Source organism: Paenibacillus sp. V4I5, from assembly GCF_030817255.1.
Taxonomy (GTDB): domain Bacteria; phylum Bacillota; class Bacilli; order Paenibacillales; family NBRC-103111; genus Paenibacillus_E.
Genome location: NZ_JAUSZB010000002.1, coordinates 461252 through 518922, shown reverse-complemented (window position 1 = coordinate 518922; position 57671 = coordinate 461252). Strand labels below are relative to the sequence as shown.

At 42.6% G+C, this 57671-nt stretch carries 44 protein-coding genes and 3 pseudogenes (1 of these 47 cut by a window edge); 3 read left to right on the top strand and 44 right to left on the bottom strand.

Annotated features, from left to right (window positions below; all coding sequences use genetic code 11):
• Nucleotides 1-463 precede the first annotated feature (463 nt).
• The 12 genes from QFZ78_RS04290 to QFZ78_RS04235 all read right to left on the bottom strand — a co-directional run bounded on the left by QFZ78_RS04290 (nucleotide 464) and on the right by QFZ78_RS04235 (nucleotide 24778).
• Nucleotides 464-4102 (bottom strand): immunoglobulin-like domain-containing protein, encoded by a 3639-nt coding sequence (locus tag QFZ78_RS04290; RefSeq protein ID WP_307545680.1) that lies wholly within the window; start codon nucleotides 4100-4102, stop codon nucleotides 464-466.
• A gap of 27 nt (nucleotides 4103-4129) precedes the next feature.
• Entirely contained in the window at nucleotides 4130-7216 is a 3087-nt protein-coding gene (locus QFZ78_RS04285; protein ID WP_307545678.1) for a GH92 family glycosyl hydrolase, read from the bottom strand.
• Between the two features lie 83 nt (nucleotides 7217-7299).
• Nucleotides 7300-13200 carry a GH92 family glycosyl hydrolase gene (locus QFZ78_RS04280; RefSeq protein WP_307545676.1) on the bottom strand — a complete coding sequence of 1967 codons (5901 nt, stop codon included), beginning with the start codon at nucleotides 13198-13200 and terminating at the stop codon, nucleotides 7300-7302.
• 237 nt (nucleotides 13201-13437) lie between these two features.
• Complete coding sequence (locus tag QFZ78_RS04275) at nucleotides 13438-15249, bottom strand: cohesin domain-containing protein (RefSeq protein ID WP_307545674.1); 1812 nt, start codon at nucleotides 15247-15249, stop codon at nucleotides 13438-13440.
• 45 nt (nucleotides 15250-15294) lie between these two features.
• Nucleotides 15295-16323 carry an S-layer homology domain-containing protein gene (locus QFZ78_RS04270; protein WP_307545672.1) on the bottom strand — a complete coding sequence of 343 codons (1029 nt, stop codon included), beginning with the start codon at nucleotides 16321-16323 and terminating at the stop codon, nucleotides 15295-15297.
• A gap of 169 nt (nucleotides 16324-16492) precedes the next feature.
• Nucleotides 16493-17314 carry a carbohydrate ABC transporter permease gene (locus QFZ78_RS04265; protein ID WP_307545670.1) on the bottom strand — a complete coding sequence of 274 codons (822 nt, stop codon included), beginning with the start codon at nucleotides 17312-17314 and terminating at the stop codon, nucleotides 16493-16495.
• 1 nt (nucleotide 17315) lies between these two features.
• Nucleotides 17316-18299 carry a carbohydrate ABC transporter permease gene (locus QFZ78_RS04260; protein WP_307545668.1) on the bottom strand — a complete coding sequence of 328 codons (984 nt, stop codon included), beginning with the start codon at nucleotides 18297-18299 and terminating at the stop codon, nucleotides 17316-17318.
• A 68-nt stretch (nucleotides 18300-18367) separates the two neighbouring features.
• A complete protein-coding gene (locus tag QFZ78_RS04255) occupies nucleotides 18368-19726 on the bottom strand; it encodes an ABC transporter substrate-binding protein (protein ID WP_307545666.1) in 1359 nt (452 codons plus the stop codon).
• Between the two features lie 135 nt (nucleotides 19727-19861).
• Entirely contained in the window at nucleotides 19862-20641 is a 780-nt protein-coding gene (locus tag QFZ78_RS04250) for a response regulator transcription factor (RefSeq protein WP_307545664.1), read from the bottom strand.
• 16 nt (nucleotides 20642-20657) lie between these two features.
• Nucleotides 20658-21986, bottom strand: coding sequence for an ABC transporter substrate-binding protein (locus tag QFZ78_RS04245; protein ID WP_307555482.1), 1329 nt, complete (start codon nucleotides 21984-21986; stop codon nucleotides 20658-20660).
• A gap of 2 nt (nucleotides 21987-21988) precedes the next feature.
• Nucleotides 21989-23797 carry a sensor histidine kinase gene (locus tag QFZ78_RS04240; RefSeq protein WP_307545660.1) on the bottom strand — a complete coding sequence of 603 codons (1809 nt, stop codon included), beginning with the start codon at nucleotides 23795-23797 and terminating at the stop codon, nucleotides 21989-21991.
• Nucleotides 23798-24292: 495 nt separating this feature from the next.
• Nucleotides 24293-24778, bottom strand: coding sequence for a DUF2975 domain-containing protein (locus tag QFZ78_RS04235; protein ID WP_307545658.1), 486 nt, complete (start codon nucleotides 24776-24778; stop codon nucleotides 24293-24295).
• A 1383-nt stretch (nucleotides 24779-26161) separates the two neighbouring features.
• On the opposite strand from QFZ78_RS04235, the gene QFZ78_RS04230 reads away from it, so the two are divergent.
• A complete protein-coding gene (locus QFZ78_RS04230) occupies nucleotides 26162-28147 on the top strand; it encodes a 5'-nucleotidase C-terminal domain-containing protein (protein ID WP_307545656.1) in 1986 nt (661 codons plus the stop codon).
• Nucleotides 28148-28284: 137 nt separating this feature from the next.
• Here the strand turns inward: QFZ78_RS04230 and QFZ78_RS04225 are convergent, their stop codons facing one another.
• The 7 genes and pseudogenes from QFZ78_RS04225 to QFZ78_RS04195 all read right to left on the bottom strand — a co-directional run bounded on the left by QFZ78_RS04225 (nucleotide 28285) and on the right by QFZ78_RS04195 (nucleotide 36632).
• On the bottom strand, nucleotides 28285-29070 hold the full coding sequence (locus QFZ78_RS04225) for an alpha/beta fold hydrolase (protein ID WP_307545654.1): 786 nt from the start codon (nucleotides 29068-29070) through the stop codon (nucleotides 28285-28287).
• Between the two features lie 1053 nt (nucleotides 29071-30123).
• Complete coding sequence (locus QFZ78_RS04220; protein WP_307545652.1) at nucleotides 30124-30726, bottom strand: dihydrofolate reductase family protein; 603 nt, start codon at nucleotides 30724-30726, stop codon at nucleotides 30124-30126.
• 75 nt (nucleotides 30727-30801) lie between these two features.
• Nucleotides 30802-31761: pseudogene (locus QFZ78_RS04215) on the bottom strand (sigma-70 family RNA polymerase sigma factor); the annotation flags it as partial.
• Nucleotides 31762-33105: 1344 nt separating this feature from the next.
• Nucleotides 33106-33881 (bottom strand): annotated as a pseudogene (locus tag QFZ78_RS04210) (Cof-type HAD-IIB family hydrolase).
• 154 nt (nucleotides 33882-34035) lie between these two features.
• The gene (locus tag QFZ78_RS04205; protein WP_307545650.1) at nucleotides 34036-34704 is read right to left on the bottom strand and encodes an HAD family hydrolase; all 669 of its coding nucleotides are present in this window, start codon (nucleotides 34702-34704) and stop codon (nucleotides 34036-34038) included.
• Nucleotides 34705-34885: 181 nt separating this feature from the next.
• Nucleotides 34886-35872, bottom strand: a complete 987-nt coding sequence (locus tag QFZ78_RS04200) for a phosphotransferase enzyme family protein (RefSeq protein ID WP_307545648.1) — start codon at nucleotides 35870-35872, stop codon at nucleotides 34886-34888.
• Between the two features lie 277 nt (nucleotides 35873-36149).
• Nucleotides 36150-36632 carry a pyridoxamine 5'-phosphate oxidase family protein gene (locus tag QFZ78_RS04195; protein WP_307545646.1) on the bottom strand — a complete coding sequence of 161 codons (483 nt, stop codon included), beginning with the start codon at nucleotides 36630-36632 and terminating at the stop codon, nucleotides 36150-36152.
• A gap of 192 nt (nucleotides 36633-36824) precedes the next feature.
• Between QFZ78_RS04195 and QFZ78_RS04190 the strand changes: the two are divergent.
• Nucleotides 36825-37870: pseudogene (locus QFZ78_RS04190) on the top strand (IS1595 family transposase).
• 512 nt (nucleotides 37871-38382) lie between these two features.
• Here QFZ78_RS04190 and QFZ78_RS04185 read toward each other — a convergent pair.
• The 16 genes from QFZ78_RS04185 to QFZ78_RS04115 all read right to left on the bottom strand — a co-directional run bounded on the left by QFZ78_RS04185 (nucleotide 38383) and on the right by QFZ78_RS04115 (nucleotide 48516).
• Nucleotides 38383-38859, bottom strand: a complete 477-nt coding sequence (locus tag QFZ78_RS04185; protein WP_307545644.1) for a hypothetical protein — start codon at nucleotides 38857-38859, stop codon at nucleotides 38383-38385.
• A gap of 86 nt (nucleotides 38860-38945) precedes the next feature.
• Nucleotides 38946-39230: a GNAT family N-acetyltransferase gene (locus QFZ78_RS04180; RefSeq protein WP_307545641.1), complete on the bottom strand. Its 285-nt coding sequence runs from the start codon at nucleotides 39228-39230 to the stop codon at nucleotides 38946-38948.
• Between the two features lie 494 nt (nucleotides 39231-39724).
• Nucleotides 39725-40138 (bottom strand): hypothetical protein, encoded by a 414-nt coding sequence (locus tag QFZ78_RS04175; RefSeq protein WP_307545640.1) that lies wholly within the window; start codon nucleotides 40136-40138, stop codon nucleotides 39725-39727.
• The gene (locus QFZ78_RS04170) at nucleotides 40113-40280 is read right to left on the bottom strand and encodes a hypothetical protein (RefSeq protein ID WP_307545638.1); all 168 of its coding nucleotides are present in this window, start codon (nucleotides 40278-40280) and stop codon (nucleotides 40113-40115) included. Before QFZ78_RS04170 ends, QFZ78_RS04175 begins: the two co-directional genes overlap by 26 nt.
• Nucleotides 40281-40606: 326 nt before the next feature.
• Nucleotides 40607-40936 carry a hypothetical protein gene (locus tag QFZ78_RS04165; RefSeq protein ID WP_307545636.1) on the bottom strand — a complete coding sequence of 110 codons (330 nt, stop codon included), beginning with the start codon at nucleotides 40934-40936 and terminating at the stop codon, nucleotides 40607-40609.
• Between the two features lie 375 nt (nucleotides 40937-41311).
• A complete protein-coding gene (locus QFZ78_RS04160; protein WP_307545634.1) occupies nucleotides 41312-41866 on the bottom strand; it encodes a hypothetical protein in 555 nt (184 codons plus the stop codon).
• 199 nt (nucleotides 41867-42065) lie between these two features.
• The gene (locus QFZ78_RS04155) at nucleotides 42066-42458 is read right to left on the bottom strand and encodes a hypothetical protein (RefSeq protein WP_307545632.1); all 393 of its coding nucleotides are present in this window, start codon (nucleotides 42456-42458) and stop codon (nucleotides 42066-42068) included.
• Nucleotides 42459-42549: 91 nt separating this feature from the next.
• Complete coding sequence (locus QFZ78_RS38370) at nucleotides 42550-42690, bottom strand: S26 family signal peptidase (RefSeq protein WP_373461098.1); 141 nt, start codon at nucleotides 42688-42690, stop codon at nucleotides 42550-42552.
• A 33-nt stretch (nucleotides 42691-42723) separates the two neighbouring features.
• The gene (locus QFZ78_RS04150) at nucleotides 42724-43122 is read right to left on the bottom strand and encodes a hypothetical protein (RefSeq protein WP_307545630.1); all 399 of its coding nucleotides are present in this window, start codon (nucleotides 43120-43122) and stop codon (nucleotides 42724-42726) included.
• Nucleotides 43123-43341: 219 nt separating this feature from the next.
• Complete coding sequence (locus QFZ78_RS04145) at nucleotides 43342-43815, bottom strand: hypothetical protein (protein ID WP_307545628.1); 474 nt, start codon at nucleotides 43813-43815, stop codon at nucleotides 43342-43344.
• A gap of 102 nt (nucleotides 43816-43917) precedes the next feature.
• Complete coding sequence (locus QFZ78_RS04140) at nucleotides 43918-44187, bottom strand: hypothetical protein (protein ID WP_307545626.1); 270 nt, start codon at nucleotides 44185-44187, stop codon at nucleotides 43918-43920.
• A 547-nt stretch (nucleotides 44188-44734) separates the two neighbouring features.
• Nucleotides 44735-45385 carry a hypothetical protein gene (locus QFZ78_RS04135; RefSeq protein ID WP_307447362.1) on the bottom strand — a complete coding sequence of 217 codons (651 nt, stop codon included), beginning with the start codon at nucleotides 45383-45385 and terminating at the stop codon, nucleotides 44735-44737.
• A gap of 281 nt (nucleotides 45386-45666) precedes the next feature.
• Nucleotides 45667-46230, bottom strand: coding sequence for a hypothetical protein (locus tag QFZ78_RS04130; RefSeq protein WP_307545624.1), 564 nt, complete (start codon nucleotides 46228-46230; stop codon nucleotides 45667-45669).
• 147 nt (nucleotides 46231-46377) lie between these two features.
• Nucleotides 46378-46842 (bottom strand): hypothetical protein, encoded by a 465-nt coding sequence (locus QFZ78_RS04125; protein ID WP_307545622.1) that lies wholly within the window; start codon nucleotides 46840-46842, stop codon nucleotides 46378-46380.
• Nucleotides 46843-47107: 265 nt separating this feature from the next.
• Nucleotides 47108-47473 carry a hypothetical protein gene (locus QFZ78_RS04120; protein ID WP_307545620.1) on the bottom strand — a complete coding sequence of 122 codons (366 nt, stop codon included), beginning with the start codon at nucleotides 47471-47473 and terminating at the stop codon, nucleotides 47108-47110.
• Between the two features lie 539 nt (nucleotides 47474-48012).
• Entirely contained in the window at nucleotides 48013-48516 is a 504-nt protein-coding gene (locus QFZ78_RS04115; RefSeq protein WP_307555480.1) for a GNAT family N-acetyltransferase, read from the bottom strand.
• Nucleotides 48517-48940: 424 nt separating this feature from the next.
• Here QFZ78_RS04115 and QFZ78_RS04110 point away from each other — a divergent pair, with 424 nt between their 5' ends.
• Entirely contained in the window at nucleotides 48941-50407 is a 1467-nt protein-coding gene (locus QFZ78_RS04110; protein WP_307545618.1) for a hypothetical protein, read from the top strand.
• A 175-nt stretch (nucleotides 50408-50582) separates the two neighbouring features.
• On the opposite strand, the gene QFZ78_RS04105 is transcribed toward QFZ78_RS04110, so the two are convergent.
• From QFZ78_RS04105 to QFZ78_RS04065, 9 genes are all read right to left on the bottom strand, one after another.
• Nucleotides 50583-50819 carry a DUF3977 family protein gene (locus tag QFZ78_RS04105; protein ID WP_307555478.1) on the bottom strand — a complete coding sequence of 79 codons (237 nt, stop codon included), beginning with the start codon at nucleotides 50817-50819 and terminating at the stop codon, nucleotides 50583-50585.
• A 127-nt stretch (nucleotides 50820-50946) separates the two neighbouring features.
• Nucleotides 50947-51498: a histidine phosphatase family protein gene (locus QFZ78_RS04100; RefSeq protein ID WP_307545616.1), complete on the bottom strand. Its 552-nt coding sequence runs from the start codon at nucleotides 51496-51498 to the stop codon at nucleotides 50947-50949.
• 12 nt (nucleotides 51499-51510) lie between these two features.
• Entirely contained in the window at nucleotides 51511-52374 is an 864-nt protein-coding gene (locus tag QFZ78_RS04095) for an aldo/keto reductase (protein ID WP_307545614.1), read from the bottom strand.
• Nucleotides 52375-52519: 145 nt separating this feature from the next.
• Nucleotides 52520-52933 carry a hypothetical protein gene (locus tag QFZ78_RS04090; protein WP_307545612.1) on the bottom strand — a complete coding sequence of 138 codons (414 nt, stop codon included), beginning with the start codon at nucleotides 52931-52933 and terminating at the stop codon, nucleotides 52520-52522.
• Between the two features lie 134 nt (nucleotides 52934-53067).
• The gene (locus tag QFZ78_RS04085; RefSeq protein ID WP_307545610.1) at nucleotides 53068-53544 is read right to left on the bottom strand and encodes a hypothetical protein; all 477 of its coding nucleotides are present in this window, start codon (nucleotides 53542-53544) and stop codon (nucleotides 53068-53070) included.
• Nucleotides 53545-53583: 39 nt separating this feature from the next.
• Complete coding sequence (gene lepB / locus QFZ78_RS04080) at nucleotides 53584-54171, bottom strand: signal peptidase I (protein ID WP_307545608.1); 588 nt, start codon at nucleotides 54169-54171, stop codon at nucleotides 53584-53586.
• Nucleotides 54172-54581: 410 nt separating this feature from the next.
• The gene (locus QFZ78_RS04075) at nucleotides 54582-55712 is read right to left on the bottom strand and encodes a nucleotidyltransferase domain-containing protein (RefSeq protein ID WP_307545606.1); all 1131 of its coding nucleotides are present in this window, start codon (nucleotides 55710-55712) and stop codon (nucleotides 54582-54584) included.
• 485 nt (nucleotides 55713-56197) lie between these two features.
• Nucleotides 56198-56527: a hypothetical protein gene (locus tag QFZ78_RS04070; RefSeq protein ID WP_307545604.1), complete on the bottom strand. Its 330-nt coding sequence runs from the start codon at nucleotides 56525-56527 to the stop codon at nucleotides 56198-56200.
• Between the two features lie 227 nt (nucleotides 56528-56754).
• Nucleotides 56755-57671 carry the 3' portion of an amidase family protein gene (locus tag QFZ78_RS04065; RefSeq protein ID WP_307545602.1) on the bottom strand. 568 nt of this gene lie beyond the right edge of the window, so only the last 917 of its 1485 coding nucleotides appear in the window; the start codon falls outside the window, past its right edge — the gene reads right to left on this strand; it ends in the stop codon at nucleotides 56755-56757.

Sequence of the window (57671 nt, the reverse complement as noted above, 5' to 3'; positions counted from 1 at the left end):
GTGCTAACCAATTTTTATCTCCCTTTTTTTTGCTGTTACGAAGATGATCTCTGAGAGCTTGGACATAATCATTGCTTGCCAAGAAGAAACTCCTCTTTTCACTTCGTATAGATACTTATTAATTAATCTCCTTGTTTCTAAACTATGGGGAGTTTTAACCCACTTACCGGATACACGCAACAGACCAAGTTCACTTCCATTTTCTAAGAAAATTGGGACTTCTACCTACCTTCAATAGCTGCTGCAGATGTATCCAAAAATAAATAACAGCAAAAAGGAGTAGCTGCCGCAGCAAACTGCTCCCTGATCATTGAACTCTCGTTTTGCATTAAGGTTTATGCGTAGAGATATTTTCTTACATGCGTATCACTTCACTATAGCTTTGCTCGACAATCGTAGTAAACAGAGATGGTGCCAACTACACCACCTCTGTTTTTTTGAAACAGGAATCCATATTTCACTCTTAGCCGAGAATCATTTTGGCTACGAATGCCAAGTCAACGATATCAATTTTCCCGTCTTTATTAAGGTCCGCTTGCTTATACAGATACCAATTCGGGTCATCGGACGTTTTACCGTAATACGCTGCCATCATAGCTATATCGCCAATACTATAGGTGTTATCCCCGTTCAAGTCACCTGACATCTGCGTATTCATGGAAGCACGGAAACGCTGCATCGCAATATTCAATTCGGCTGCCGCTTGATCTACTTGGGTTTGGTTAGCTGCCCCGTTGTCCGCTACAGCCTTCGCACTATTCAGCGATGCTTGCAAAACCGCTTTCGATCCCATCGGGTATTGTCCTGGATTGGTCCCTTCTACCGCGGTATCGTGTAGGCTTTGCGCTTCGGTAATCAGGCCATTTAGCGCTGCTTTGTCTATGCTTTTGATTTGAATAGAGTGTACATCGCCAATTACATTGGTTTCCATACCCTCACCGTCTGAAATAACCACATTCGACAGCGTTATCGCAGTAGATAATGATGAGGCAGGAGGTATAGCTTTCCACTGCAGGCTAAGCAAACCGTTCACGGAAGTATCTTGACTTGATCCTATTTTTGCTGTAAGAATGCGAATTAGACCCAAAGTTTCCTTTGTATCTACGACGAGCATCTCTTCTTTAAGAGATTTCACGGAGACAAACTCCACCGCTGCCGGGTCATACGTGAAGATTAGGTCTTGGGCAAAGATGCTGGGGTTCACAGTGCTCAAATCGTAAGTAAGATCGAACGATGTGCCCGAGATGACATGGTCAGGACCAAATAAATACGTTTTATTGCTGACAGGATTTTCTTTAATCATAAAATCGATGATATACGTTTTCTTCGTTGAGCGGTCTTCCGCAGTAACATCGACTACTGCCCGGCCTGGCAGACTTTCCGCCTGAGTCACGTTAACCGTTGCTCTTGCATCTGCAGCGGTTGCTGCAACAGTAGGTACTTGGACTACGTTTTCTGGCAGTTCCACGGTATACGCCACCGTTTCTTTATTGAAACCGGTTAGCGGCTCCCCGTTGATGGTGATACCGCTTAAGGACGCATCGTTATTCAAGGGCTCTTCGACTTCACCAAGTGCAGGAAGTGTAATGTAAAAAGTCTTCGTAACACTCGAAGTGCCACTGCTGATCGTAGCGGTTAACGCTGCGGTAACATGAGGATCGCCATAGCATGGTCGTACGATGTTACCTTGGAAATCGATAACCTCAGGGTCTGAGCTCGACCAGGTAATGACCACATATGGGACCTCAGGGATTCGGATCGGCAATGTTAAATCATGCTCAACTGTATTCGTATTCCCCAAATCAAGGCGTGCTGCAGCCGATATCACGCGTGCCTCATCAGCGCTTAACGCCTTAACGGTAAAGGTAAACGCCTTCGTTCCGCTTTCTGCCCCTTTGGTTAATTTGGCTGTGAGCACGATCTCGGCATCCGGCTGCCCGACGCCGGGTCTAAGGACTTGCCCCGCTTCACTAAATACGGCTGGATTGGAACTGACCCACGCAATCCTAGATCCGAATCGTCCAGTATTCTGTAAGTATACGTTGCTTGTCACTGTACCGATGATGCCAAGTTCAAGCTCCGCTTTGTCTGCGGCAAGATCTCCCATGTCTCCTTGTGCAACCACAGTAATCATAAACGGTTTGGTTGCCATGGCTGCTCCGCTGGTGATTGTAGCCGTTAAACTCACCACGGCATTCGGTTGACCCGCGCCTGGTCGCGACACATGTCCAACTTCATCAACGACAGCAGGATTCGATGAGCTCCATGTAATGGACGAGCGGTATTTCCCTTGTGTGACCAGAATCAAGTGATCTGCAACTGCGCTCGTATCTCCCAATTGAAGCATTGTTTTATCCAACTCTACCGCTTCTGCGTCATTCATCGGAAGCACTTTAACGACAAATGCCTTCGTCGCGATCGAATCACCCTTTCTTATTGCAGCCGTCAGTTTAACCTCTGCACTCGGCTCACCTTGAATGGGTCTGGCTACAATTTGGCCGGCATCGCTCAAAACGAGCGGATTCGAACTTTCCCATGTGATCGTTGTTTGCTGCTCGCCTGCCGCAGGCAGATTCAAGTCATGTGAAACTCCCGAAGTATCGCCTAGACTGAGCGTGGCCTTCACGGCATGAACTGCTCTTGTATTGCTTTCCCCGACTGTCGAATCATGATCGATTGTTATATCATCAACGGAACCGCGAAAAAATCCTTGAGCAGCTCCGCTGGCGTCAAATCCGAACAAAATTTTATCGATGATTTTCCCATTGGCTGCTTCACCTAGGTTGGTCGTGATAAAATTCCATTGATCTTCGACGACAAAGCCTCCTTTCCCTTGGGCATTCGGATGAAGCACAACGCCATGTTGATCTTTGGCGCCTAAATCATGCAGATAAGTCCCATCCGTAAACAAAAGGTCAAGCGCCACATATTTGCTCGTCGTTCTCGTCAAGGTCGGCAGCACATCAGACTCCTTCTCCGGAAACACCCAGTAAGACAGTGTCGTGGAAGGTTTGACTGCAATTTCCGCATCAAAGATTTGGTTATAAGCAGTTGATTTATCTGCATTCAGCGCATTTCCAGAAAACTGGAGGGCTGACGCTCCATTGTGCGCGCCCGTTCCTTTCTTGGACTCCATCCCTCCGATACCGCAGCAAAACTCTCCGATATTGTTCGTTAACGACATAAGCCTGTAAGTATTGTCCGGACCGGTCGTATCCGTTGGCGCCCTGTCCTCCGATTCAAAGCCCGAATCAAAATCAATTGCTGCCTCGTACTGATAGTCAGCCTCCCTCATTGCCAGCACATTCAAATGAAACTGCTTCGTCTGTGTCACAGTTCCTTTTTTCACCGTCGCTGTCAAAGTAAGCTGTGCATTCGGCTGACCAAGTTCCGGACGCTTCACCAATTTCCCTGTATGGCTGATTACACCGGGATTTGAACTCTCCCATGTAATTGTCGTCCCTTTTCTGAACGATGTTGGCAGTACGATTCCCTTGGTTAAAGCGCTTGTATCTCCCAAATCAAGTGATGCGACAGCTGACGCTACAGAGCTGTTGTCATCAAGTTCCACAGCGTACAATTTCCAATCGGCTAGCTGCGTATTCGTCGTCTCGCCGTTGTTATTCAGAATGAATAAACGGTAATACGCATACTCTTTCACTTTGTCATCTGTAATCGTATACTCTTTTGTTTGGAAGCGGCTGCTAAAGGTTTGATTGTTTTGCTCATCCAGCACACTCCAATTCGTACCATCATTCGAACCTTCTACTCGCCAGTTTTTGGGGTCCCTTGTTGGGGCGTCGTTGGCAGACACCATGCTATATTTTTTGACCGCTTGCGTATCCCCATAATTGAATTGGACCTGCACCCAAACGTTCGTTGTTTGCACGCCAAGCCACTTGGTATTGGCATTATTATCGAACAATTTCAGAGCCGTTTCACTAGGTGGGTTCTCTTTACTGAACTTCACCGTCAGATTGTTGGCAAGGGCGACATTGACCAGATCTCCCGGAGCAGCGTGCACGGGTGCAACAGGAAGCAGACAGACCGTCATGATGCAGCAAAATAGAACATGCAAAATACCTAAAAGCCATTTGCTCATTTGCCAGAAACCTCCTTGTACTTGGCGTTAGAGTTTGGCATCTGGACCAGCCTCCATCCTTGCGCTTCGCTGCTGCTGGCTAGAGCTTCGGTCAACCGAAGTATTCTTATCCGGCGTCTGTTGAGCGCTTTCGCTATTCAGCGTGTAATGCGTACACGCATTTACGGATCGAGAGACAAGCTCGCCATTCGAAGGCGGAGCCTGCGGTTCCGGAGGAGTCGTTGCCCAGCTTGTATTTGGCGTTGTGCCGAGCGTAAAGTCAAGCACCGCTCCGTCTTTCATCAAATCATAGGGCAACCAAGTGCTGTCATAGCTTTGCCCATTCAGCTTCAAGCTCTGAATATATTTCGCTTCTTCCGAGGCGCCACTGCCAATCAGCTTCAATTGTTTGCAGCCGGCTAACTGTAGGGTCGCTTCCTCGAATAGCGGAGCATGTATGGAGAAGCCCCCTATCCCTGGAATCGACGGGTACAACCCTAGTGCTGCCAAAACAAACCAAGCTGAGCCCGCGCCTAAATCATTGTTGCCGATCAGACCTGCCGGTCCGTCATGGAACAGCTCGAGCATGCCCTTCCGCACAATTTCCTGGGTTTTCCAAGGTTGACCAGCAAAGTTATAAGCCCAAGGGACACCGTAGCTCGGCTGATTCCCCAGAAATGAATGCGGTTGTGTCGAACCTGCGTTTAATTTCTGAAAGAAAAAGTCGAGTCGCGTGCGCGCTGCCTCCAAGCCGCCCATTTTCTCGAATAATTCCTTATAGTTGAAAGGCAGCACCCATGTATATTGGGCTGAATTCGCTTCTTGAAAGCCGTGTGCGCTAGCCGGATCAAAGTTGCTTTCGAAATTTCCGTTAGCTAGTCGCGGTTGAATATAGCCGGCTTTAAACGAAAGCATCCAGCTTTGCGAACGCTTTAAATACGTCGTGTATTTCTCCTCATCGCCAAGCGCCTTGGCAAACTGAGCGATTGCAAAATCCGCATTGTTATACTCTGGAATGTAACCGGTTACCCACCCGCCCCTTTCAATCGGAATGTAGCCTAGTTGCAGGTAGTCGGCCAGATTAAACCGGCCATTCAAACTGGATGGCGTAGAGGCATGATAATCCATAACTTTCAAAGCTTCCTGCAAGTCGAAATTTCTTGCCCCAAAGGCATACATATTGGAAAGGGTTATGGATGCCGGATCGCCATTCATGACATTCGTTTCGGAATTGGCAATGCTCCATTTCGGTAAAAATCCGTTTCTACTTTTGGCGTCATCGACGAAAGATTGTGCGATATCTGAACCTATATTGGGAAAGAGAAGTCCGATTAACTGCATCTGCGTCCGATATACGTCCCATCCGGAGAAAGTTGAATAATGCGTGTATTTGCCCCCGGTGTTATAAATCTTTTGATCAAAACCTCTATAATCGCCGTTTACGTCGCTGTACACATTCGGGTGGATCAAGGAATGATACAAGAAGGAATACAGCATCCGTTTATGTTTCTCTGTCCCGCCTTTGACTTGAATTTTACTGAGGGCCAATTTCCATTTGGCCTGCGCCGTTTGTTTGACAGATTCGAAGTTCCAGCCAGGGTTTTCCGTTTCCAAATTCAGCTTGGCATGCTCGATATCGGTATAGGAAATCGCTACCTTCACATATACCTCTTTCTTGCCGGATGTATCAAACCTGACATAGCCGCCAACTTTACGATTATTTGAAATCTCTGATTGCTCAGAGCGTTGACCTTTCGTGATTTGAGAGCCTTTATAGGTGCCGACTTCGGTGAAAGGTTGACTGAACTCAGCAGCAAAATAAACCGTATAGTTATTCGTGTTTTCAGCTAAAGTGCCGCTGCTCCCCTTGCTGCCGCAAAAACCGCCGGCATTCACATAGCCCGTCACCATGTTGGTATTAGTGTCAATATTGACGTTAGCCTCCCTAACGCCCGTGCCGTTAATGCCCGTATTAATCAGCATCATCGCCTGCGTGGAGGCCGGATAGGTGAATCTGCCGATACTCGTTCTCTCTGTTGCTGTAAATTCCGTTTTGATGTTGTATTTATCCAACAAAACACTGTAATAACCGGGTATCGCCGTTTCGTTCTCGCGTTGGAAAGGCGAAGCATAGTCTTCGAAATGCGTCGCCGGTGATTTCCCTAGCTTGCCGACGACAGGTAAAAAAGGAATGTTCTGAGCAATATCACAGCCGGGTCCGTCGATATGCGTCAAACTGAATCCAGCAATGGATTTGCGGTCATAATCATATCCAGAGCCCAATGGTGATTTGCCTGTGCCCAAATCGTTATAGCCAGTATCCGGGCTCCACTGAATCATTCCGAAAGGCACTACCGCACCAGGAAATGTATTTCCCCTGTTGCCGCCGAAGCCGACAATGTCCAGCTTATTGTTTTGCGAGCCTAACAACGGATTGGCGTAAACGGACGGATCGAATTCGGAGTTTCGAATTTGAATATCATCGATAAATCCGCTATAGCTGCCCGGATTGACGCTCTGCTGGTATGAAACGAGAATGCGTTGAATCGTTTTCCCCGATGCTGCCGATCCGACATTCGAAGTAACAAAATTCCATGAATCTAGAGCTAATTGATTGCCCTTGCCTTGTTCTTCAGGGCTCATGGTAATGCCGTGTTGATCTACTGCTTGATAGCTGTGCAGATATGTACCATCCTCAAAGGCAAAATCTACTGCGACATAGGTGCTGTTTTTTCCATAGCTTACTGTGCTGTCATCCAGCGTGGAGTGACTTTGTGGGTAAATCCAATAGGACAGCGTTGTATTAGGTCCAACAGGAATGTTTACCTCAAACATTTTATTGTAAGCGAATGCCGCATTGGACTCTGCCGTCTTACCACCAAAAAGCAGCGCCTTTTTACCGGATTTGCTCATCTCACTCGATCGTTTAGATACCGCTTGGAAAACATGGTTACTTGCTTCGGACTCATCTTCCCAGTTCGGCTGAACGGCTTCATTGCTTTCAAATCCTGCATTGAAGCTTGGTGCAGCAGCTGCTACGGATGGATCGAACGTCGGCGGGACGATCCAGATGCTCCATAGCAGCACGAAGCAAAGTAAAAGACGGGACGCTTTCCTCATCGTCCTTCTTCTCATTGCGAGATCACCTCCAAATGATTTCCCATATGAAAAATCGGGAGGAAGCCGATACCGCCCGCCATCCTCCCGACATGTTGAAACTAACCTAAAATCTTACTAGCCATCATTGCTAGATCCGCGATATCGATGACGCCGTCATGATTCAGATCCGCTTTTTTGTACAAGTCCCAATTGGCGTCTTTGCTATTTTTACCATAGTAAGCGGCCACAATGGCTAGATCTCCGATACTGATATGATCGTCTCCGTTCATATCATCCGGCATGCGCGTATTCACCGATGCCAAGAACCCTTGCAGCGCCGAATTTAGTTCAGTCACAGCTTGATCGACTTGTGGTTGGGTAGCTGCTGCGTCACCTGCGATTTGGCCGGCCGTGTTAATTGCCGCCTGCAGAATGGCTTTCGAGCCAACAGGATATTCGCCGGTTTTGGTGCCTTCTACAGCTGAATCATGCTTCGATTCTGCTTCTGCGATAAGTAGATTCAGTGCAGATTTATCCACCGTGCTGATGATACTGTTCTTGAACGTTTGCAGAGCTGTGTTCAGCTGCGCTCTCGCTTGGTCGACTTCCTCCTGCGTAGCTTGCAGGTTCGCCGCCACTGCTTTAGCCGTGTCGATAGCCGTTTGCAGAACTGCTTTAGAACCGGTAGGGTACTGACCGAATTTGGTTCCTTCCACAGCTGCATCATGGGCCGCTTGCGCTTCTGTGATCAAGCTGTTCAGAGCCGCTTTGTCCACGGCTTTCAGGCTGATGACTTTCGAAACGCCAGGAACTTCCGTCTCTTTACCATCTCCGTCTGCAACAACGAGATGGGATACGGCAATTGTCCCGGATGCTCCAAGCTCAGATGTCTTGACTTTAAAGTTAAGCGTCAGTAAAGCTCCGTTCGGCTGGGAGGCACCTGTACCAACATGAACAGCAAGGAATCTGCTTTGCCCCGGTGAAGCTTTCTTATCCACCACCACGAAATCTTCTTTCAGCGATTTCTCGGAAACGAATTCAAAGAGATCCGAATCATAAGTAAACGTAATATCTTGACCATACACGTTTTGCGTCACTCCGCCCAATCCGTATGTCAAATCAAAGGATTGACCAGCGGTAACGGTTGAGCTTCCGCTTAGTAGGGCAGTTGCCTCGCTCTTCGCATGATCGATGGTAATATCATCGAAGTATCCGCGCGAATACCCCGTTTTCCCCGTGGCATTAAAAGAAATAAGAACTTTATCGACCGTTTTCCCGGCCGCCACTTCTCCGATCTTGGACGTCACGAAGTTCCATTGATCGGATACGAGTTTGCCGCCATTACCTTGTGCCAACGGAGTAAGTCCGATACCATTTTTATCCACGGCACCCAAATTCCGTAGGTACGTACCGTCGGTGAACAGTAAGTCGACAGAGTAATAGGCACTTGTCGTTCTTACGTTGCCTGGCAGTATTGTTCCTGCGCTGCCTTCCGGATTCACCCAGTAAGAAAGCACGGTCGAAGGTTTAATGTCAAAATCAGCATCAAACATTTGATTATAGGCATAATTCTCTACAGCGCTTGTCGCATTGCCGGAATACAGAATCGCACTTGTGCTGCTATTGCGTCCTGGTGTGCCAACCTTGGTCTCAACACCGCCGATACCGCAGCAGAATTCGCCTACGTTCTTCGACTCGATTGTACGGTTTTCCCATGTCGGCATCACGTCACCTGGTTCAAGTCCCGTTTTGAAATCAATGCCAGCATCATAGCTAAGCTCAGCGGGATCAATAGCAAGCACCGTTATCACAATGGCTTTCGTCGCGCTTACGCTGCCTTTTTTCACCGTTGCCGTTAACGTTAAGCTCGCATTCGGTTGACCGACATCCGGACGCTTAACAATTTTCCCTTCGTTATTAACAATGGCCGGATTCGAACTTTCCCAAGTAATCGTTGTGCCATATTCGAAGTTTCCATTAGGTAAGATTAACTTTTTGGTAACAGCGCCAGTATTGCCTAAATCCAAGCCTTTAATGGTCTCTTCGACGGCTGCATCATCGCTTACAGGAGGAGTCGGATAGCCTAAGAGCTCGATTTCTGCTAACGATGTGGTTGCGGTTCCCGAATTCTCTGTAATCTCTAATCTGTAGTATTCGAATTTACCCGGATTTTGTATCGCGAATGGACGGGTATTCGAACGCCATGTAAATGTTTCGTCTGTTCTTTGATCCAATACGGTCCAATTCTGACCGTCATTGGAACCCTTCAGCATCCAGCTCTTCGCATCGCCTTCCGTATTTCCTGAAGTCATCGTATACGTGGCAGCCTGCTTCTTCGAGCCAAGGAATTGATATTGAATCCATGGCGTCTTGCTGTTTAACGTAACTCGGGTGTTTGAACTATTATCGAACAGATTGCCGATCGTGGAGCTGTTTGTGCTGTCAGTCAGTTTAGCAAACCCTTGAGCCGCCATTTTATCCGTCAGATCTTTCAGTGGCGCAGGAGCTGCCGAACCTTGGGTAATGGAGGATGGCACGTCATTGTCGCCGCTTCCCCAGGTCGAAGGCGCAGGTCCCATTTCAAAGTCCAACGTAGCGCCTGCTGCAAGGACCGCATGTGGCAGCGAAGTTTGTGTGTATGCTTCGCCATTCACTTTCAGGCTTTGAACGTATTTGTTGTCCTTGCTGTTCGAAGGCGCATTAACAACGAGTTTTTTCCCGTTTTCAAGTTGGATCGTCGCTTTTTTGAACAATGGTGCTCCAATGGCATATTCAGGGCTGCCCATTTTGAGCGGATAGAAACCTAAAGCTCCAAAGATATACCACGCTGACATTTCCCCGTTATCCTCATCGCCTGCGTAACCTTGGCCGATTTGGCTGCCGAGATACAACCGGTCTAAAGCTTCACGAACTTTTTCCTGTGTTTTCCAAGGCTGCCCTGTGTAATTATACATGTAGATAATATGGTGGGACGGCTGATTGCTGTGTCCGTACTGCCCCATTCTTACATCTCTCGCTTCTGTCATTTCATGGATGACTCCGCCATATGATCCAGCATTTGAGCTGGAAGCAGGTTCCGGTATGCTGAAGAATTGGTCCAGCTTCTCGGCCAGTTGTGTTCTACCGCCATACAGATTTGCCAAGCCTTGACCATCCTGCGGCGCATGGAAAGCCATATTCCAAGCATTCGTTTCCGTATAATCGCCGCCCCAATTTCTTGGATCGAAACTTGCAGGTGTATTGCGCCAAGCACCGCTCGCAGTTTTGCCATTGAAGAATCCCAAATCAGGATTAAACATATTGACATAATTTTGTGACCGGTTGATGTAATATTGTTGATCTTCTTTGTAATGCGCGTTGTAAGCATCGCTTGTGTCATTCTTCTTAGCAAGCGCATCCGCCAAGTTCGCAATGCCATAGTCATTGATGTAACCATCCACAGCCCATGACAATCCTTCGCCTGTATCCGTACTTGTATAGCCATCGAATACGGAGGTCGCCATCCCTTTTCTGCCCACATTGGCATTCGGCGGAGTAACGGCTGCATCTTTCAACGCGGATTGATAAAAGCTTTGTACATCAAAGTTGGTGACACCTTTCAAGTAGGCATCCGCAAAAGCAACATTCGCGCTAGTGCCGACCATCAAGTTGGCATAGCCTGGAGAAGACCATCTGGATATCCAGCCGCCATCCCGATAGTGCTGAACGAAGCCGTCAATGAGTTCGCCAGCCTTAGTCGGTGTCAACAACGTATAAGCCGGCCAAGTCGTCCGATACGTATCCCAGAAACCGTTGTTAACATAAATTTTACCGTCATTGATTTTGGCGCATGACGTTGTAGCCGTACTTGTCGAGCATGTCGTAATTGGAGTTTGATCCGCATGCTTGTAAACAGGCGCTTCATTCGTGCCGACATTCTCAAATGATGAGTTTGGATACAAGAATAAGCGGTACATGTTGGAGTATAAAGTGATCAACTGATCCTCTGAAGCGCCTTCAACCTGAAAAACGCCCATCTGTTGATCCCACTGCGTTTGAGCCTTTTCTTTGATCGTTTCAAAGGTATCTGTTGGGCTGATTTCTAGCTCCAGGTTTTTCTTGGCTTGCTCTAGACTGATCAAGGATGTCGCAATCTTCATCGTAACCACTTTATTCGTCGTGGTGTCGAATTTATAGTACGCTTGCACATTCGTTCCGCCTCCACCGCTGCCCGTCAGTTTGCCGCTTGCGGTAACAGGCTTATCGAAGGTCGCATAGATGAACATGCGCGTTGCGCCTGTGGAAAGGCCGCTCTTTTGATCGGTGTAGCCCGAAATGGCTTGATTCGCAGCATCCAGCGTGATACCGCCACTATTGCCTTGGTTGTCAAAAAGCAGATTAGACGAATCCCCGGCAAACGTGAACCGGAACATGGCGGCATGATCGGTCGGCGTAAATTCCGTTTTGAGACCATTCTCGAACGTAACGCCGTAGTAGTATGGCTTCGCGATCTCATTAGCGTGCTGGAAAGGCAATGCCCGTGTTGTGCGGCTAATATTCGGAGTTCCCGCCGTGTCGGAGGGCATCACATGGAACGTTTGCCGATCTCCCATCCAAGGACTCGGTTCATGGCTTAAAGCAAAGGCTTGAATCGTAGGCAGGTTGTTTGCGTTATTGCTTTGGTTGTAATTATAAGCCCAGTCCGAGCCGGCGTTGGTTTTGGGTATCCAGAAGTTAAAACCGTGTGGGACGGCAACGGCAGGAATATTATTGCCTCTGGAGAAGGTGCCGTTGGATTGTGTGCCTCTGAGGATGTTGGCATAATCGGATAGCCGGTTGTAATTGGCAGGCGCGGGATTCCCTTCGATTTTGACATCATCAATGGTTCCTTTGAAGCCAGTTCCTGCTTTAGCTGTCGGGTTATCGTACGCAATCAGAATGCGTTTGATGGTTTTTCCGGCTGCAACAGCCCCGATGTTGGATTTTTTGAAATTCCATTGATTGTTGTAAAGTGTCTTGGAGTTCCCTTGATCTTGGGGATTGAGCTTAATGCCATGTTGATCCAGCGCACTAAAATTATGCAGATAAGTGCCATCGGCAAATGCGAGATCAACCGCTGTATAGGTGCTGGAATAATCCATCTGCGCCTTATCCGTAAATTCGGGAGCAATGTAATAGGAAAGTTCGGTAGTTGGCGTCACGGCAATATCAACATCGTAAACTTTATTGTAGGAATACGCTCTGCCGTCTACCAAGTGGGTTCCTGAATAGGTAAACCCTTTTAACCCGGTCCACCCGACATTGGATTTCGCATTGTAAAGACCCGAAGGACCGCTTGAGACATACGACTTCATATCCGCTGGTGGAGGCGGGGGGAGAATAATGCCATTGGAAAGCTGGAACTCGGACAATTGCATATAAGAATCGCCGCTGTTCGCCGTAATGTTCAACCGATAATAGACATAAGGCGTTTCATTCGTAAAGTCATACACTTTCGTCTGAAAACGTTCGCTAAACGACTGGTTCGTTCTCGTATCCAGCGTCGTCCAGGTGCTGCCGTCATTAGAGCCCTCAAACTGCCAGTTTTTCGGGTCTCTTCCCGGCGAATCGTTCGCGGAGGTCAAGGCATATCTGACGACCGTCGATGCTTCGCTAAGCTTGAATCTTAACCAGGAAGTCGAGTTCGTATCCAGCCATTTGGAGTTCGTGTTAGAGTCAATCAGATTGACGGCCACTTCACCTGAGGAGGCATACTCTCCTCTTGCTGTCACTTCAACTACCTTATTCGTGATGCTTCCCGGGATGCCCGCAAAAGGCGTGTTGCCATCGATGCCAAGTTTCAGAGGATTTCCGTCGGTATCTGACTCCACGGTATTTTCCCATGTTACAAGAGGATCACTAGCTTCAAAAGACGAGAAGAAGTCGGCTCCTTCTGCAGCAGCAGCCGATGCCTGCTGATTGGCAGGCATATAAAATGCTCCTGCAAGAAGTGTAAAGCTCGTTGCCATAGCCAGAAATTTCCCAGCTTTCCGTTTACCCATTCCAGAAAACCTCCCATTTTTGTTTTCAACACAATCCGGTTCTTATAAATTCAAACAGCCTCCTTTTGAAGAACACCTGTAAGCGCTTCCCCATAAACATCTTACTGAAAGAGCCTGGCTTTAACTATGCGGTAAATCTATCTTTTCTTCCGATAAAGTAATCACATTTCCCTTTAAGCGTCATTCAGGAATAAAAAAGAGGGGTAGAGAACCTCATCTCCCCTCCACTATGTGCCTTTAACGAAAAATCCACTTGGCCGTCATGGCCAGATCCTCGATATCCACTTTCCTGTCATGGTTAACATCCGCTCGCGCGTACTTCGCCCATTCCGGGTCGGCAGAAGTACCGCCGTAAGCCGCCGCAACCATCGCTAGATCCCCCACAGAAATTTTATTGTCGCTGTTTAAATCTCCTTCTTTATCGGCCAAGGAGATACGAATCTGATGGGTTGCTCCGCTTATTCTTGTTTCTATGCCTTTGCTGTCAGTTAGTATGATCTCGTTGATGGTTATTGTCGCTATAGCTGGTTGGTCCAGCACTTTGGCTTTCCAGTTCAGCGACAACAAATCGGCATCCTCGTTAACCGGAGCGGCCCCTTGATTTGTAAGCATGACTCGGACTTGGCCGCGGATATCGGAATCAATTCGTGTGGACATGCCTTCTCCAAGCGTATCCACACCGATGAAATCCATGTGCTCCGCATCATATAAAATTGTAATATCCTGGGAATATACACTTTGAGTCACGTTGCGAAGTCCATAGATCAGAGCAAAGGAACCTCCGCCAACAACCGACTCCTGGCCAGTGAATAGGACCGAAGGTGAATGACCCGCCTGTGTGGTGACCGTAACGCTTGGACCATTCGTACTCCAAAGTCCGGATGCAATCCCTGCTTCCACTTTAAAGGAATACATGGTGCTCTGCTTTAAACCCGTAATCGCGTATTGATAGACACTTCCCGTCACGGTACCTATTGCATTCCCATCTTGGTAGACCTTGTATTCAGTTACGCCGACTGGATCAGCAGCCCCGGACCATGTCAGCGTCAAACCCGAGCTCGTCACACCGGATACGTCTATCCGCTTCACCGCCGTCCATTCCGGCGTGTTCGGCGTTTCCGGCAAACTGCTCCATATAGCCCTTGCTATAATGGCCAAATCTGCGATGTCAATCTTGCCATCTGCATGAACATCAGCTTTGACCATGTTTGCCCAATCGGGGTCAGCTGATGTTTTGCCGTAAGAGGCTGCCGCAATAGCCAAATCTCCAATTGTAAATTTAGAATCTCCATTCAAATCTCCAGGCTCGGAGGTATGCATCGACGCGAGGAAGACTCGAAGCGCTTCCTCCAACTCGGTGGATGCCAGTTGAATTTGCTGCTGTGTAGCATCGGCTTGGTCAGCCACCGTTTTGGCGCTGTTTATGGCCGTTAGGAGAATGGCTTTAGCGCCCTTCGGATACTGCCCTAAGCCGCCACCTTCCACTGCGTTGTCATGTGCAGCTTGCGCTCTGGCGATTAAACTTAGCAGTTCCCATTTATTGGCCACAGCAATCTGAACGGTGTGCGTCGCTCCACTTACGCTTATTTCTACGCCATCGCCGTTTGAAACGACTGTATCTATAACGGATACTACGGATGTCGCAGCATGATTGAGCGGTTGTGAGCTCCATCGAAGCGTCAGCAATTCGCTATCTCTCTGAATCGCATTGTCGGCTCCATGGCTAGCTGCAATAATGCGGACATGTCCTGGCGCTTCAGACAGACCTATAATAGAAAAATGATCTTTCATTGAATCCGCACCTAAAAAAATCAACTGCTCAGCATCATAACGAATTGTAAGATCCTGAGCATAGACGGCTTCCGAGACACCTTTCAATCCGTAGGTCAGACTAAACGCTTGGCCTGCCTGTACGGTATCCTCACCGGACAAGGAAGCCCGAATGGATTCCTCGGCGTTGGCAAGTGGTAGGTCAGCAAACCAGTTAGCCGACAAAAGAATGAGGAGCGCATATACAAGGAACGTCCTATTCTTTTTCCTTTTTCTCATTGGCTATTATCCTCTCCGGTTTTTGGTATCACAAATGGCTGCCTCTTACTTCTTATAATCAAGCAAGGATAGAATGAGTGTGACCGCCTCTGCCCTGGTCGCATGGTCATTCGGCATGAACAAGTTGCCTCCCTTGCCTTGGATGAGTCCCGCTTCAGCGGCTGACACGACGAAAGGGTACGCCCAATCGGGAATTTGGTCTTTATCGGTAAATGTCGATATTTTATCCTCATTTGCCAGGATCCCCGCTGCCCGTACAATCATCGTAGTGATTTCGGCTCGGGATATTTTTTTGTCCGAACGGAATGTGTTGTCTTCATAGCCTGATACAATGCCCGAGGCTGCTGCTGCCGAGATGCTCGATTTGGCCCATTCCGGCATAAAAGCAAGATCTGCAAAGCTTAGCGCTGCATCGTCCTTCAATGGCAAATGAATCGCACGAGCCAGCATCGCCGCAAACTCCGCACGCGTTACGAGGCCTTGTGGTTGGAAAATGCCGTCCTCGTATCCATTGACAAAGCCCAGCTTCGTTGCTTTTTCAATCGCATCTTTCGCCCAGTGCCCGGCAATATCACGAAATAGAGCCCTATTATCGTTTCTGATTTCCATGGCGATCTGCGTTCCCGCATTTTGTTTAGCAGAAACCATTTTGCTGTTGACAAGCTTCACGTCCGTGAGTTTCACCGATGCTTCGCCTTTGCCAAACGGTTCAAAGGTAAGCGTACACAGGGTAACTTGACCGCTTTCTCCGGCAACGTTGCCAATTTTGGTACTCGCAAATTGAATCTGATTATTTTTCACGATCGCAGGAATGGAAAAGCCGGTTATTGCGCTTTTTGCTTCCTTAAATCGAAGTTGGCTGGTGTCATAAATAAAGTTAACTTCATAAGCGTAAACATCTTGAAGGTTATCTCCTTTTACGGTAACTGTAATTTCTTTGTCCTTACCCACCTCAGGTTTATCGTTACTGATTGTTAGCTTGTAAGAGAAGGTGTCTGCTGCCCATGTGGACATTGGAACCAGAAACATACATAACAGGAAAGTTAAATGGATATAAAGAAGTTTGTGTTTCATGCAGATCTTCCTTTCTGAGTAACATATTCGTGATTTTGTTCGTAAGCGTTTACGCAAATTTCATGAATGAATGGATGCAACCTTGTGAGAGGAAGGAGAGTGAAACTGTGCTCCTCTCTCCCCGTCCGGCTAAAAGTTCAGTCCAGATAAGCCGTCTTTTCTAATACTTTTATCCTTTAATAGAACCTGCGAGAAGACCGCGAATAAAATACTTACTTAAGAAAATATAGACGAGCAAGGTAGGTAAAGCGGCCAAAATCGCTCCAGCCATCTGTACGTTCCACTGTACGATTTGACTGCCTGATAAATTTTGCAGAGCAACCATGATCGGCTGCTGCTTCTGTGTTGTCAGCGTAACGGCAAACAGAAATTCGTTCCATACGCTGGTGAATTGCCATATGCCGACAACCACAAATCCCGTTAGCGAAAGAGGGATCATGATATACCTATAAATCCCGAAGAATCCGGTTCCGTCGATTTTGGCCGACTCCAGCACCTCCATCGGGATGCCAACGTAAAAGTTGCGGAACATCAAGGTGCAAATGGGCAGACCGTAAACGATATGAACGAGAATTAATCCTGGAATCGTGTTATACAGCTTGATCGATTGCAAGAACTGAATTAACGGGATAAGAATACTTTGGTAAGGGATGAACATCCCGAACAGCATGAGTGAAAATAAAAAGTTTGATCCTCTAAACTTCCATTTAGACAAAATGTATCCGTTTAAAGATCCGAGCAAGGACGATAACAAAGTAGCAGGTATAGCCAGCAAAAAGCTGTTCGTCAAATTGGGAATCAGCTTCTTAAACGCCTCTTGGTAACCCTTCAAGTTAAAATACTCGGGCAGCGCCCACATTCTATCGAGTGTAATTTCGTTCAGTCCCTTGACACTCGTAATCAACATGACATAAACCGGAACAAGATAAATAATCGCCAAGACGATTAACACCACATACAACATCGAACGATTTATGCGCTCAATCGTCATATTAATCCTCCCCTTTGCGCAAGTTGGAAATCAGGTAGGGAATGATCAGCAAGGAAACAAGCAGCAGCATAATCATCGCGATACCTGCACCTTGGGCATAATGATTTCCGCGGAATGTCGTTTCAAACATATACACGCCAGGCACATCCGTGACAAACATGGCTCCTGGCCCTGTCATCGCATAGACCAAATCAAAAATCTTTAACGAAATATGTGCCAAAATTATAATCAAGCTCATCGTGATCGGCTTCAGCTGCGGCAGGATAACCTTCCGAAGCACCTGCCATTCCGTTGCGCCATCCACTCGAGCAGCCTCCCGCAGTTCTTCGGATATGTTCCGTAGTCCGGCCAAATACATCGCCATTGCGAATCCGGACGTTTGCCAGATGGCAGCAATAGCTACGGCGATAATGGCTACTGGAAGGCCGAAATCAATCTGACCGATAGGAATTTTAGGGATAATCTCTGTGCTTACAAACCAGCTCGGCAAGTTCGTAACGCCAAGCGACTTCAGCAGTAAGTTAACGCCGGTCGTTGGATTCAGGATCCATTGCCACACGACCCCTGTTACGACAAAAGAAAGAGCCATTGGAAATACAAATATATTTCGGAAAAATGCTTCCCCTCGTACTTTCCGGTCTACCATGATCGCCAGAAACAGACCAACGAGCATCCCGCCGGTGATAAAGAGAGCGGTAAACATAACCGTATTTCGTAAATCCGATTGAAAGCGGAAATCATTAAACAGAAAAGAATAATTGCTGAAGCCGGCGAAAGTAAGGTTTTTAACGAGCGTGTTCCACTCGGATAACGATACGTAACCTGTCCAGGCTATAAATCCATAAATAAAAATGGCAATTGCCGCTAAAGACGGCAGAAGCATTAATATGGGTACAAGCTTTTCCGACTTCCAAATGCTGCGCTTGCGAACCAAAGTGTTGGGCTGATTTGTATTCAGTTGTCCCTTTAAACGGAAAGCGTTCATCTATTCACACTCCAGAAAAACAGGGTCAGATGCGTAAGCCGTCATCTGGCCCTGTCGATTTTTCTTCCCTATTTCTTCATTCCATTGGCAACTTGTGCTTGTTTAAGCGCTTTAGCCGCTTGCTCTACATCACCTTGGGTTACGAAGATATTAATCGCTTGGTTGGCCTGTGTAGTAAAGCCTTCAGGCGCTGCCGAACCGTGTGCCATACTCGGTGTGAGCTTGCTCTTTTTGAAGTCTTCAATCGTCGTTTTACCATAAACGTCGTATTTGGACGTATCCGCATCAACCCTCGCTGGGATGGATCCCTTCAGTGGGTTAAACACGTCTTGACCCTCTACAGAGCCTAGAACCTTCAAAAACTCTTTGGCCGTCGTTTGGTCTTTGGAATCTTTAGGCAGAGCAAACGTATCGGTTACAACCATGAAAGTGCCGTCCGTATTCGGGGAAGCAACCCAACCAAAATCTTCGTTCGCTTTCAATTTCAAATCCGTCGTGAAATATCCTTTCGCCCAGTCTCCCATATTGTTCATAGCTGCTTCACCTTTGGCCACCAGTTGGGCAGCATCCTGCCAGTTACGGGCGGCATGGTCCTTATTCACGTAAGTTAGCATTTTTTTGAAGGTTTCAAGGGATTTCTTCACACGAGCATCGTCGAAAGGAATCTCGCCGGTCCACAACTTTTTGTAATCGTCGGCTCCAAATTCGCCGAGCAAAATATTTTCGAACAGCATCGTTGCTGTCCATGGCTCCTTATCGCCGAGTGCGAGAGGAGTAACACCCTTCGCTTTCAATGCATCCGCTACCTTAATAAACTCATCAAAAGTAGTAGGCGCTTTCAATCCATTTTGGTCGAATATTTTCTTATTGTAGAAAATGACATTGCCCCGATGAATATTGACCGGTACGGAATATATGTTTCCATCCTTGCTAACCATGTCGATCAGATCCTTCGGAAACTTATCCTTCCAGCCTTCCTTGTCGTACAGGTCGTTCAAGGGGCTGACCTTAGCAGCCGCAACCCACCCCGTATTCAGCTCTGCCCCGCCATGAACTTGGAACGCTGACGGCGGATCTCCGCCTTGCATTCGGCTGGCAAGAACAGCCTTCGCATTGGTTCCAGCACCGCCGGCAACGGCTGCATTAATCACTTCAATATCCGGATATTTATTTTTGAACAATTTAATAAGTCCTTGAAGCCCCGCTTCTTCACCTGCACCCGTCCACCAGCTAAAGATTTCCACCTGTTTTTTGCTAGCCGCAGGAGCTGGAGTGGCAGGCGCTGCTGTTGCGGCAGGCGTGTTTACGGCCGCAGCCGGATTTGGAGCTGAACTGTTTTTAGCCTCATTGGTGTTGGTGCCACATGCGGTAAGAAGCGAACCCGTTAATGTTACAGCCGAAAGAATAATAGATAAATTACGTTTCACAGTACTTCCCCTTTCAGATCACTTTTGTATGAAACCGCTTTACAAAATTATCTTACTCAATTGAGGAAACACTTTTAATGAGGTAAATCTATCTTTTATTCCGTTTTTTTGCACAATAGACGCATTACCTTTTGTTTAGGCATGTTTTGACCTATAATCCCCAGGCGACATACCCTTTTGCTTTTGAAACCATTCGCTGAAATATCGAGGGTTGGGATAACCGACAGATTCCCCGATCTGATAAATCTTGAGGGTGCTATTGCCAAGAAGTTCGCAGGCTTTCTCTATGCGCAGTTGCGATAAATAATCGCTGAACGATTTGCTCGTTTCCTGACGGAACAACCTGCTTAAATAATTCGAAGTGACGAATAATTCATCTGCAATTTGATTGAGATGAAGGTCCTCTGTGAATCTGGCACTCATCATTTGAAGCGCTTTTTTGATCAAGTAAGAGCTGGGCTCTTCGGATACTTTTGGCTCAGGAGAACTATTGTCTGGAAGAGGTGCTTCAGTAGAGCACATCATCTTTGCTTTCTGCAAAGCAACTTCAATCTCTTCCACGTCCGAAGGTTTAAGCAGGTAATCTACAGCTCCTAAACGAAGCGCTTCTTGGGCATATTTAAAATCACCATATCCGCTGAGGAAAATAACCTTAGTGTTCGCCGGCAAGCGACGCTCTTTTTCCAATTCGCGCAATCTGGCAACCAGTTCAAGACCGGTCATATTGGGCATGCGAATATCCGACAAGAGGATGTCAACAGGGTGGTCCTCCATATAACGGATAGCTTCAAGGCCGTCTTGAAATACTTGAACCAGATCGATGCCCAGCAGCTCCCAATTGATATGCTCACTTAAGCCTTCCCGAATCCAGGTTTCGTCATCAATAATTACAGCACGGCAAACGGTCGCGTTCATCGAGTCATCCTCCGTCCTACTTCAAATTTCCATTCATATTCATAGAGAGCTGGCGCAATTCATTCGCCGCATCTTTAAAGGATATTTCCGGCTTGGCAAAAGATGTTATGATTTTGGCCAAAGCCCTTTCTTCAATATCGACCATAGCCGGATAATAGCTAATCGAAGGTTCATTTTTGGCAATATCCATACTCTTCAAAATTAATGCAAAATCGGGTCTTGTCTTTTCAAAGAACGGGTCTTCTAGAATAGAACGTCTTGCTGGTACTCCACCCTGCTGCGCATAGATCATTCCACCGCGCTTTCCGGTCGCATACTGAAGAAACTTCCAGGCATCTACAGAATTTCTGGAACTTGCATTAATGGCAAGCGTCCATCCATGCTGAAATGGGACGCGCTTAATCTGGCCATGCTGATCTTTGGTGCCAGGGATTAATGCAATTTTTATTGAATCTTTATTGGGGTCGCTGTTTTGTTTGATCATTGGATAGGCCGCATTCCAATATGGAGCTGCTATGGCAATCTCATCTGCTAGTAAAGCGTCACGGGTTCTGGCAAAATCCCAGCTGAGCAAATCGTGCGGGACTACCTTCTCCTGCACCAGTTTCTCCAAATATTTGCCGGCTTGAATCGACTCCTCTCGATCCAAAAATACGTTCCCGTCCTCTTCATTCAGCACATCACCGCCGTATGACCACAACAGAGATGCAAAGATCTTAGATCTTTCTTCTGGTACAACAGCAGGCATCGCGAGACCCCATCTCGTTGGGGAATTCGGGTTTTTACTCTTGGTATACGTTTTGGCCAACTCGAATAAATCGTCCCAGGTTTCCGGCGGATTAGGAATTAAGTCGCTTCGATAATACAGAAAGTGAGTGCTGATATCAGTTGGCAGCGCATATGTCATATCGTGGTATTGGTAAGTAGATAGAAAATCGTTAACATCAAACGACTGCATATCTGTTAAATTTTTATCATTCATGAAGGGATCTAACGGAAGAATGGCATGAACCGAGGCAAATTGTGCGATCGATGTATTTGGAATAGAGACGATATCAAACGACTCCGTTCCCGCCAGCAGCTGTGTGCCAACAGAAGTAAAATACACATCTCTTCCCAATTCGATAAACTCCACCTGAATCCCCGTATCCGCTTCAAATGTCTGTGAAATTTGACGCATCGCTGTAGATTCCGTACCCGTTCGAATCAATACTTTTATTTTTTTGTTGCTCGCTAATGCTTTAGGAGGATCAACTGTCACCTGATCCAGTAACAGCAAACTGCTTAACGCCCAGACTAGAAGCAAAACGAACGAAACCAACATCAGCCTATTGAAATGCAGCATTTTCAATGCTCTGCCCCCTCTTGATCCTCTTGGCACGAAGACAATCGATAAGGGATTGTAACCGTTACCAAAGCGCCTTGATCCTCGCCTGCTGCAACCTCAATGCCATATTCCTGTCCAAAAGCCGTCTGAATTCTCTGTTGGACATTCCGAAGTCCCACATGGGCATTTGAAGCAGCATTCTGCAGCAAAAGACGGACGTGAGCCAAATCGACCTGCCTGCCCGTATTCGATATGACGATATGAACCTTATCTTCGCTTCTGCTGGCTTTTATCATTACTTTACCGCCATCCTGGCTTTTGGATATGCCATGTTCTAAAGCGTTTTCAATAAGCGGCTGCAGAATGAGCGGCATCACATTTACATAGGTAACTTCGGGATCCAATTCAATTTCATAATATAGCTTGTCTCTGTACCGATAGGACTGGATTTGCAAATAGTTCTCCACATGCTCGAGTTCTTTCCCTAGTGTTGTCCATTCCTGCCCAGCATTTAAGGTGAAACGAAAGAACCGCCCCAAAGCAGTAACCAACTTACTGATGGAATCTGCTTTGTGCTTCTTGGCCATCCAATAAATCATATCCAGCGTATTATATAAAAAATGGGGATGGATCTGCATTTGCAGAGCTTGAAGAAGTGCCTCGCGCTTTTCTTTCTGCTGCATTTCATTCTCCTGAATCAGAAACTGAATACGGTCCATCAACCGATTAAAACTAAATTGCAAGATGCTGATCTCTTGAATGGGTCCTTGCGTTTCCCGTACATGAAGATTGTCTTTCGCAGCGAATGTCATTAACCGGGCTAAGTTAATAACCGGCTTAGAAATGGCCGTAGCCAGAAGAAACGAGACAATGACCGAGACAAGAGCACCGATTGCCGACATCATCAACAAGTACCGCAATATTTTTTGATTGGGGCCAATTAATTCATCGATTGGGACGACCGCCGTCATCTTCCATCCGCTAATTTTGGAGGTGTCGAAAGCAAGAAGCCATTTTCTATCGACAATCTGCAACCCTTGGCCCTGGGATGGCAAGGCATTGATTGCTTGGCTAATTTTATGATTTTGAGACAGCTGAGGATCTTGCTGGTAAATCACATCACCCGACGCATTTGAAACTAATAGCGAGCCTGTTGAACCAATTTGAACGTTTCGCAAATACTCGCTTATAAATAGATCGTTAAATTGAACAAATAAATAGCCCCGAAGCTTTGCCGTGTTGCTGTCAATGAGACGCCGTACAGCTGTGACGGAAGCACGAACAGGCGTTTCGAAACCGTCCTTTGGGCGGTAGATCGATCTTCTATCGCTAAACCAGTTCATTTTTAAGGGCTGACGCTCAATTTGATCCATAACAAATTGATAATTCACCTGATCAACTTGCCCATAGGTGTAAAATGAATTTTCTGTCGAAAGAACCTCATGTCCCGCTGTAGTAAAATATATGGCCCTAATGTGTTCCAGCCTGCCTCGAAATAGATTGGAATATACTATATTTTTAAATTTTTGATTTGCTTCAAACAATGGATAGGAGGAGTCCAAGGGACCGTTTAAAAAATCAAGCGACTGTTCATACAGCAAAGTCCATGTGAGCCGATCGATCTCTGAGAGATTGGCATCCAAAGCCCGCTGAGTCTGTCCAACCGTCTGCAGCAGATACTGGCTTACCTGCTTTTGGAATAGTTCGTTTTCCTTTTTATAAGTAATATAAGTAATAACCACCAAAGGAAAAATCATGAGCAGAAGAAAAACAGACAGCAATATAGTGCGAATAGAGATCAGTTTGCTGACATTATTGAAAGCGCCCACCCTTTCTACCGTATGAATACACGAATAATCTAACACGTTCAATTTGAAATGTTTGTCGAAACAAGTGAAAGATCACATAAAAAATAATAAAATGTTGCAGAACCCCGACCATGCATTTATTCAATTATTCGAAAATTGTTATAGTGGTGCTTTTTCATTTGTAGGGTTCAACCAATTGCATTAAACTACCGCTCCTTGGTTTAATCGTTAAGGTCTCCACAGCTTCAAAAAATGAAAAAAAGCTGCCGTAAAGCAGCTTGTCAACTATCGTTATCCGTTAGTGATGTTATAGAGGACCTTTTACATATAAATTAAACTGCCTGTTAGCGGAATAAGCCACCGAATTTATCACCGGCAGCCTGCTAGAACTTGTTATGAAGCTATCGTTCTGCGTTAGTTAAATAAATTAGTTGTCTGTTTTTATTGAGTGTTCTTCGTCGCTTTTGTACTCCAAAATCACTTGGCTGACAATCAAAAGTCTTACACATCCGTTAATCATTCATTTTTCGACTTTATATCTGGGGCATTTTTTAATGGCTTTTGAAGTGCGTCCACAATGGCTGCGATGATACTTGTTGCTAAAATACCCATTAGACATAATGATGTAGGACCCGCTGCATCATCACTATCTGTAACTGTAGCAAGCACCCTTAAACTTACTATTCCTATCAAAATGAGAAAAATGACTGTAAAAGCACATTTCTTTATAATCTGTAAGGATTTAAGGGATAATTCAGAGAAAGCATTGTTCTTTTCGATGTAGGTTAAAAGTTTATATGCTTGATACAACGCAACAGAAAACGCAATACAGAATCCGTATGCACATACTAAAAAGGGGATTAGGAAGTAAGCCGTATCTGGATGTACCCTTGCATCTCTAACGGCTATCTCAGGCAACCAGATACACAAAGCAAGCACTGCAATTCCAGCCAGAAAAATAATTACCTTTAAGAAAGTGGTTGAACCTCGTTTAACATTCATTTAAAACACCTCACTTATTTAATGACAACATGATTTTAGCATACGATTTATCGTTTTACAATAAATTTATATTGTTTTTTTATTATATTATTGTTAGTTATTGAAATATCCTTTTAATTTTGACAAAAATAAAAAGCATTTCTCATTACAAAGAAATGCTCTTACTTTAAAATGTTAAATTTGCAACTTATTTAACAAAACTGCCCGTTAATCAATAAACAAAAAGAGGAGTTGCCGCGAAGCAGGCTCCTTAACTATAGTTCTGCGTTAGCGTAGCAATGTGAATCCCTACAAACGTCTGTTTATCTTTTCATCCAGGTATATATCTAATGCTTCAATTCCTCGTAAAGCCAATTTTATGAATAAATAAAGACTATACAACCCAAGTAAAGCAAATAGTCCGTAAACAATGAACAACAGGATAGGTAGTATTGAAAACATCGAAGGACCAGCCAAAGTTAATGCCCCTTTCCAATGGAATAAAATGGTTAATTATTTTATTAGGATACCATAATTGAATTTTGAAGCATTCAAAATATCATGGTCCCCCTCCACATTTAGGTGAGCGAAGGGCTGCCACCCGACACGGTAGCCATTCTGTTATTGATATGGATAATTTTTTATACTAACAGCCAATTAAAAGGGGAAAAATAACCAGTAATCATCAATAATTGTTATGCTAACAATCCAAAGTAATATTCCAATAACTATAACCAATCCAGTATTTGAAGGCTTCTTAATGAAACGGAAGGTATGGGCAAATGCCAACGTCCATAAGGTAAAGGGAAAAACAAGTAGATATAGTCCAATGGACATACTCCCTAAAAAGCTTACGACATACCATAATATACCTGCTAACCAACATAGTTTGGGTTTCACAGTAATCCCAACAATAGTCGTTAAAAACATCGTAATCACTGCAAGAATAACCAATCCATAAAATATGATTGTAAACATTAAGGTTCACCTCAAAACTATTTTACCATGAACTTGTAAATTATCCCTCTAAATTGCTCAGCCCACTTATTGAACATTACTGCCCTTTAGCTTAATGACGCACTGTCAGTCTAAAACTTTATTTTCTCAGTCTAGACTTTATTTTCCTTGAACAACTCCAAGTATTAAACGCTACCATTGGCTGCAGAGACGTCTTCCTGCATCCAGATCGAATTAGACTCTGCAATTTTAGCTCAAATACTGCTCGGCCAATTTCTTTTTATCGGCCTCGCTCATTCATGAATTCCCCCACAGTTCTCCCAGTTCGTACCCCCTCGTTTACCAATTCTTTATAAGGGCCATACATCTCCAAAACATACAAACGGTAAAGTTAACCATGCAGAATACTTAAATACCCATTTAAACTAGAAAAGAAAGAGGTACTCCATGAAGAAAAAAATCATTCCTGTAATCTTATTTTCCTCTATCCTCCTCGCCATGCCGCAAGGAAGCGGCGGAACGGTCAACGCGGAAACGTTGACTGCAGGCAACGTTTCGTTTTTGTACTTCAACGACGGTCATGAAATCAATCCCGTTGTCGATAAACTCGGCACCCGTGGTGGAGTGGCCCGGATTAAAACATTGATCGACAGCGTAAAGGGAGACAAAATCATCGCGTTCGGGGGTGATCTCGGCGGCGGGACATTGTTTGGAGGTGTATTTAAAGGGTTTCCAATGGTGGAAGCATTCAATCGAATCCCGATCGATCTCGCTAACTTCGGCCAGCATGACTTTGATGCAGGCACGGCCAATACACTTGAGTTGGTAAAAGCGTCTAAGTTCGCATGGGTCTCTTCCAACCTGATCGGCAAAGACGGTAAGCCGTTCGGTAACGTGCCGCAGTATCAGGTATATGAGAAGCAGGGTATCCGTATTGGTGTCATCAGTCTTACTACTGCGATGGAAACTACGACACAGGACGAGAACGTGCAGCAATCCGATGTAATCGAATCCGCCAAAGCAACTGTTGAGAAGTTGAAGCAAGAACAAAATCCAGATTTAATTATCGCGCTAACCCAAGAGTCTGTTCAAGATGATAAGTTGCTTTTACTGGCGGTTCCGGATATCCGTGTTATTTTCACGGAAGAAGAAGCGGAAGAAAAATCGTTCGTATACGATTTCGACGGTTCCGGAAAAAGGTATATTTTCTCACCTCAAGGCAATATGGGTTCCATGATCCGTTTAAATATAAGTAAAGCAGCTGACGGACAACTGACTCTCACCAATGAGATCCTGAAGGTAGATGAAGCTGTAAAAGAAGATGATCAGCTTGCTGGGTTGGCCAAGGAGTACCAGTCCAAACTTGACCAGGAATTGAGCAAGACGATCGCCATTTCGGAGAGTGACTTGATCTATGGGGACAACCATGAGTCTCGGTTCCAAGAAACCGCAATTGGCAACTTGATTGCTGATGCTTATCGGGATTACTACAAGACCGACATCGCGGTTGCGAATGGCGGCGGCATCCGCGCTAGCTCTACAAAAGGAAATTTTACACTCAAGGACGCGAAATCGATTCTGCCGTTCGGCAACAAAATCGTAGTGGCAGAAGTGACCGGAGATATGGTGGCTGCAGCACTCGAAACGAGCGTTTCCGCGGTCGATAAGCTCGCGGGCGGTTTTCTTCAGGTATCGTCGGGCACCTCATATACATATGACATGACCAAGCCGATAGGTCAACGAATCGAGAAGGTTACAATAAACGGTCAGCCTCTGAACAAGCAGCAGAACTACAAATTAGCCCTCTCTAACTACATGTATACGGGCGGGGATAAATATACCATGTTCGGCAACGCGAAAACTGTGGTGGGAGCAAATGAAGCCCTGACAGATGTTGAACTTCTTGTGGCATATGCTAAAAAAAGCGGAACCATTCGAGCGAAAGCGGAAGGACGCATCAATGTGAAGGGATTTGCGGACATCCCGTCAGACTATTGGGCAGCACAGGATATTTATCAACTGAGCAACAAAGGAATCATCGGTGGTGTGGACAACGCGCGCTACGCACCAAATCAATCGGTCACACGCGGTGAGGTTATCGACTTCCTTGCTAAAGCTCTTGTACTAGACCAAAAAGCAGTAGAAAAAGCAGTTGGCTTGAAAGGTCTGGAACCGAAAAGTCCGCTTACTCGTGAAGAGATGGTGCTTGTGATGAAGTGGATCTATGAAACCAAAACTGGAAAACAACTGGTATCGACGGAAGTGTCGCCTTTTTCAGATGATGCCCAGATTGCAATTGGTGTGAAAGCTGCTGTATCCAGCTTGGCTAAGGAGGGTCTGTTAAACGGCAGGCCTGGAAATCTTTTTGCCCCTAAGGATACAGCAACAAGAGCCGAAATCGCTCATGTGATCTGGTCACTTCTTAGTTTATAACATGAAAAACGTGCATGAGTTGTATTAGACAAGAATATTTCGCTAATATGCTCTTTCGCAAAAGGCAGCCTATCCATCTGGCCGGCTGCCTTATCTTATTGTATATTGAGCTATCGTTCCTCGTTAGCTGAATAGAGCTATGAGCCAGTAAATTGCACCAATAGCTGATTAAACTTATCACGTTCTTCCCAAAATGGGCCATGACCGCTGTATTGAAACGGGACAAGCTGTGAATTTCTTATTTTTTGATTAAGTTCCTGTGCTTGTGCAAATGGAATTACTTTGTCGTGGATCCCGTGAACAATTAAAGTAGGGACCGATATTTTTGGCAGATCGGTATATAGTTTCTCATCTCTTAGCATAACTACGACTGATGCGGTTGACCAACCTGCTGCCTGTAATCCCAATTGAAAAAACCAGTCTGAGAATGGGGCTGATATATACTGAAAGAAAAAGGTGTCTGTTACTTCACGCATCATCTTAGGGCGGTCGTTTAATGTTTTATTAAGAAATTTATTGGCAGTGTCTGTTGTAAAGCCTATAGGAGCGGCAGCGTCTACAAGAACAAGTCTAGAAACTCCGTAACCATTGTATCGGGACATATACCTAATTGCGATCGATCCGCCCGTGGAGTGACCAACGAGTGTGAAGTTGTTTAATTGAAGTACACCAACTACAGTGCGGATATCATCCGCCAATCGGTCATAATTGTAGCCACTTATTGGCTTATCCGAATTACCGAAACCTCTCCAGTCAATTCCTATACAGCGGTATCCCTTTGCGGGAAGAACATCAAACTGATACTCAAACTGTTTATGGTTTAACGGCCAACCATGTATAAAAACTATGGTCTTGCTGCCCTCAGGATTGATATCTTCGACATATAAATTTACACCTGGTTCTACATTAACAAAGTATCCCACACCGGTTCCCCCAAATAACTAAAGTGGTTTCAAGAATAAGATACTCACTTAGCAAATATGTGTGAATACCTATTCCTTTGATTGCACGCCATGTCGGTTGAAAGGGACGGTGTTTACTGAACTAATCTGCCCGTTAGCGGAATAGGCTGCCCAGCGAATCACCGACAGCTTGCAGTTGGTGCCGGAGCTGGCGCCTACACGAACAGCTATTATAAAGGTGATTACCTTTTCACCTTAACTCATTTCAACAAAACCAAAGAAGCTCACCTTCTGCAGGTGAGCTCTACCAAATAAAAACAGCCGGGAGACGCACTTAGAGGGCTTCTTCCAGCTGTTTTTTTTCTGTTCCAAGCAAACTGATTCATTAATCCCATGATTTTACAATAAGTACGCTACTCAGTTATTGTTCAATTTGTATAGGGTTGACTTGGCTAGTCCAAAAGTTATTCAGATATTAGTATTTCTTGAAGAATACGCGCAAAATCCGCTCGAAATCAGCTGTTAGCTTCGTCTACAGAGTAGCATAAATCGGTTCACATGAACATTTTTTAAGCGGATATTCCATCCGCTTTGTTTGCTGTACGCTTTTTTCCTTGCTTGCACCAAAAACAAACGGCACAGGGCTTTTTTCCCATGCCGTTTCGGATTCCATTTAACTTAATGACATTGCTTTTCGAGGGGATCATTTTTTTAGGAGGGATTACATGCGAACCATTAAAACTTGGCAGGACGTCTTCGACCTATTTAGTGCCAAAACCATCCTCGAATCATTAGTTGAACGCGTTGAAGGGTTAACTATATGTGCTTCCTGGCCATTTTGGATACGACTTTGCCTAAAGGCTAAAGCTTGCGACAACATAACATCAATCTTTTTCATAGCATGCGCGATCACTCACTGGGCGCATGTTCGTGTGTTTGATCAAGGTTCTTTCCTTCGTAGGTAGTCAAGGTGAGCTGCCTTTCGGCGTGCTGTGTTAACAGACGGTCCATTGCACTTTATCAACTGGGTAGCTGTTTGTGTTAACAGTAATGATCTGCCCGGTTGAGCTAAGCTTAAGCGGGTCTGTAGGTTACCAAGAGGGAACCAACCTTAAGTGTTTTGACGTCCACGAGATGGAATTCCTTCTGCTCTTTAAGATTGTCAAACAAATGCTCACCTACGTTGACCACAACCGGATGCATGACTATCTGATATTCGTCAATAAGATTTGCGTTTGCAAGTGATCGCACGAGCGTTGGACTACCGAAAATAACAATGTCGCCACCGTCACCATTTTTTAGGTCCTTAATTTGCTCTTCTATATTACTGCCGGTCAATTGTTTTGGAGCTTCAAATTCTCCCCATTTTAGATTGTCGAGCGGGCGGGCGCTTGTTACAACTAGTTTGTGGGCGTTGTTTATCTTATCACCCAGGCTTGAACCTCCATCGTCCCGTTTGGACCCTCGAATAGTCGGCCACTTTCTAGAGAGGTCTTCGTAGGTTCCACGGCCAAGCAAAATGGTATCAGCTGTCTCGAAAATATTTAATAGATACTGAGAACCTTCCTCAATGCCGGCGCTATTTCTCCAGACCGCCCAGTTGGTTTTGTCCTCGCTTGGGTCGCCAGTGACAACTCCATTAAAAGTACTGTGAATGAATAGAATGATTTTACGCATGAACTATCATCCTTTCTATCTTTGATAATCGTAATTTTGTTTCTCATTTATTTAGACGAAATTAGATTACGATATTCATCGGTGTATTTGTGCAGGAAGCCCAAATCGGGAAAATAATTTTGTATTAATGAAATTTTGGACGTGGTATATTTGCTTGTCCTTTATTTCAATAATGTGAATACCCCAGGGTACCAAGTAGGAGTCTTCACCGCTTGGCACATACTGTGCGAAAGCAGGATAACCCCCATTCGCCGTAATCGGCAAAAACCGGGATCCCTCACAATGCCAGCGTGTAAGCGCAAAAAACTTGAACAAATCGTCTTTGCCGCGTACCCACATTGCGAAAGGCGGCATTGACAGACGGCCTTCCTCATGAAACAACGCTACCAGCGCATTGATATCAAATTGTTCGAAGGCTTCCACATACCGTGATAGCAGCTCACGATCAGGTTCGACATCCTTCATGCTAAACTCGTTAGAATGAAGTTTCGCTCGGTCCATCGTTTCTCTGGCTCTTTGCAGGGCGCTGTTAACCGCTGCCGGCGATATTCCTAAAGTTTCTGCGATCTGTTTGGAGGACCATTCGAATACATCCTTCAAAATAAGAACCGCACGTTGACGGGGGGGTAAGATCTGTAAGAGTGTAATAAAACAGAGTTTAAGGGTATCTTTGCGAATGAAAATATCTTCCGGACTCCCCGAGAAATCAGGGGCAGGCCAAATCCAAGCTGAGTCAGGAAACTTTTCGCGGAGTTCGACGATGAGTACCGCTGGGTCGGATAGGTCAATGGGACGCGTGCGGCGTTTGGCTTGTCTTAGCTTGTCCAGGCATAAGTTTGATGCAATACGATAAACCCATGTTTTGAATGAGGAATCCTGCCTGAATGAATGCCAACTTTGCCAAACACGAATAAAGGTTTCCTGAACAGCATCGTCTGCGTCATCGATGGATCCTAGCATTCTGTAACAGAACGATGTTAACTCAGGCTTTAAGTTCTCAAATAACTGAAGCTCTAATGCTGTTTCGTTCATCTTGGCCTCCTTTTGACGGGCGAAACACCCTTTTCACACATGCCACAGAACCGATCGTCTCCATTTTATAAGCCACTTATTCGTCTTTAATAAAATGAGAAAGCACTACCTGAATAATGGGGGGCTCAAAACATATACTTTGGGATACTCTCACTATTGAGCTGACTGTGTTGAAACCTGCCATGTAACACCAAATTTATCTATTACTTGTCCGTATAACGGTAGCTTCGTCTACAGAGTAGCATAATTCGGTTCCCATGAACATTTTTAAGCGGATATTCCATCCGCTTTGTTTGCTGTACGCTTTTTCCTTGCTTGCACAAAAAAACAAACGGCACAGGGCTTTTTCCCATGCCGTTTCGGATTCCATTTTATTCCCTGTGTTGTCTTTGGGCTTAACTTAATGACATTGTCTATGCGGTCCTTGGCATTTTGAACTATTGATTGCTGGAAATTTATTTAACTATCCTGCCCGTAACGATCGATCCTCGATTAATGCTTTTTTTCTCAGTCCGAAAATAAGGATCTACATATTAGTTATGCATAATATGTAAATCCCTCTATTTTAATAATATTTTTCAACCAAGGTCTTGATAATGGAAAGTCTAGTACTTTATGCTATACCACATTTTACCACAAGTGTGCATTAAACTATCCTACCCGTTAGCTCAATCATGAGAATCCGCCCGCAATGGGATTTACGGTTTGTTTGTAAACGTTCTAATACATCTACCTATCAAAAATCCAAGCATACTTAATCCATAGGTAACGGACATACTTGTCATTGCAAGCCTAATGTCCGACGGCATTTCCAAAAAGTATCTGATTCCATATATAGGTCCTGGAAAAATAAGGGTTGATAAAATAAAGAAAGGTATGTGACTAAAATAGCCAATTGCAAATGATAATGCTCCTATCCCCCAAAACAATGATGATAATGTAATAAAGAAATTCTTTTTGTTATAGCTCATAAACATGCCATAACCAAACCAAACCATGATAAAGACTAATGAAGACAGCATTTGAAACACATTTGGCTGATATCCCTTAAGATATGCACTAAAATTTATATAGCTAAAAGGTATCGAAAACATCAACATAAATAACAAATGATTTAATTTAGCGGAAATAATAATCTTCACTCCTTATTCTGTTAACTTGTTTACCACTACTTAATAAACGTTAGTCAGAGTAGAAAGTTCCTGAAAATGGTTTTTGGGCGTCCCTATTGTTTGTTTCGCCATGCTGCCCGTTACTTGAACAGGCTGCCGAATTAGAATTACCGGCAGCCTGTTTTATTATTGTGCTATCGTTCCTCGTTAGCACAATGGTGTAGTTCTTTCAGAATTAAATAACGCCAAATTTAGTTAAGGCATAGTGTATGCCATCTTCACTTGCTTTTTTGGTAACGAAATCTGCCATTTGTTTAAGGCGTTCCTCACCGTTGCCCATGGCAATACCGAGTCCAACGAACTCTAACATATCTAAATCATTTCCACCGTCACCAAAAGCGATAGAATTGCTAACGGCAATGTTGTAATAATCCAGCACTTTTTTGATTGCTTCCGATTTAGAGACCACTTGTTTTTCAAGGATGTTCATTACATAACTATGGAAACGTACGAACCGCAGTTGCGGGAAGTTATCAATAAATTTTCGAGCTTCACTCTCATCTGCGTACAAACACATACAGAAAATCTCTTCTGAGAGTGCGTCTAATTTCTTGGGATAATGGCTAAGACCTAGGGTCTCTAATAGTGCACTTCTAACACGCTTTTCTTCTACCCTATTCCGTTCATTGAAATCGAATCTGTAAAATAGGAAAGACTGTGTCCATTTAACTCGGCAAAACTTGATAGCTCACGAACAGTTTTTGCAGAAAGCGCAGATTTATAAATAACATTATTTTTTGTTTTAATAAGTGCTCCATTTGCTGATATTAAAGTATCAATGCCGAGTGCAATTAGATCTTCGCACAAATTATGTGGTCTCCCCGTTGCAACAACGACCTTAATACCTTTTTCATGAAGCCTTTTTATAGCCAATTTTGTGCTTTCAGGAATTCTTCTATCCACTTCACTTAATATGGTCCCGTCAACATCAAAAAACACTATCTCATACACTTCTAGAATCCCCCTATATTTAGAAACACCTTATTCTAATATACGTTAGGAACCCATGGAATTCCATGATTAACTGAATTATTCTGCCCGTTAGCGGGGCGAAGGGCTGCCACTCGGCAGCCCTCCTTTAACTATCGTTTCCATTAGTTCAATATCACAATCCCGATATACGGTTAATAATGTTGGGTATCTCCGTTAAGTTATCGCAAATTGAATCAGGTTCTGTAATTGAATAATCCTTACTTTTTAGAATTGTGAACATCCCCAGTTCCTTAGCAGGAATTACATCAGCCTTAAGACTATCCCCAATAAATACTGAACACTCACTCGAAGACTTTAAATTTTTTAAAGCGATTTGAAATATTGCATGATCAGGTTTTTTAATATTTACCGCACCTGAAGTAACGACTTCGCTGAAATAATCTGTTATTCCTAAAGCAGAAATTTTGTTTCGTTGGTAAAAGTCTCTGCCATTAGTGATTATTCCCAATTTATACCCTCGTTCCTTTAATGTTTCAAGCATCTCATGCAGTCCAGGAAATCCAACACTGTATACATGAAAATTATTATTCAAATCATCAAGTAATTCAGCGTATAGGCTCTTTTCAATATTGAAGATGTCTACTAACTTTTCATAAACTTCCTCTTTAGGCATTATAATATTGTTTAGTTCGGAGAATTTTTCTATAAAATCTTGCTTATCTGGAATAAATCTGATTAAAGAGAAATGTTCATATTGGTAATTTGCAAAGTTTAATAGTGACTGGTCTTTATCAAGCAATGTTTGATCTAGGTCAAAAATGACTATATCAACTTTTTTCAAAATTGTACCCCCTTATACTCCAAATCCGATGTATCCTTATTTTAACACAGTATTTTTCTTTGAACATTACTGCCCGTTAGGTGAACAAAGGCAGCCGATCGTTCTGGCCGGCTGCCGTCGTATCTTTATTCAGCTAACGTTCTTCGAAGGAGTTCAATGAGAAGCCTCCGTTTTAGGAGTTCTAGAACTCATCGATCAACGAAATACCTTCAATAATTCGCATTCTACTGTCTTGCAAGAAATCGCAGGTCCAACCGTCTGGTTGACTTAAATCCCAGCTGCGGTGCATACCGACGACTACGATAATTTCGCGTAGTCTAAGGAAAAGCTTCAGCTTATACTTCCAGCTGTCAGGCATTTGACGGCCATCCTCTGTGTAGCCTAGCTCGAAATGTTTAATGAAAAGTTCGTATTGCACCTTACGTTCAGACTTCGAATCTTCCCCGAATACATACAACAAGTAATATAGCTGGATCGCAATGTCCTCGACATACCAACTGTACTGGCACTCGTCGAAGTCGAAGAGAGTTATTTGCCCTGATTCATCGACCGTGAAGTTTCCTACATTGATATCTCCGTGAATTAAACCAAAATTATCAGCATTAACAGGCAGACTAGCCAAACTTGCTTTAAGTTCATCAAGAGCAGGTTGAAGCTCTGACGGTAAATAATCTTTAGCTCGTAAGAGATACTCATTAAATTCCCAAGTGTGTCTTTTGGCCATAGGTTTGTAAAACTTGGCCAGTTCATGAAGACGGCCCGTTATGCGTCCACATTGTTCATAAAGCATAGAATTACCTAGGCATTCTGGATATCCGATTTTAATACCGGGTGCATATCTGAAGGAGGTCACGTAGAAATCCATCGTATTTCCTTTTCCTTGGATACGTTCGAAATCCTTTCCATCAACCGAAGAAACCGGTTCTGAAACCGACAAACCATTCTCCGAAAGATAACGAATCCATTCTATTTCAGCTTCAAGTCCTTCCGAAGTGCGAAGAGTGCTCGGAGTAAAACGAAGAATATATTTCAATTCATCGCGATTATAGGAATAAATAAAGTTTTGAAAGCCTCCAATGAAAGTCAGATCCTTTGGGTTGACCCCAAACTGCGCAGAGCCTTCAGCGGCATGATCGTCTAGGAACATTAATTTTATTTTTGGGTCCATGAGTTCTCCTTGGTAATTGAATCTTGATCGAAAATAATAATCCCTAACTCATTGTTGTTACCTCAATTTAATAAAATGAATGCCTGGTGACATGTGAAAGCCCCACTTTCAAGATATTTCTATTCCATAGTAATCATACTAATCCAGCTTTTTACAGTCAATGAAAATGACTGAGTTATTGCGTTAAACTGCCCTTTACTTCAACGGACAACGGCAGCCGTTCGTGTACCGGCTGCCGTCGTGTTGGTGATTGAACTATCGTTTTCCGTTAGTTCAATCAGGTTAAATGCATTTTTGACATGTCATCCAATTCCGTACGGTCATTAATAAACTTCATAAACGGGACGCCCCAACCGCAACTCTTTTGAACTGATATAACTTCAATCTCAAATATTTGCCTTACTATTCTTTCTTCGTACCCTGAGAACTGTTCATTTAAGGCTGTGTAAAATTCTTCGGTTCCTTTATCGAGTACTTTACCTCGGCCAAAAACCCTTAAAATTAAGGGGGTTTCTTCAAAACTACACCACATGAAAGTTATCTTTTTGTTCTGCTTTAGATGAATTGCTGTCTCATTACCGCTTCCATAATAATCTAGATAAAAAATCTTAGTCTCGCCAATGATTTTCAAAGTGTCGTAGCCTTTAGGAGACAAGTTGACTTCGCCTGCATCTGTAGGAGCTGTGCTTACAAAGAAAAGATTCTGTTTAATAATAAACTCCCTGATATCTGGGGTAATTGTATCAATAAAGGTTGCCACTAAAGGTCCACTCCCATAATAAGTTTATAACAATTGTACACATAATTACCTAATTATTAAAGGATATTTTATTGAACTAATCTCCGTTACTTTAAAAAACAAGGCTATGTTATTTCCTAATGTGGATAATTGAACAATACGAACGATTGTTCTACAATTATAGGTATAACGGTTGTTCGGAGTTGATTAACAATGGATTTAAACGAAATCAAGAAACTTGCTGAAACTTTAGATTATAACGGTAAACAAGAACTTGTTTATTTCTTACAGACTAGAATAAAACCTTTGTCAGCTCCAATTCGTGCGATTGACGAAATCCAAGAGCAAAAGCATAAAGATGGTCTTTTTGCCCACATTGTGACAGCTATTCGGTTGTGAGGTTCGGGAAATACGTAATTAAAACCCGTGCAGGAGAAGTTAAACGGCAACGTTACCGCTGTAAAGCCTGTTGTCAAACGTTCAACGACCTTACCAATACCCCTTTGCAACGGACACGGAGACCCCACCTTTGGGTTCGATTCATCGAATGCATGATTGAAGGCTTTTCGCTGAGAAAATGCGCGGAAATACTGCACGATGAGGTTTCGTATGTGACCCTGTTTTACTGGCGGCATAAGATTCTTGCTGCACTGAAGCAAATACCAACCGAAACATTCCAAGGTATCGTCGAAATGGACGATACCTATTTCCTGTACTCCGAAAAGGGCAGACGTAACATATCAGAACGCAAGCCTCGTAAACGCGGTGGAGTAGCTAAATACCGTGGAATAAGCAACGACCAAATATGCGTATTGGTTGCTCGTGACCGTCAGAAGATGACTTTCTCTGGTGTTCTTGGGCGCGGGCGTATTCGGACGACGAAATTAGATGAGACAATTGGTTCACATTTAAGTGATTCAAACGTGCTTTGTACGGATTCGTGGAGGGCATTCAGTTCCTACGCTAATTCGAAAGGCTTAGAACACTACCGTTTCAAATCCGACGGGAAACAGCGTGTGAAAGGTGTTTACCACATTCAGAACGTGAACAGCTATCACAGCCGACTGAAACGCTGGATTAATCGCTTTAACGGTGTTGCAACAAAGTATCTGCAACATTATTTAGCCTGGTTCCGTTATTTGGACAACAAGGAATATGAGAATACGACGTCAAATAAGAAGCATATGTTGGTTAGCTCTTGCCTGTTTACTGTAAACGAGACGAACACAAAACTTCGGCTAACCGCTTTTTCATGCTAAACATTAGGAAGGTGTGACGATTTGAAAAGGAACTTAAGTTTAATTGCCGTGCTTACGATTTTGATTTCCATTGTAATATATGGAGTCGTTTTGGAAACCAAACGAGACATTTTTAATGGTACAGCCGTACATCTGATAATTGGACCTTTCGCCCCTCTAATTTTTGGAACGCTCGTAATCTTTTCAAGAATGAGTTTCTGGAAAACATTTTTACTAAGTTGGTTCATCACCAGCGTATCCTATTATGCATTACTTAAATTAAGCATGTTGCATTATTCTGACTCATGGCAGCCAGAATGGGTTGTTTTTTGGGGTGTCCAATCTGTCATTTTATTGATTATTCATCTTTTAACAAACCTATGTCGTAGCATTGTAAGGTAGAAATCTGTGCAGTTAACCGCCTATTTCTGTTGGCGGTTTTCTTTTGGGTCCAAAATCAACATTAAGATTTAACAAAGCCAAAAGCAAAAGAGGAGTTGCCATGAAGCAAGCCCCTCAACTATAGTTCCTCGTTAGCTTAGTGGAGTAAATATCGCAATATTGTTCCCTGGAACTGCGATAACCTCCCAATCTTCATCCTTGATTGAATTGTTCCATACTCCTAATTGCCAACATTCATACTTATTATGATGACCAAATACAAATAGAACTTCACCCGTATGGAAGTATACAAAAAGATGCGGAATGGACTCCCCCAACTTAACATCCGTTATTCGCTTTAACCTTAATTCACATAGTGTTTTATATCCATCAATCCAATCCATATAAGGAAGTTCATCCTCATGGTTTGGTATGTGCTCTGGATATGACTCGAAAATTTTGAATCTACTTTCAATGTTTAGATAAATCTGTCCATCAATTCTGCTCCTGTTTGTTTCTGATTCGGAGATTAATATTTGTGTCCCATAAAATTTTATTCCTTCAATTTGAGATCCAACACAAAGGAATTTTAATGTCTTCTCAGCAAATTCCTTACGTGAATTATCCATTATTTCTCTCCTTCTTCAACAAATCTTTTTACAGGTATTCGTGAAATGATTTCATCTATCCTGCCCTTAGCTTAATGACAAAGCGATTATAAAAATGACATGTACACACCCTTACCTGGCATTAATTTAAATCCGAGATTTTTATATAAAGTGCTAGCTGGAGTGTTATCATCGTCTGTTTCGAGCTGTAATCGGGTCGCTTTGCTCTCAATAGCTAAGTCAATTGCATACTGCATCAGCTTCCGACCTATACCCTTATTTCTATGTAATGGTGATGCATATAACGCATCTATTCGAAGTACGGGATACCCTTTGGATATTGAAAATCTCCAGGAAAGCACAATAAATCCCACGTACTCTTGGTCATGCATAGCTAATTAACATTGTGCGAAGTTATTACTTATAAAGCTATTTAGGATTTTTTCACATTTCCCTAACTGCTCGGGCGATGTATCAACTTCGTCTCACGCATTGGAAGAAGAATTTATGTATCCAGCTATCAAGCCTTTAACATTAGGTACAAGGAACTCATTCAAAGGTAGAATCTCTATATTCATTCACAACGCCCTCCGTACATGATTTCATTCCTCAATTATATTCACGGTATAGAGCGCTATCAGAACGTAAAAATCAAATAGCACAATAATGCACTAAAAAGCCCATTTCAGGGCTTTTTTCAATTTAACGTTGCACTCCAAGGCATATCAACTTCACCAAAGCCTTCTGCACCTTTAATCGGTTTCTGTTTTACAAGCCCGACTTTATTGGCGTAGTAATCCAACATCCCAAAAACAGTAAAACGATGAAACGTAGCGTCGAATGAGGGTTCATTACGGGCATCAGGTCTGATTGGTCTAAGAGAGATTTAAGCCGCACCTACTCCATCTCCATGCTCGTTTACTGGTACAACAAACTTAATGAACTCATTAAACCCATCTGCCACGGTAATAACGGTCACTACGCCCATTTTCTTTGATGGAAAACGCGGATCAATTGGAGGACTAATATTGACGTTCCACTCCCCTTTATTGTCTGTTATTCCATTGGCTACAATATCACCATTACTGTTAATCACAATCAGACGCGCATTAGGTATAGGTTTAACGACACTGAAAGGTTTCTCCTTCGTTCCGTATCCTTCTAATACATATGAAACTTTAAAATTCATGGTTGCTTCAACCATGCCACTTGCCGGACTTGCTTCAACGTAATCATAAGCAGACAAAATAAGAACTAGCACAATCACGCTGCTTCTAATACAACGAGAAATCAATTTCATCACTCTCCGGTGTTACAAGCTGAAACAGCACCGCTTCTTTCGGATTATCGAGCTTCATATCCACCTTATTTACAGTTAATGCTTGTACGCCATTTATTTGAGGTCTAGCAACAATTACAACTTGATTACCGCTTGTCAGCACCTTTTCAATCTTCGCTTACATAACAACTACCATGATTTAACCGATAAATCTTTCCCGATCCGAATCTTGAGGTTGAGACTGAACATTAATCAACTCTTCGCTCAAACCAAGATTATGGACGAAATCAAAATAATTAGATAACGCAGCTGTCGGAGTAGTAAACAAACGATGTTGAGCGTAGTGCAAACGGTTCGGTACATATGACCATCGACCCGAAACACTACTGTGCCAGTAAGATTTATAAGCCGGACGCTCCCAATCAGGTTTATCAAGCAATACCTTATAAGGAAGCTGTTTTCCGTTTCTGATTAATTCTTGTGGCGACTTTAACTTTGATGAAACGCTCGTTGCCCAAACGGAGGATCAGCAATATCTTTGGGTTCATCCGGTTCTAAGCGTTTTAAGCGTTCAGCTAACTTATTTGCATCTTGCGTTTGTTCTGGTTTAGCCATGACAACCGTGGGTAGTAACAACAATGTTACAAGCAGCAGAGACAGCAACCGTGACAAAGGATCACCTTCCGTATCTTGGATGCTTTTACTTTTCCTCCAAATCCAATTATTAACCAACAAAAAAGACGATTCATAAGTACCATGTAAAACAAAACTAATCTCTTGTTGAAACAGAAAAGCCGTCCAAGAAACTCTAATGAGCATAAGAAAAGCATCATCGAATGATGATGCTTGAATTATTGTACTTTAAGAAGTCTATATATTCCCTTTGAAACGAAGTTAATTAAGGAAATTATTTTCCTAATAACATATCCCAATAATTTAAAGATGCAGTCAATAATGATTTCAAATACTATCCATCCGACGAATCGACCTAATACACCTAGAAAGGTTTCCAATCTACTTCACCAACTTACTTAGGTTCTATTAAAACACGACCTAATTATCACATTATCAGCCTAATCCATGCAATGTGAATTATTGGTTCAAGTTGTAGCTTTCTTCGGTTAATCAAAAAAAGCCGCGCAAACGATGCAGCGGCTTAATCAAACTTCTCTTTCATTTCACTATCGTGTCCCGTTAGTTTAATGTCTTGCTCATATTAAATGGGATTTCATTTTTATAAGCTGTTGTGTATTTCTCAATTAGTTCTATTTTTGCTTCTTCATTGGCAATTAGAATGTCGCCGTAAACAGGTACTACGGTATTCCAATTCTCTTCCTTCAAATGTTTGGTTACAAATAAATATGATTGTCCTTCGTGAAGTAATTGGTCATTTTCAATTAGAATTAATTCATTTCTTTTAAATCCACCTTGTTGATTTACGATTACTGTTCCATTAAATTTACCCTTTACATTATCAGACACTTCCACCTTAAACTGAGTTTCAGGCGTGCTATCTAATGATTTAGTTCCATCCTGTTTTATCACTTTCCCGACAAATACATTATCTGCCCATCCGACAAGCCTACGTGTATCGGTTACATCAAAAGCGTTGCTGGATGCGAATGTTCTTATAACAGGATTTTCTGGAGGATTGTTTGTAAAGTAGTTAGTTGCAAAAATCACTAAAGCAATAGAGGCAACTATTATACTGCCTAGAACAAAAGACCACCTACTTTTTGAATATCTCATCTCTACTCCCCCCAGAACGACAGAATATTTCCTTGCTCTTATATTACCATAATTAGGAATTACACGTTACTTCAATAGGTTGCCGCGGATGCTGGCAGCCTATTTGTAATTGTGCTATCGTTTCCGATCCCGCGGCAAACCCTCCCCCAATTAAAATAAAAACCGCCAAGCTCTACTCGACGGTTAAATATTATGCTATTCACTCCATTCGAGCATACCAACTTACTGAACCTTGATAATCTACATTTTCGATCCATTTTTTTGCCAAATTTCCATCTGATTCGGAAATCCAAACATCATTTTTTTCCCAATTCGATCGTGTCCAAGTTAATTTTTGATTTAAATACAGAAATTCAGGGTTAAAATCACCAAACCCGATAGGAGGGAAACTTATTTGCTTTTGATCTTTGTTTTGAATATCAATTCTAAATAAAATCGGCAGTGCCCTCTTGGAGGGTTTATTTGACCATTCTAGTTCAGGTGACCTGGAAACAATTACATTCTTATCACTTTGCCATGTGAAGCTTAGATCAACAAAATTTTTGGGTGTCAAAATAAGAGATTGCAAAGCAGGGAGTTCTTTTACTTTCAAATTTTTGTTCCCTGCCGCGTGGCGAGTTGCTCCCTAGTTATTGCGCTATCGTTCACCGTTTAAACTTGATCAATGGTTTGGATTCTGAAAGTTATTCGTTACTAGCATATCCCAATACCCTTCCCTTAACATTGGAGAAAGGCAAAGAACTGAAAATTTGACTGTCAATACTTCTCCACCACGTATCACCCATAACAAAGAGATGTCCTTCAGGCACTCTAACCTTATCCATTTCCATGCTAAAGTATTCTTTCATGGCCCCTAGTTATTGAATTACTGCTCGGAGAGCAAGTGAATCTTCTACTGAAAACTGTTTGTACAAATTTGATGCTTCAATATAAACTTCTGCAAATTCATTCGTAAACCAAACGTTGTACCAAACAGATAATGCTTCACTACCATCAGTAGGTTCGAAATAAAATTTATACTCGGGCGGCATAGTCATGCTAATCTTCGATTTTTTCCAATCCTCCCCTTTTTTTAACACCGATTTGATGGCTAGAACTGTTTTCTTATCTGTAATCTCTTTGTGTTTTTCATATTTGTTTTCAGTTCCTGAGCGTTTGAGAACTACCAACTTGTCATTGTTTACAAGCTGCTTGCTTTGGCAGCCAACGTTTAAAAGCATCATTGAAAAGATCAAAATTAAAATCAATCTACCCAATTAAACCCCTCCTCCTGTATTAATTAATATACGAACGAAATCTATTAGCCAGAAGGTACAAAAAGTTTTTAGTGAAATTGTTAAACTATCTGCCCGTTCGTAATGACAGAAGGAGGAGCTGCTACGGCAGCTCCTTCATCGTTTATATGGAGTCCTTTATTCAACTAACGTTCCCCGTTAGCGCAACGTTCTCCGTCTAACGAAAGTGATCGCAGGTTCTTAAAGTTCTTTTTGATAATCCCTTATTTCCCTTGACTGGGATTCGGCAAAACCAGATACCTTCCATACACCACTTTCTTTTACCCCCCAAATAAACCGTGGATTTATTCCATCATTCCAAGAACCATAATCATTTGGAGTGATGTTTAATTCAACTTTGAACAATCTGGTCGGAGTATTATCGTTTAAATTAAGCCCGTGATACGGTTTGAAATTTCTAATTTCCATGCTCTTTATACCCATTTGTTTTTCCTTCAAATTATCTAATGAATCATACTTTTTTAGATTACTTTCCGTTAAGTCATACACCGTCTCAAAATTTTTATTGATAACGGCTTCTAAATATTTTGTAATAGTTTCTTTAACTTCCTCTTGCTCATTTGCAGTAATTTTATTCCTATTAAGACTGGCTGGCATAAATAAGAGTATGAGCGAAGTTAATATGCAAATTTTCGTGAATTTAATTTTTGACATTTTTCACCTCATATCATTTGAAGCTGCCGCTTTGGGAAACTACTCCTGGATTGTTGAACTATCATCCCGCGCTTAGAAATCATCTTAACTACAAATTGGTTTTCACTCAGCTAATCCTAGAACCCATAAAATTAGAAAGAACATAGTGGGAATGAATACTATAATTGCTAATAAAACATACCAAAATAATGGTGTTCTAATTAATTCCTTTAACACATCCACTGTACTATTCATTGATAGATTATTTTCTACTCTTCTCAAAGAGTCTTTTAAAAATTTAGTGGTATAAGCATCATCCTGCTTATCCTGTAGGGTTCTCCAGAGTTCATCAAGTAGTTTTTTATTAAGTTCAACGTAGTCATTATTTTTCATTTATATCACACCCTTAACTTAATTCCAAATTCTGTATAAAGATTAGACGTGTTTATTTAGAAATGGTTGCGCTAAACTCCTTTTACTACAATGAAAAATAGGGAGCAACTGCCGTGGCAATCTACTCCCTTGTTATTCAACTACCGTTACCCTTGAGTTAGCTATTTTTCTAGTATTACAAGAGAATAGACAGTATTAATTCCGCCACCTCCCATAGAACTTTGACTAACAACCTTCCACCCCTGAGATAACAGTTCGTTTAGTTCTTCTAAATTATTCTTTTTCTCGGTCAAGTAACTAAGATTATTGCTCTTTGCATTTATCATACACATCTCCCTGCTAACAAATAATACCATTTATTTAGACGTTTCGAAGACATTGATTGTTGCTTATCACTCGTAAAAGCTCAAAAAAGTGATGTTTTTAATACAAGCAATCACCACGCTCTACTGCCCGTTAGCACAACGCGGCTGCCGATCCATGTCGGCAACCGCGTTGTGTTTAAAGCCCCTCAAATAACTAATAATCTTAAAATACATTGAAAAAATCATTCTTTCATAGAATCCCCAGAAAGCTGTATCATAACAACTTGCTTGTCACTTAAATCAACAACTAATGTTATAGTGGGGATAAAGGTGGCAAAGAACCTCAAAGCTTTCGACTCTTTCAATTCATCTACAAATGTCCAACCAGTTGGGATAAAGCCAAACTCTTCATTTAAGTCAAAATATCCTTTTGTGAAAAAATCCTGAATGTCATTTGTATTGTCAATATCATACTTATCTAACTCATTGAGTTTAACGGAGTAACGAGTAAGTTCTCTTTTTTTACCATCTGTCCATATACTCATGTCATTATTTCTAAATAAGTCATGTATAACCTGAATTATTCCGTTATTCGTACTGTCAAACATTTTTTTTGATTCTTGTTTAAGGTATTGCATATTAACAACATCAATTTCATCTTCAACGTAAACAATTTTTACATCTTCAAAATGAGGTGCTATGTCATTCATTATTAAATAACGAACAGTTTCATCTTTCGCAGAATAGACATTCATCATATTGTCCGAAAGAAGCGCACTGCCAGCTGAAAGCAATCGTGCTAATTCAGTCATATATGCAGGAGATTCAAGTGAAACCTTTTTCAAATTAAACCGCCTACCAAGTATTTGCTTCGCACTTCTGTTGGTTGGCATAGACTCCTCAATCCAATCGAACAAATTTACCATCCCTATCTATGTACAGTTGTTGCTCTTCTAAATTATACCATATAATGTTATTTCTTCAATAATTGCTCATGGACTAGGTTTGTGTCGAGTTATTGTGCTGAACTGTCCAATAGCTTAACGAGGCTGTCGATCATGCCGGTAGCCTCGTCTTAGGAGTTATTGAGCTATAGTTCCTCGTTAGGTCAATAGAGGCTTCCGAAGATCAATCTGTTACGAGTAGTACAGGTTGAAGATTGGTACTTCCAGTTCTAACCACTAACTTCTGGTCCCCAGTGTAAATAATCGTGGTCTAATTGTGGTTGCTTCTTGAGTCCCAACTTCTTTGCGTAATAATCTAATGTTTCAAATACTGTGAACCTATGTATGTATCCAGCATTTAATATTGATGGTTCGTTTCTTTGGGTAGTTTTGATGGGATTTAAGCTGACACTAGCAGTCCCTTTATTACTGTCCATATGTTCATTTACTGGAACATTAAACATAATGTGTTCATTATAACCTTTGGCTATGGTGATCAATGTAACAGTCCCCATTTGCTTCGTTGGGAATCGAGGGTCTCTTTCAACTTTTATTGGCACAATCCATTCCCCTTTAGAATTAGATAAACCCGTTGTAATAATCTCCCCATCTCGGTCTATCACAATAAAACGTGCATTATTTATGGGGGTAAATGATGTATCACCTACTGGTTCAATCCCATTAAAATAATTTACCTTGAATGTCATTGTCGCTTCAATGTATTTTTCTGATTGAGCCAATAAGGGATTCGTTTCTAAAAGTAACGGAAGGAGCAAAAGTAATAATATCCGCATAACTTCACCTCAAGAGTAATATACCCTGGAAATTATTACATTATTCTGCCCTTTAATTCAACTAAAATAGGGATCGCCAGCTGTCGTTCTGCCAGACGATCCCTATTTTAGTAACGTCTCCCGTTAGTGAAACAAAAGAACGTCCTATCACTTGGGATCACCGCTTGTAATCCCACCAAAAATTTGTCCAGTTTCCGCATCAAAAACGACCGTTTGATTTGCGTTAAAAAAGTATCCGCCTTTTGTATCAATCCCTTTAGGGTAATCTACCTTTACGACCCAAACCATGCGATCATTTGCCCTATCCGCCATTGAATTGGGCTTGTTCCAAGCTTCCCGCGAGAATTGATCCCATGTCATTAATTCCACCGACCTTAATATGCCTCCATTTTCTTTAATACGTGCTTGTTCTATAGCTTCTTCTTTAGTGATAAAGATCGATTTATCGGCATGAGAATTTGGCTTATAAATCGGCATTTTTGGCATTTCAGACAGTTCTGATTCTATCATATTCTCCGGTGCTAACGGGTGGTCTAACTGAGCGGGAGTTTCCGCATAAGCAACTATAGGAAGTAGCACTAGAGTTACCATCAGAATTATTTTCCTGAACATATACGTCCCCTTTACATTGCTGCTTTAAAAAGAGGTTTTACATTCACCTGGAAAAATATGCACAACATCATGTTTATAACAACCCGAGATTATTAAAGAATGCTGCCCGTTAGCGGAGGGAACTAAAAAACGGCTGCCACAGCAACCGTTTTTCCGTTTAGCGTAATGACTAGATAATCGTGATATTTTTATTCATGTTGAATATGTTTATATATAATTCTGCACCCCAATTAATTTACACATGTTAAAGTCATTTGATTAGAACTTAGTTCAAAGTAAAATCCGAAGCAACCGTTGTCTCGCTCCATTCCACCTGTATGGTATATGACCCTGGTTGTAAATTCGTAAATGTTTTCTTATCCTTATATTCTTGTCCTGGTTCCAAATCAATATAATCTCTTATTGGTACTCCGCCTTCGTCAACTACTATCTTATCTTTTTGTAATGTATAGTGTGCTCCTCCAATTACGGTTTTCATTTTCTTACTTTGATTTTTGAATGTATAAGTCACAATCGTGTCTGTGCCTACATTATCTACCTTTACAGAACCCTGTAGTCCCTGGCTGTTAGTGCAACCTGTAAGAAATACCATAAAAGTAACGAACACAGATATAATAAGAAGTTTTATCATAACCATCCCCCTTCGATAAACAGACGGACAACCATCAATATTTGTTTCGTTATACTGCCATTTAGCTTAATCAAGCAAGTCAATCTAAAACTTTATTTTCTGAGAGCCATATTACACTTATTGATTCAAAATATTAGGAAAAGGGTAAATATACGATAAGTGGGAAGTGGTATTAAAAAACAGCGAAAAACGGAATTCAATTTTGGTTTTCGAAAGGTTGTTGATTCACCATGAAAACACGAAGAAGGATAAAAAGATCGAGATTTCTACTTCGATACTTTTTGAGTAAGACTTAGCATTAGAAGTGCATTTTTAAAATAAACCGCTTCCCACTATAAGAGGACTCTGCGATATAATTCGCGGGGTCCTCGCTTTTATGATGTTATCAATCATTTTCTCCTTTGTTATTAACCCTGCCAGCTATCTTAATAAAATGAGCAGGCCACCGCAGTGCCTGCTCATCTAATGTGTGTTATCAACTAACGTTCTCGTTAGCTCAACGAGAAATACTCCGCATTACTCGGATATGGTCGCCCTCTCTAAAGCTCGCGTACGTTCCAAACTAGCTCTCCGCGCTCGTCCCATGTGATGTGGTGTCGCTCGAATCCGAGCTTTTCCAGCACGCGGAAGGAGGCGTTATTCCAAATTCGTACAGTCGACCAAAGCCTGCGGCGCCCGGTCGCGATTGCGGCGTCTAAGACAACGGATGCGGCCTCAGTCGCATAGCCTTTACCGTGAGCACTGCGGAAAAGCTCGTATGCGATCTCCGGCTCGTCAAGTGTGGAACGACCTATAATCAAGCCACAATATCCAATGAAATCGCCCTCTTTCAGGCGGCGAATAGTCAGTAGAGAAATACCACTTTCGGCTGCACGCTTGCGCATATTGATGATCTGGCTTCTGGCTTCGTCGAGAGTAGGCATCTCCACACCACGCTCGCCAACTAGTTGCCTCATCCAGACAGCATCGGATTCCTCCCACATATTCAGGTCAAGTCGCTCGGTTTTCAACTGGAACTCCATAGGTACAAAGTTAGATGTCATAGCGGAGACCTCCTTATTATGTAGCTTGCTTCGAATTAGAAACCCGATTGATTCGAGAGCTTGTTCCAGTCCTCCGAATGCAAGCCCATCTTGCATCAAGTGTGCTGAATCGGATGGTACCCTATGTATTTCCAGACAATGTAATCCCTTTCATTAATATTTTAATTGAAAAGCATGGGTAATAACTCAAATAACTGTGTTGGTTTTGTGACGCTATACTGCCCTTTAGTTTAATCGCCGGGGGTGCCATCACATTACACACCTCCTCCACCCTTCAAAAAAGGTTCACCCAGTAGAGTGGACGGGGAAATTTAGATGAATATTCTAAATACAGGGAGATCCTTGTTTTTCCATAAAATGCAACTTTAGTGTAGCCATCGCGTCTATTGTAGGGTATACACTTCAAAGGAAAAGAGTTGATCGCTTGCATTTATCAGTTAGAAAATACGTTATCGGCTTGACCACCCTTCTGCTGCTTATGATTACAACGCTGCCTGTCCAAGTCGCTGCCAGCACTGCGATTCGGGCATCGATTCTGAAATTCCCTCTCACACTTAACGGCACTTCACTTGATCAATCTTACAGCCAGTATCCATTCCTGTTTTATAATGACATCACCTACATGCCGATGACGTGGAACAATCTTCAAGCGCTGAATATTGAGTACGAGTGGAGTGACGAAAGGGGCCTCACCATTTGGCCAAACCGCAACTATCCTCCTCCTATTCATACGTCTCCCGTCGACCAGGACCTCAGCAAGGAGCGCAACAAATCTTCTTATACGGCACATTTGGCTGACTTCCCGATTCAAATCAGCGGTACGGAGATTGATAACTCAATGGAACCATATCCGTTTCTTACCTTTAGAGACATCACATACGTACCCCTTACCTGGAGGTTTGCGCACGAGATGCTGCAACTAGATCTTGGTTGGAACGAGCAGGATGGTCTTGGAGTAATCGGCGGTCAAAATGTTATCCAAGAAATTATTGGCGACGATGATGAGGCTTTGTATTTCTACTCCTTGCTTGGCGCAGACCCTGCCAAGGCGATGGTAAAAATCGATAAATCCACCCATAAAGCCGAGTTGCAAAATCGCAAAGCACTAGACGCTTTCACAAGCAGTTTAACTCCTTCCGCACATCCGATGGGCGGCAAGCACGTGCAGTTAACACGCAGGGACCGGGATCTTTACTATGGCGATCTCAAAGTCTATACGCTGACTGACTCGGATGTATGGGAATCCAACGATTGGGGCCCGCCAGTTCATACGTATACACAGTTTGAGGCGGCCAATCACGCCGTAATCCTCTCCATCAACCTGAGAATCCCGATTGCTGTGATCGGTCCTAATTACGGAACGACGTATACGTTTTTGATCCGTGACAGCAAAGTGACGCAACTCACTGATTTTAATCAAAAACTGGACCGGGTCATACCAAATCCGGACGGCTCGACATGGATTGCTTCTGCCATGCTGCCTAGCCGAAATGGCATGATAGGCGGCAGCGCCCGCCTAGCCTTGCTAGATCGGGATGGAGCCATTCACTACGTAAACAAGCAGTTGGGCGAGTTGGACGTACTCGCGCTAGGGTTGACAAATCCGTCCCTAGCCAATCCTTCTGCTGAAGACGGCAGTTTGTATGTAGTCTTAAACGGTAGGAACCTCGATGACTATGCACCAAACGAGCAAAGCGGATTCTATGTGATCAACACGAAATTGGAAACCATACGAGTGTCCGGGCTTGCGAAAGGGACGTATTACATGGATAAAGCCCATAAAGTTTTCATTCAGCGGGCTAATAATACGATTATTGATCAAGCGACGGATGAGGTTTGGCATTGGTACGATGCGGATTTCTCACGATTAAAAGGAGCTAATAAGGAGTAGGGTGTTGAATGTGTTAAAACCACACACTTTACGAATTACAAAACCGTCAGACTCCGAAAAATTAGTATTGGTATGATCCCAAAAATCAAAAATAGCGGCTGTAAAGGACAAGAAAAAAGTCCTAGACAGCCGCTGTTTTATTGAACTATCGTTCCGTTAGTTTAACGGCATATGATTAGAGACTTGTTATTCCAAAAATAAACTTAAAAGCGTTCCGACTTTTCATACTAATTTTAAATCCTTGTTTTAAGTCTAAAATTAATACGGATTTACAAATCCAAACCCTTAAATATACCGAACGAAATTGAATTGGTCCTATGATGCCTTTCTCCTCACATTCGGTTCCATCGTCTAATTCTGTTTCAGTTCGAATAAACCATTTATTGCCCAAGCCGAATTCTATATACTTCAGGATTTACTCCCCCCATGAAGTTTTGATCTATAATAATTCTATACTGAATTTACTAATCCTTCCTAAGTATAATCGCCCGATATATCAACGAAAATCAAAAGAGGAACTGCATAAAGCAGCTCCTCCACTATCGTGAATATGTGGTGCAATTCCAATGTTTTGAACTTGTTTTTTTCTTACCTTTCCAACCCTTTTTTTGTAGTTCTTTAGCTATCAAAAGATTAAAAAAACCATGTCCAACTAATGCAACCGATTCATGCTCTTTGGTACATTCAACTAATACTTCAGATGCTTCTTTAGCCCTCTGTTTTGCGTTACTCAAAGACTCGCATTGGCTTGAATAACCACTTAACCATAAGCATCTTAAAATTACTGTCCAAATACTTGGACTTAATTTTAGACCCCATAATTTTTTTGTAGGAACAGATAGCTCTGTTTCGCGAAACAAAGGTACGGAAATCGCTTTTATATTTGGGTTTAATATCTTTGCTGAGTCGATAGACCTTCTTAAATCACTTGTCATAACAATATTTATTTTTGTTATTCTTTCAAGAGTTTCTGAAGGGTAAGAGTTTTCTTCAAATACCCCATATTCATCATATTTTTCAACCCACTTTTTAAATTCTTTACAGGTTATCGGATTATTTTCTATACACTTAGATTTACCATGTCTAATCAATGAAATTTCCAGTTAGTTCAATCCTTTTTTGTCAATTTTGAAGTTACTCTCAATCTGGGCAAGGTCATCTTTATCAAAATCCCAGCCTAGGGCATTTAGATTATCAAGGATGTGTTCCTTCTTCACAGCTTTAGGGATTGTAACTAATCCTTCCTGCCTTAACACCCAATTTAACGCCACTTGATATACTGTCTTGCCGTGTTTGGTCCCTATTGATTCCAACACGTTTCGTTCTTGTGATCCGACCTCAGGAAAACCTTTCATGCCAAATACATGAGGAGCATATCCAAATGGTGAGTACCCCATAATAGTTACCCCATTTTTCTTAGCAAATGGTAAAACCTGATTCTCTATACTTCTATCGTTCAAATGATATGCTACTTGATTACAAACCAATGGGATACTGCCTAAATGGTATTGAGCTTCTTGCATTAAATGAGTGGAGAAGTTACTTACGCCTACATATTTAACTAAGCCCTTGCTGACTAATTCTGTCATAGCCCCCATCGTTTCCGAAACATCATATTGCTGACTTGGCCAATGCTGTAAATATAAATCAATGTGACTTATCTTTAAACGTTCTAAACTTGCCTCTGCTGCTCTCAGGACACCATTATAAGAACAATTTTTTGCAGAAACTTTAGTCACTAGGAACACATCATTTCTAATATCTTGTATTGCTTGACTAACAATCCTTTCTGCTCCTCCATTTCCATATTCTTCGGCAGTATCAATCAAAGTAAGCCCGTTTGCAATGCCAAAACGCAATGCCTCTATTTCTTCTTTTTCCTTGTGTCTATCTTCACCAAATTTCCATGTCCCTTGGCCTATAGCAGGAATGCTCACTTCCAAATTGCCTAGTTTACGATATAGCATGCAGAAAACCTCCCAAAAACAAAAATCTTTACCCATATTCTAACATTCTTTGTTGAAGTATGCTGCCCGTTACTTGAATGGAACAAAAAGAGTAGCTGCTGCGAAGCACCCCTTAACTATCGTTCTTACGTTAGCTTAGAAAATTTTAGACTCTGTAAACACAGATTGAACAGATAGGGGCGCTCGATTCATCCCACACCTGATCATAGTCATCGACGTCCTTCAATTCAAAACAGATCCCTTTGACATCGGGCATCTTCACAACATAGGACTCATGTATACACTTACCGAAATGCTTTTCGACTTCCGATATTGAATCACCGAGTCCAATTATCTCTTCATACTTCCCAAGGAAACCGTCAAGTGCCATTATCTGATACGTCTTATTCTCTTCATCTATCCAGAACCACAATGTGGATGTCTTAACGACTTTGCAGTTGGATCTTTCCTCGATTTGATATTTTTCAAGCAATTTTATTAACTGCTCAGACTTCATGCCAATTTGAAATACTCCTATGCTTTTCCCAGGTACTACGTCCCCATATCTCAAAATATCCATTTCGATCACCCAATAAATGTGTCTTTGATTCATTTTACCATTAAACAAATCTGCCCGTAACAAAGGGCTGCTACGCGGCAGCCCTTCAAAAAAGTTGCTCGATCCGAACGAAACTTAGACTGAATAGCAGCTCTCTATCCTGTAATATTAATATAAGCAACGCTCATGAACCACAAGCATAGTGGGAGAAGAGGGCTTGCGATGGTTATTTTCAAATTGAGCGGTTTCTTCATGTTTATAGCAAGCATAGTATCACAAAGTAAGAAAAGGAGGGACGCTAAGAGGCTGATGTACAGTAAAATAAGCCCGAAGCCGCAATGAAATATCGTCGAGACAGCCAGCCGCAACCATTGGCGGTGAGTAACAACACGTGCGATCAGTTCACTGATCAGTGAGGTAGAAATTCCATAAATGTAAATTGCGGGTGCGGCATACATCATATAGATGTTGATCATGCCAAATGCTTCGTGTGAGTGGTCACCAATGGAATATATACTTTTGGCACCAAAAAGATCAGGCTTCAACCAAGCGTAGATAATGGAGAAAAAGAAGGTCGCTATTGCCGCACTTATGATTTTTCTCATAAATAGTTGTTTGAATGGATAGTCCATAGGCTGTAAGCTCCTTCCCAGCTAAAGAATTTTTTTCTTTTATTTCTTCTTCATCCACCCCACGATTTTCCCTTTGATTCTATCTTTGGATACATGTTCATTAAAGCTACTTCTCCACCAAACATCACCAACAAGAAAATATTGACCATCTGTGAGTTTTACTTCATCTATGGAATGTGCCTTTTCAGTCCCGTTGATAAAACCACTTGTGAAATATTCTTTCCCGTAGAATGTATCTAGTTTACGATTATTGATAAATACTTGACCTTTCTGTATGGTAACCATTTCACCAGGAAGTCCAATGACTCTTGCAACATCGTATTGCGTTTGGTTACCATTTTTGATTTGTTCATCACTTGCCTTTGTATCAAAATAAACGACGTCACCTCTGTTGATTTCTTTGGTATCGTAAAAACCTCGGTCAATCACCAACTGTGAATTGCCGCTATACTGTTCAGAACGGTACATGCCATCACTCTTTATGACATGTATGATCTGATTGGAATCGAGCTTTTCGGTAATTGGCAAATCGTACTTTGTCAGTTCATCCGTAATAGGTTGTTTTTCACTACACCCCGTTAACAGAACGAAAGCTAAGAAAATCATTATATGTGCAACTTTATTCATAAAATCCCCTCCTTTCTTATACTACTCGAAAAAGAGTAATAAAACCTAGAAAATTCCAAATATATCGTGAATTTTACATTAGGTAAATGATGTCTTTTAGCGTATCAATATCATAACTGCGGTGTTTAGCGCGCATAAGTTTAACTTTTTGCAAATCAATTTTTAGGCTAACACAAACATATGAAGAGCATGCTATGTGGCATCTCCTTTTTCATTTGTTGACGGAAAGCCTGTCAATCGTGCTGTCAAATTCCTTTTTTACAGGAAAAAGAACCTGGTCAAATGACCAGGCTTTTGGTTATAACTCTCAAGGGTTTATTGAATCTGCGTATCGGTGTGCTTATCTCACAGGTGTTCCTTTTCTTTTTGGCTATGTTAATCTATATGTTCCCTTCAACTATCGTTCTCCGTTAGCTCAATGAACTAGCCGTATTTTCTCTAAGAAACACTTCAAATTGTTCTATGTCCTGGAACCGATTAATTTCGACTCCTTTAAATTTGAGGTGGCTCTCTAAAAGAGAGCTCAATAGCTCCACTCCTGCTTGTAGCTGGGATAAATTTTTTGAATCTAAGAGTGACACAAGTGCTGGCAGCCCCGCCTGCTCATATATCGACTGATATGCTGAATTAATCATCAATTCTCCAGGCCAATATCCCTTTTCCGCGAAATACAAAAAACGTGCGATTTCTTCTTGGGCGTGTACCGCATAGAAATAAGCCGTATCATAATCATTCATTTCACAAGCCGTTGCTACTTTGTCTAAGATCCCCTTTTCTTCCTCGTAAAAGCCTTTTATTCTATCCGGGAAAGAAGGAGCGTTAGATAGCTGTTCCTTTTGAGCTAATACCAACTCAAGTGTATCGGCTGTCAGGTGTTCACAAGCCTGAAGGATGTCTGCCGCTATGTAACTATGCATAATGGTGTTCATATAGGATTCCAATCGATCCGGTCTTATTGGAAGATGTACAATTTGGTCCTTATTTTTACCGAAGCCTTTGGTGAAATAGGTCTGATTTAATAGAGCAAGACTATGCAACACTTTCGTCAAAACCGCGTGGCTTTCTATTCGGTAAAATGTAAGATTTAACGAATCGCTAGCACGGCTCAACTTATATAAGTGCACATAGACATTGCGTAATTCTAATTCTGACTTCTCCACAAGTTTTCGCCTATTCCCGGATTCCTGCTGAACGGAAATCGTTTCCCGTAGCTTCATGAATCGTTCGCTATCTTCGGCTGAGCGAACATACAACAGTTTGCAATCGGCAATAATCGTGGTTTGGGATTCTTGAAACAAGGCCATTCTTTCTGCCCGTTCCCAACTAATTGGCCAAAAATCAAAGCTTATATCTCTAATAATAAATTGAATACTTGCCTGTAAGCCTTTAGGTGTTGCTGGAATAAAAAAGAAATCCAAATCGGAACGCTTATTAGCAGTTCCTTGCGCATATGAACCGTAATAAGCAACGATTGCGATGTCTTCAGAATAATTTGCCTTAATATGATTAACAAGTATATCGGCAACATCAAATACGTTCATCCCTCAATCCCCCTATACATACACCTATCTTTGTAATGGTAACATAAATTGAAAGGAACCTTAGGTAAGTTTTGGATATAGCTATTTAATCCCCGCTCTACTGCCCGTTAGCACAACGCGGCTTCCGATCCATGCCGGCAGCCGCGTATTAGTTATTTTTCTGAGCTATCGTCTCCCGTTAGTGCATAGACGCTGATGCGCTAATAGACCACATGGCTAAAGCGAAAAATACCCCGCCCCAAAACATCTCTGTACCGTAACTTTGTTTATTAAACAATTTTTTCTATTGCTTTCATAAATTAAATACAAAGAGAAAACTAAATATCGGTACAAGGTATACTGCGCTAAAAAGAAAAACCACCATAGACAGAACCACCCTTTCGCTAATTGAGCAGGAATGATACCATCATTACGTTTCCAACAGTTGGAAAGTTGCGGTTTCGATTCCCGTTAGTATAGTAAAAAATCATCAGAAAGGGGTAGTTTTATCTCAACGTCTTGTCATCCCCAACGTGTTCAATTTGCTCTAATATCCACGGTTTATCACCGTTTTTGCTATAAGAAGCCATATATGTTTTATCAACTTCAATTAAATTCCAAACCATTGGTTCTTCAACCATAATTTTTATGGCTTTTTCTTTGTTTGAATTGTTAGGGTCGTAAGCCACAATCCACGACTCTTTATAATCATCGGAATAATCCTTTTCGATTACGAGTATCTGTGACCCTGTCGATTGTTTAAGTGTAGGCGTTCCAAACGAACAACCAGCAATCAAAAATGTCATGACCATAAATAATAAAATCAATTTTTTCATAAGTTTTCTCCTCCTCATTTGTTCATACGTTTACAAATAAAGGAAGTTCCCTTGCTTAACTATTCTGCTATTTAACGTAATAAAGGCTGCCGATCATGCCGGCAACCTTGTCCTGAGTGTTCATTCAACTATAGTTACCCGTTAGCGTAATCATTATGGTTAAGTCCAATGCACTGACATGGTCAGTACGTAGTTGTTAATTCTAATGGTTTCATTGGGAAAAGTAATTATATCAATTCGCCCTGATCTGGCGGACGACGGAAAAGTGTTGCCTGCTCAAAACTATAGGCGATGCTGATTAGCGTGGGCTCACTGAAAGCCCTCCCGGAAAAGACAACACCAAATGGACCCTGCGTCGAATCGCCATCCGCATCAATTGTTCCTTTTGCTGAATAGCCGGCGGGCACCGTAATAAGGGGATACCCTAACCTGGCAGCAATGTACATGCCATCAATGTCACCGGGTAACATTAATGCATCTAAGCCGTGTTGATCGAGTGCATAGTCAATCCCTTGCGTTACAGCCGGATGGTTATATTCTTGACGTTTAAGTTGATAGGTTGCCTCGTTTAGCGCATTTTGTTCCGAGCGAATCAGATTGTCTTGGCCAAACCTCAATGCGGAAGCAACGTGTTTCTGATTATAAGCAATCAGTTCTTGAAGAGAATGCACGGGCATATCCGAGTTCAACTTCAATAAATAGCGATTCAGGCCTGTTTTGAATTCATAGCAGATAACATCATTGTTCCATGGATGCTGTTCCAAATGGAGGTCCACAGGATCGATAACTGTAGCACCTTGCTCACGCAGAACATCGATGGCGGATTCCATGATGGAAAGTCTTTCTTCATCCAATGACCGATAGTAATGTCTGGGAATCCCAACACGAGCTTTACGCAGAAAGTCTCGATCGAGATAAGTTGTGTAGTCATGAAAAGTACGATGTGGGCTAGTCCATGTTGCCTTATCGTTTTCGTCAATCCCGACGATTGCCCCGAGTAGAGTCGCTGCATCAGTGACAGTTCTGGAAATTGGTCCTGGTGTATCCTGACTTATGGAGATCGGGATAATACCGCTGCGGCTCGCAAGCCCTACAGTTGGCTTTATTCCGACGAGAAAATGTTGGCTGGCCGGCCCAATAATCG

Coding starts and splice junctions, on each gene's coding strand:
- QFZ78_RS04290 (WP_307545680.1), bottom strand. CDS start 4,102: ATGAGCAAATGGCTTTTAGGTATTTTGCATGTTCTATTTTGCTGCATC.
- QFZ78_RS04285 (WP_307545678.1), bottom strand. CDS start 7,216: ATGAGAAGAAGGACGATGAGGAAAGCGTCCCGTCTTTTACTTTGCTTC.
- QFZ78_RS04280 (WP_307545676.1), bottom strand. CDS start 13,200: ATGGGTAAACGGAAAGCTGGGAAATTTCTGGCTATGGCAACGAGCTTT.
- QFZ78_RS04275 (WP_307545674.1), bottom strand. CDS start 15,249: ATGAGAAAAAGGAAAAAGAATAGGACGTTCCTTGTATATGCGCTCCTC.
- QFZ78_RS04270 (WP_307545672.1), bottom strand. CDS start 16,323: ATGAAACACAAACTTCTTTATATCCATTTAACTTTCCTGTTATGTATG.
- QFZ78_RS04265 (WP_307545670.1), bottom strand. CDS start 17,314: ATGACGATTGAGCGCATAAATCGTTCGATGTTGTATGTGGTGTTAATC.
- QFZ78_RS04260 (WP_307545668.1), bottom strand. CDS start 18,299: ATGAACGCTTTCCGTTTAAAGGGACAACTGAATACAAATCAGCCCAAC.
- QFZ78_RS04250 (WP_307545664.1), bottom strand. CDS start 20,641: ATGAACGCGACCGTTTGCCGTGCTGTAATTATTGATGACGAAACCTGG.
- QFZ78_RS04245 (WP_307555482.1), bottom strand. CDS start 21,986: ATGCTGCATTTCAATAGGCTGATGTTGGTTTCGTTCGTTTTGCTTCTA.
- QFZ78_RS04235 (WP_307545658.1), bottom strand. CDS start 24,778: ATGAATGTTAAACGAGGTTCAACCACTTTCTTAAAGGTAATTATTTTT.
- QFZ78_RS04230 (WP_307545656.1), top strand. CDS start 26,162: ATGAAGAAAAAAATCATTCCTGTAATCTTATTTTCCTCTATCCTCCTC.
- QFZ78_RS04220 (WP_307545652.1), bottom strand. CDS start 30,726: ATGCGTAAAATCATTCTATTCATTCACAGTACTTTTAATGGAGTTGTC.
- QFZ78_RS04200 (WP_307545648.1), bottom strand. CDS start 35,872: ATGGACCCAAAAATAAAATTAATGTTCCTAGACGATCATGCCGCTGAA.
- QFZ78_RS04185 (WP_307545644.1), bottom strand. CDS start 38,859: ATGGATAATTCACGTAAGGAATTTGCTGAGAAGACATTAAAATTCCTT.
- QFZ78_RS04180 (WP_307545641.1), bottom strand. CDS start 39,230: ATGCATGACCAAGAGTACGTGGGATTTATTGTGCTTTCCTGGAGATTT.
- QFZ78_RS04175 (WP_307545640.1), bottom strand. CDS start 40,138: ATGAAATTGATTTCTCGTTGTATTAGAAGCAGCGTGATTGTGCTAGTT.
- QFZ78_RS04165 (WP_307545636.1), bottom strand. CDS start 40,936: ATGCTCATTAGAGTTTCTTGGACGGCTTTTCTGTTTCAACAAGAGATT.
- QFZ78_RS04160 (WP_307545634.1), bottom strand. CDS start 41,866: ATGAGATATTCAAAAAGTAGGTGGTCTTTTGTTCTAGGCAGTATAATA.
- QFZ78_RS38370 (WP_373461098.1), bottom strand. CDS start 42,690: ATGGATAAGGTTAGAGTGCCTGAAGGACATCTCTTTGTTATGGGTGAT.
- QFZ78_RS04145 (WP_307545628.1), bottom strand. CDS start 43,815: ATGTCAAAAATTAAATTCACGAAAATTTGCATATTAACTTCGCTCATA.
- QFZ78_RS04140 (WP_307545626.1), bottom strand. CDS start 44,187: ATGAAAAATAATGACTACGTTGAACTTAATAAAAAACTACTTGATGAA.
- QFZ78_RS04135 (WP_307447362.1), bottom strand. CDS start 45,385: ATGCCAACCAACAGAAGTGCGAAGCAAATACTTGGTAGGCGGTTTAAT.
- QFZ78_RS04130 (WP_307545624.1), bottom strand. CDS start 46,230: ATGCGGATATTATTACTTTTGCTCCTTCCGTTACTTTTAGAAACGAAT.
- QFZ78_RS04125 (WP_307545622.1), bottom strand. CDS start 46,842: ATGTTCAGGAAAATAATTCTGATGGTAACTCTAGTGCTACTTCCTATA.
- QFZ78_RS04120 (WP_307545620.1), bottom strand. CDS start 47,473: ATGATAAAACTTCTTATTATATCTGTGTTCGTTACTTTTATGGTATTT.
- QFZ78_RS04115 (WP_307555480.1), bottom strand. CDS start 48,516: ATGACATCTAACTTTGTACCTATGGAGTTCCAGTTGAAAACCGAGCGA.
- QFZ78_RS04095 (WP_307545614.1), bottom strand. CDS start 52,374: ATGCTATATCGTAAACTAGGCAATTTGGAAGTGAGCATTCCTGCTATA.
- QFZ78_RS04090 (WP_307545612.1), bottom strand. CDS start 52,933: ATGGATATTTTGAGATATGGGGACGTAGTACCTGGGAAAAGCATAGGA.
- QFZ78_RS04085 (WP_307545610.1), bottom strand. CDS start 53,544: ATGGACTATCCATTCAAACAACTATTTATGAGAAAAATCATAAGTGCG.
- lepB (WP_307545608.1), bottom strand. CDS start 54,171: ATGAATAAAGTTGCACATATAATGATTTTCTTAGCTTTCGTTCTGTTA.
- QFZ78_RS04075 (WP_307545606.1), bottom strand. CDS start 55,712: ATGAACGTATTTGATGTTGCCGATATACTTGTTAATCATATTAAGGCA.
- QFZ78_RS04070 (WP_307545604.1), bottom strand. CDS start 56,527: ATGAAAAAATTGATTTTATTATTTATGGTCATGACATTTTTGATTGCT.